Genomic DNA, 44362 nt, shown 5'->3' with positions numbered 1-44362 from the left:
GCCGGCACCCATCGCCGGCGCTCGATAAACACCGCCGGAATACGCGCTCGCTAGGCGTCGTCTCGTTCCGACCCAGTGATCTCCTCGACGGTGATCGTCAGGTCACCGGTTTCGTAGTCGGCGTCGAAATCGACCGCGAACGCCGCCGATTCGTACGCTGCGTGGTAGGCGCGGTGGAGTGCGAGTGTTCCAGTCGCTTTGAAGTGGAAGAACGCGGCTGCCGTGTACGGTTTGCTCGCGGTTTCGATCTGCGATTCGACCGATGCTTGCAGCGCGATCTGCGGCGTATCGGTGTCGATCCCGGCGGCAAAGGCCCGAGCTTCGTCGACGCTCGCTTGCGAATGCTCGGGCGTCTCGCCAGTAAGAACATTCACCGGGGTCTCTGTCTCCTCGGTGAACAGGACGTCTTCGAACGTCTGCGTACCGAGGATTGCCTCGGGGCCTAGCTCACAGTCCTCGAACGAGTCGTCAGTAGATTGCTCGGACATGGTATCACGAAGCCCCACGTGGGGCTCAGTCCGTCAGCCCCCGATAAACGACTCCTCTTCACCTGCCAAGGGATGATCACCAGTTATTCGCCGATCGGGTCGAGTCCGGTCAGATCGGCGTGAAGGACCTCACCATTGCGGATGACGTACCGCTTGGCGAGGACCGGAAATCGACACTTCGTATACCCGGCCGTCTGGATGTCGAGTTCCTGGTCGCCATCGATGTACTCCGCGAGCTGCCGGAGGAACTCGTGGGTCACGATCCCACCGTCATAATCGGGGAGACCGTTCTCACGCGCTTCGTACACCTCGAAGCTATCGTAGCCCCAGATGATGAGTTCGCCCTCCTCGTCTACCTCCCAGTTGAGGGTCCCGAAGCAATAGCTCTCACAGAGCTGACGGACTGCTTGTGCGTCCGATACAATCGTGCCGGTCGACGTCGTCGCTGCTTGGAGTGTTGCCATAGGTTGTACTCGAGGGCGCTTTCCTACCCCCGCACTCCTCAGGGGGTAACAAACGTACTGCGGTTACTGGGTTCTGGAACGGGACGGTGGATGATTCGCTCCTCTCGAATGTGCGGAAAGCGTTTAGAAGACCTCCCAAGCAAGTACACGCACGTATCGAGATCTGTTGTGATACCGGCCTTCGGTCTATTGGCCTACGTTCCGAGGGGCAGATATGGGCCTAGAACACTCGCTGAACGAAGCCATCTACACCCTCTTTTCGTGGGTGCGGGGCAACCGTACTCGGGATAGAGACAAGCTCATGGAACAGATCAATCACTCATTTGTGAATGTGCGACGTTGAGTTGATTGCCCAGTTTCTGAAAGCGTGAGAAGGCCGAACGCAGAGATGCCGAGAGCGAGGGCAGCGAGACCGGCGATGAGGAGCGTATCGGTGTAGCCCACAATTGAGGCAACAGCAACGAACACTGGCGGGCCGAGGGTCGTTCCGAACTGAAGCACGCTCGTTCGGATACTCATGATTCCGCCGCGGAACGCATCGGGCGCGAGTGTATTCAGTGCTGTATCGGTGATCGGTTCCGCGAATCCCTGCCCGATACCGAAAAGGAACAGTGCGCCGGCAAGGACGGTGATCGAGTGGGCGAGTGCAGCGAGCGTCATCCCGATACCGTAGGTCACAAAACCGAGTGTGATGAGCCGCGGGGGTGAGAGATGGCGCATGAGACGGGACGACTGTGAGGACGTCACCCCCATCGTCACCGCTGGGAGTCCGAGCAACAGCCCGATCATCCCAGAAGAAAGGCCGTAGGATTCGTCGAGAATGAACGGGACGACCGTGAGCTGTGCGCCATAGAGAACAAAGAAAATGCCGAAAATAGCGACGTACAACCCGAGAGCCGTCCGTGTTGGGACCGATTGAGCTGCGTTAACGACGTACGACAGTCCGGACGAATCCATGCTACTCTCGGGTTCAGGGAGAATCGCAGAGCCGGCAACGGCGACGACAATACCGAGTGCGAAACAGACGAACGGCGCGGCCCACGAGAGCAGCGCAAGGCCACCGCCCAGTAAGGGGTAGCCAGCCGCGCCGATGGCGAGGATTGCCGCGTTCAGTCCAATGAGACGACTCTGCTGTTCCCCCGAGAACAGGTCACCGAGCAGCGTCACGGTGAGACTCATGATGGCACTGCCAGCGGTTCCCTGCACGACGCGGAGACCGAGAAGCGTTGTGAATTCGTCGACAAACACGACTGCAATGCCACTCACGCCAAACAAGAATAGCGAAGGGACGAGCACACGTTTGCGACCAACGCGGTCGGCGATGAGACCGATGAACGGTGTGAGAACGATACCGGGCAAGGTAAATGCCGAGATGAGGAGACTCGCTTGACTCGCCGAGATGTTCCATGCTGCTTGAATCGTCGGCAGTGCTGGGCTGATGAGGGAGACGCCCATCACACTCACGAGCGTACTCGCAAAGATGATGAGGACTGTCTGTGATTGCTGGATGTCTGTGAGTGGGTTGGATAGAGCTGTTCTCATGGATGTTGTCGTTCGAAATTCGCTTGCCGATACTACATCGAATAGCGCTGTGTACGGTAGTGGGGCGTGAGTGAGATACCGCCGAGGCAACGGTCAGCGTTATCCGGTCCACAATCAGCGTACTGGCGGGCCGACAGAAACCGCGTGCCAACGCAGTTGCATACTCGATACACCGTACTTTCTCCAAAATGGGTCAGACTGAGTTTCAAACTTACGTACTCGCCTTCGTAGTCGCGGAGCTGTCTTCACCTGCGTTCGAGATAAAGTGAGTACAGAGCCTGTCATAGAATCCATCTCATAGCTTGAGCTTCTCGCGGCCAGGGTTATCGCCCCGCTCAAAGCTGGTGATTGCAACGACGAGCCGGAGACACAGCGCAACGAATACTTCTGTTCGTGCGTGGACGCGGCCTCGGGCGCGGACGTGCCCGAGGCCGCAATCCTTGACTGCGTCGTTAGTTCGTTCGACTCCTGTCCGGCTGTTATACGTCTCGTCCAAGATAGATTGTTTCAGCTGAACGTCCTCGCTGTGTTCCTCGATTCGGTCTTCGACCCTGTACTCGATGTCCTTCGGGTCGTCAGTGTTTCGCGGATTGTATGGAGCGATTGGCACGACCCCTGCGGCCAGCAGGTGGTCGTGCCAATCGAGGATGTCGTAGGCGCTGTCTCCGAGCATCCAGACCGGTGTATCGACGGCGAGCGCGTCACGCGTGACGCGCATCGCCGTCTCTTGATCTGCTTGTTTAGCCTGTGTGAATTCCGCCGCAATTGGGATCTTCGCGCCGGTTGAGGCGATTGTACAGCCGAAGCCGTAGTAGTACTCTTCGGCTGTTGGATCGTAGTTCCACGATGCGGCGTCGTTGTGTTGGATCGCTTCGACGTGAGTCGAATCGATGGAGTACGTGGAGTCGAGCAGGCCGCGGGCGGCGGCCTGCTCGACGAGTCTGTTGAAGACATCGTCAACGACGTGTTCGAGATCAGTGAGAAACCGGTCAATGGTGTCTCTGGATGGCGGTTTGTCGAGACCGCAGTAGTACCAGACAAGGCTGTGTTGGAGTTCTCGTGTGACTGGACGAGTGCCGTAGACATCCTCGTAGTAGCAGTGTAGAAAGCCGCGAAAGAGGTCTGGTGGTTTGTGAACTCGTGTTCGCCCCCGCTTCGAGGGGGCGAACACGTCGTAATCCAGCAGAAACTCGAACTCAAGATGCTCGAACAGCGGTACCGTCTCGGTAGCCGCTGCATTCAAGAACTCGTTGACCGAAGCTACGTTTTGCAGGGCTTTGGAGCTGGTGGACACAGTTTCCAAACCCTGCTGCTTCGCACGTGACGCTTTCTATGACAGGCTCCAGTGAATGCAAGATGGAGCGCGCGAATCTTGTAATCCAAATCGTGCTGAAATTGTCGGGAACGAACTCACGCTTTGTTTTCAGTCTCCCTTCAGTTCAGCCATACACTCGTCACAAACTTCTATATCACCCTCACCGGCAAGGTCTTCTTTGCCGTGATCGACTGATTCGATTAGTTCCTCTGTAATAACATCTGGCGAGATGCTTTGAACTTCATCCACGTCACGGCCGCATCGAGCACATTTGACCATGGAAAAAGTAACAAGGCCACGGATTATTGTTATTGGGCACCAATCCTACCGTTAACGCTGTAGCCTATCGTTACTGGTCTGATGAACGCACCCTCTATATCTTGTACGGCGACCAGTGACGATATCGAATATCCAATATATTCCACTGAACTCGGAAGCCCTCGCGAGAATAGTTGAACGACCGGGGAACCCATAGTATTCACCAACTTGGTGAAATCTGGTGTATACTCTTGTCCAACGTATCTTTTTATACGCGACCGATGACAACCGATGTGGTGAATACCGGTGCAACGATTCTCAATCTCTGTTGACGACGAGCTGGCGGCGTGGATCGAGGCGGAGGCCGACGAGCGTGGTGTCTCGAAGGCGAAGGTCATCCGTGACTCCGTCGAGACGGCGCGAATCACCGGACTGGTGCACGCTGATGAACACGACGTGCTGGATGGTGGGGATCTCCTCGATCGCATAGAGCGTCTTGAGGGGCGCGTTGCGGCACTCGAAGAGAACACGGTGGATGGCGGGCACGATGATGACGACTCCGAGACGGATGCGCTGGCGGCGTTTGAGGCTCAACTAGAGGTACAACCGCCGACGACCGAGCATGGAGAACAGGCAGTGCTCCGTGTCTTTTCACTGCTGGTTGAGGACGGCCCGATGAAGACGAGCGAGTTACGTGAGGCGTTGTATCCCAAGTTCGAAGATGAGTTTTCGAGCGCGGAATCGATGTGGCAGTCGATCAACCGCTACTTCAGTGATCTCGACGGCATCGAGAAGGCCGGCCACGGCAAATGGGACGCCGATCTGACTGAGTTGTGAACGAGAGAGTCGTGCAGGACGATGGTTAGCACACTGTCCTAACCCACAGACGCCAACCGAAGCGGTGTTGACCTCCGCTTCACACACCACATTTCGAGTGAAAAACTCGCTCTCTGTCTGGTGGTTTTTTCCGGAAACGGTGGGGTGTGCAGCGGCGGGTGAGCACAGCGGAAATCCGGTGTGTTGAATCGTTCTCTCTCTATCTTGCGGCGCGATTCGGGATGTTTAGTCGTTCACGACAGGAGGTGGTCACCTTGCACCACTGTCAGCCGCCTGTCTGACGGAGCTTGATAGCCGTTGGCGGCGGATTCCGATGTAGATGATGTGCAGTTGCACCGCGCTGGTTCGTTTCTGAATCACACTGAACCACCGTGGTTCAGACCTGAACCAGGGTGATGCAGAGAGCGCACAACCACAGGAGGAACCATGCCACGATTCACCATTTCCGTCGACGACGGCCTGAACGAGTTTGTGGAGAATCTCGCGGATGAGGATGGCCCACACTCGAGTAAATCGAAGGCCGCCGCAGCACTGCTGGCTGAGGCTCGGGAGCTACACGAGAGCGAGTACGACGATCTCGAGGAACTATTCGCGAAGGCCGACCGGGTTGATGAGCTTGAGGCTGATCTGGAGCACACAGAAGCCAGAGTGGAGGACCTTCGGCAACAGTTGCAGGCCGCCAACGCAAAAGACGAACAGGTACAAGAATTAGCGACCTACATTGAGGACGAACGCCGCGTCGAACAGCAATGGCGTGAGGCGGGCCTACTGACGAAGACCAAGTGGAAGGTATTCGGGATGCCCGGCGACGAAGATTCATCGACAGCGTAGTTGCTGACCGACAGAACGTGTGCTGCGACAAGTACTACCCCCACCCCCTTTGCGATGTGTAATTGATACCAGATACACACCGTTTGCGAAATGGAGGGCTCTGCGCTAGTTATGGGATTCTCGACACTCAGTTCGATGTAGAGTGGCTCCCCACCCCCACCCCTCGTTTGGAGTGAGGTTTCCCCGCGTGGGTTCGTTATCGCAGTTGCGGTTCGCAACGCATCTCGATCCTTGGGTTAGTGGGTATGCGAGGAGTTGAACCTCGGGCCGGCCGGCCGATCGGAGCGCTGAGTAGCATCGCGGGACGTGCCGCGCGGACTCACGCCCCCGGCGATCCGATCTCGGTCCGGCTGTTCTGCCAGACTGAACTACATACCCACATATGACGGAGACAGTCTGCCCTTGCTCCTGAACTTACTGGTGTAGCTATTGGCGGCTATCGATACCGCTCAGGCGGGTAAAAGACGACCTGCACCGTCGAGCCGAGACTGTACCAGGACTTCGGAAGGACCGAGACCTCCAGCCCCCACTCGGCGGCGAACTCAAAGACATCGAACCAGAGGTTGTGTGGCGGCTCTTTGGAATCCAGTCGCTCGATATTGCCCGGGTAAACGTGCATCGAGTACAGCGCCGGCTCACCATCGTCGAGCCAGAGTGTTGCGTGGTCGTCGGCTGGCGGGCTGTGAGGTGGCCCAGTCGGGTCGTCATCGGCTTCGAGCGGTGAGTGGGGACACGCGTTGTCGCCCGTGATGAGGCGGCGTATGCAGGCTTGCTCGGCAGGCTCGTCGAGGTCGAACGCCTGGACGAACGCGTCCCTCTGATACTCACCCATGATTGCACCCAGCGCCCGCCAGATGTCGTCCCACGCCGGGTCGTCGGGCTCGTGATCGAGGTAGTCGTGGACGGCCTCTTTTAGCTGGTTGTACTCGTCCCACGACGGGACCGGCTCGTTCGGGCCGGGCGTCGGCCAGTCGTCGCGGTCATCACGAGCGTCCTCAGTCATAGATACCGAAGTGATAGATGGCGTCAAGGTACTTTTGACGCACTTGGTCGCCCCACTCGTGGGTGTAGACTTCCATGATGTCGTCCTCAACGTCGCCCCGGATGTATTTCACCAGCGTCGGGTCGATTGAGTCGTCGTGGTGGCCGCGCCCCGGCTTCATGTTCGTCGTAAAGAAGTGCCGGAACCAGTGGGGCGTGAACGCGCCATTGTCGCCGTCATCGACGAGGCCGGTTTCCTCAGCCCAGTAATTTGTCAACTTCATATTCGGGGTATTTTGCCCGAGTCGAGTTGGCTCACCTGTCGGGCTAACCCATAGCGGATGGGGGTAGCTGGTTTCTGGCCGGACAGCAAACCAATTGAGCAGTGCCTTCTTCATTTCACCATCGATTGGGATTTTCGTCCCTCGCTTTCGCTTGTTTCCGAGTTGCCGTTTCTCTCCCCGGAATACCTCACCCATTGTTGGCTCGCTTGGGATGTAGAGAGTGTCCGGGTGGTCTGCAATCTCGTCTACGAGCGTCACATCGTGTTGGTCAAGCACTTCGTCGTAGATGTCGTGGTCGAGATTGAGGAACGGGAGGTCGATATTCATATTCTCACCTATCCGGATGCCTGTCTTGGCAAAGGTGACTCCCATTGCTCGCTGTTGGTGATTTGGGATGGCCCGAAGGTAGCTCCCAATTTCGGCCACATTGCGGTCGATTTTGTCCGGTTCCCTGTGGTTGAACTCTGCCTCGTCACAGACGTAGGCGACTGGGTTCGACTCAATCACATCTCGTTCCAGCAGCTCTTTCAGAAACGACTGGACTATTCGTAGAGCCATCTCGACACTCCGTGAACCTAAGCCAGCGTCTTCGAGTTGTTGTTTGAACGCTCGTGCATCAGATAGTGTCATTCCGTCACGCCAGTCAACGAACTCATCCCACGGTTCCCACTCTATTGACGGTTTGTCAAATTCTTCTAGACACTCCCAATCGAATCTTTCAGGATTTCCGACGAGGGTACGGGCGATGTCGTAAAATCGGCTGTCTGTCACGTTATCGACGTTCTGTTTGTGTTCGAGGTACTTTCTTAGCGGCTCGTTATACCACTGCTCGTCAAAGTTGAGATTACCGTATTTACTCATCAGTGACTTTAAGATACCCTTCCTCTCTGGGTTCGTATTGTGCCTTTCCCTCGTTCATGAGATCGCTCAAGAGGCCGGTGAAATCGTTTTCGAGCAGGGCGACGAGTTCATCTACATCCTGTGCATCGTCAGTAGAGAGATTCTTGTGAATCCACGCTTTGAGGTGGGTTTCGACTTCGGACCCGGTACTCCCGTCAAGCTTGAGCGTCTGCGGAGTAGCAGGCGTTTCTGACGGCTCGTAGTCGTGTCCAAACTGTCGCCGTCCGGCTCGGACCATCCGCCTCCCATACTCTCCGAGGGATAGGTCTCGTTGGTCAGCCTCTTCCACCCACTCGTCAGGTATATCGTTAATCGTTATGTTCGACATTCGTAACAGTGTATTGTATACAGAAACGGGTAAAAATACCGGTTTCCTACTATTATGAAGACTGTACAGTATCTAAATATAGGAAAATTTATTAAAATGAACAAATACACAGACAGCGACGGTACTAGTAATCAAATTATACAGACTGTTCGTGACAGTCTTTACTATTTGATGAATTTGGTCCATAAACCTGTCCAATAGACTTATAACCGAACCAGATGCATAATATTGAACAAGATGAGTGCCGACGACAACTTAACCATCTCGTTCAGTAAGGCAGTCGATGAGAAGGGCAGACTCGTCATCCCAAAAGAACACCGTCAGGCATTGACCATCGAGGGGCGGAAAGCACTCGTTGAATTCGAGGCTACAAAAGTAACCTACCTCGATGAAGACGACGGAGGTGACGGCGAATAGAGTAGCCACTCAGAATGTACGTGTTAGCCCCAAGAGGGGCTGACACGGGCCACCCGCGATTCAGCGCATATGATTGTGGAAAGGTCCTGTGCGCTAAATCGTTGGAGCGTGTGGGCCGTGTCTGCTCCTTATCGCTCCAGACTATTAGTTCTCTCCCATCGTCAGCTAAGCCTCTAATACGGAGTGCTGGCCGATGAAAGCCGTAAATTCCGGCGAAACTTGGCTATTCGGTGGTGCGCAGTGAAACTCTCACTCAGGGGTCAGGACCGACTTGATGCAACTAGAGTCGATGTTAGCGACGCATCCCCATCTGATGTCTTGCATTCTATCCTGTCGTCTAGACCCTTCCAGACTACTCTCACTGATGCAGTTCGGCAACTACTTGCAGGAACATCGAAGCGTGAGTGGACGTCGACGCTTCGCGACGCCGGGGTGACTGCTCGTGACGGCCGATACGCACAGCTGGTGGGTTGGCTTGACGCCGCCAGGGAACCCGATGCCGCCCCTGACCGAACACCTCCGGAAAGCGTGGCACACGAAAACGCACTCCGATACACTGCTGCTCTTGGACAAGGCCAAGTTGCTCCTGTCTGGGCCGACTACCCAACGCTCGATGAAGCAATAGACTCCGATCTTGCTGACGGACCACTCGCTGTCCTTGCTGCTGCTGACCAGACACCGACTATTGCAGCACATATCGACAAGACTGATTTTGCAGAGCAACCCCGACAGCAGCGCGAGAATACGTTCAGACTGCTCTCTGTCCTCGACACGCAGTGTGATGTATATCTCATCTGTACGGGGCGCACGGCTCGCTGGCTGGCCGACACGCATCGCTCTGACCTGCCGTTGGACTTTGACGACTACCTGAATACTACCCATAACAGCGACCACTCGGCTGAGAAGGTGGTCGACGACGCTCTCAGTACGCTTGACCCTGAGGGTGGACCCGTCCAACTCTTGCGGGCGTTAGCCGATGAACCGACAGAAACGGTCCCACAGGCGTCTATACCCGAGATGCTTCGTCGCGACAGTTCAACGGTAAGCCAGTATCTCAGTACCCTCAAAGAACTTGGACTGGTTGACTGCTACTCAGTTGGTGCCGGCAACCATATTTCGCTCCGTAATAGCGGTTCGGGAGTGTTAGCCCGTCTCGACGCTGAAATCGGCCGCCAGTCTAAATTCGATTCGCTGTTTGGCGGCACCGGAAAGTCTCGCAAGAGGCCGTGTAATCCCGCGCCTGAGAGGGAGGGGGAGGGACCGCCTGGACAGCACCCGCCAGCCGCCGCCGGCACCGCTGCCGCCTCCGCAGACGATTCCGACACCGCTCCGTACCGCACACGTTTCCTTGACCGCACAACCCACGATGCGACGGCATCTCTCGCGACGTCCGGGGCAATCACTGTCTCCCGAGGGAATGTTGCTGATAGCCGCTCAACGTCGACCGAAGACCTCCATGTCCGAGGCGTGAGCTATGACGCCAACCGCGACGAGGCCATTGTCGCTGTTCGAGGCACAACGCCCCTCCAGTACATAACGAGCATTGCATTGAGTTTGGCGTCGCCCCGGTTGTTCGACAACGCGCTTCCACTAGACCGACTGGACGAGATCGACCTTTCGCCGTTCATCCTTCGATCAGCTCGGTGCATCGGCTGTCTCTCCAGTGACGCCGAAAACGACCCACAGGTTCTTCGAGACAACTTCATCCAGTGGGGACAGGAACTGGCCGAAATGACGACGGACCTCCGCAATGACGAGTGCGATGACCGGGGACAACTCCGAAGTGAGATTATGCGGTCGGCACACGGCCTTGCTGGGTCTATTGCACACCTGCTGGACGTCGCCGGTGTCGACCTCATCCGCGAACTCCGCATCCCGAGTCCGGTCAACGACAGCGACATCGATAACATCATGGAAACAGTGAGCGTTGCTGCGACAATTCAATCGACATACGGCCACTACGCGACTTATCGGCAACTGTTCGAGGACCGTCCGGCGAAGCTCGAAACCGCTCTGTCCCCACAGGTTGATGCCGCAGACCCATATGGCACATATATCGGGTCACTGGTGGTCCGGAGTCCCAGCCCTGACCGAGTGCTCGAGCCGCTGGCTGACCATCTTGCGGACCCGCTGCCAGTCCGTGAGGATAGGCCAGAGATCGCCGTGGAAGTCCCGCTGCGAGAAGTCGACCGGTCGGGCTACGTAGGGGTACTGAATCGCGTCGGTGAACGGAAGAATCTGACAGCGACTCCCGAGGCCGTGACGCTCTGTCAGACGCTCGTGAGCAACCCGTGGGCGCTGTCGACAGCACTGAACCGGCTAGGAGAAGAGTCACAGCAGCGGCCGATACGACTTGATGAGGTCCGCGTGGCGCTGGCACATCTTGACGCCGAGGAACTATTACCCGACGCGACGCCAACAGTCTCGAAGGCAGTAGCGGTGTTGCTGCGGTCGGCACACCCACTCTCGAAGACTGAGCTAGCCGAAAGGGCTGGGATAAGTCCACGCTCACTCCGTAGTGACGGGAATCTCGATGCGCTGGTGGCGCTGGATTTGGTTCGAGAAACTGAGGACGGGAACTATCGGTTCACACTCCCGTTCGCGACTGATGACGAGCGCGGAACTCAGGTTTGCCCCGACGTCGTCGACGACGACCATGCAGTGCCCCGGGACGTGCTGTATGAGACTGTCCTCTCGCTCGTCGATGATCCCGGGAGTCGAGTAGCAGACCCGGACGATCCGCTGGGAGTCCTCTTCTTCGGTCCAGGGATCGATATCGAGGGGCTTGTAGCGGAACTTCCGTGGATAGAACCGTGGGTTCGAGTGGCGAGATTGCTGTCTGGAAGCCACCATACTGAGTTGACTCGGCAAACTGTGAGGTTTGGTGCAGAAATTGAACAACAAGCGGTTGGACTCCCGGGTTGAAACCAGCAGCCTGCGGATAGCTACTTGAGCTTTGCTTCACTAGATTGCCACTCGCGTTGAAGCCGCTTTCCCGTATACACACTGTGTCGGGACATGGCATTTTGAGGGCCGGAGTTACGATCGAGTCCTGCTACCCGGTCGTACTCACAGTTAATTGCGGAAACAGCCCCCCCTTCCACCTCTGTCGTGCTCAGAATTAATTGCGGAAACAGCCCCCCCGCTTCTATCGCACAAAAAGCACATGAAATACGGGGTCCCCCTCCTTCGTTAGCAGCTGCCACTTACCGTGTCGAGGTTAACGAAATTGAAAGGCTCCTCGGTAAAATGAATGTAGTTGGATAGCAGTTCCATGCTGAGACGATTTCGTAGCAGTCTCATAGATCGTTCACCAGTACTGAACTACTGTGTCGCTGGGGAGTCGCGGATCAACGGAATCAATAGATTCCGTGATCCGCACCGACGATAGTTCGCTACTCCGCCAGGAGCTCGTAATCGAAAAGCTCGAGAACCGGCTTCTACGACGCCAGATTACTGCACAACAACAAGAGATCGAACAGCTTGAGGCTCGCCTCAAGCAGTACGAAAACCCAAACACACCACCCAGTAAACAGGGCGGTGCGGGTAATTCACCAGGCGATGACGGCCAAACCAAGGACGAAGACGAGGAATCTGATGAAGACGACGCTGGCGGCGATTCTGACGCCGCCAGCGACTCATCGCCTGGACGCAGTGAAGGTCACGAGGGAACTACTCGAACAGCACCTGAACCAGAAGAGACGATCCACGTCGATCAGGGATTCTGTCCAGACTGTGAGCAAACCCTTTCTAGCCCTGATAGCTACATTTCACGGACTATTATCGACGTACCGCTTCCCGTTCCAACTACTGTTACCGAGTACAAACTCGGCAAACACCACTGCTCCTGTGGAAACGAGGTCGTTGCTGAACATCCTGACTGTCCCGAAAAGGGGCGGTTTGGGCCAAATATCATGGCCCAAACCGCCCTCGGTCGGTTCCATCAACGACTGCCGAACCGGAAACAGGCCGAGCTGTTTGACTGGGAGCTCGATCTTCCGATCTCCCACCGGACGATCTACAACATGACCAAGCGGGTCGCAGACCGGCTGCGACCCGCATACGACGACGTTAAAGAGAAGATTCGGGAGAGTGAGGTCGTTTACTGTGACGAAACAGGCTTTCCGGTTGATGGAGAACAACACTGGGCGTGGACGTTCGTCACTGATGACGAAGTGCTGTTCTGGGTTGATGAGAGCCGTGGAAGTCAGGTCTTAGAGGACGTCCTCGGCGAGGAATTCGCCGAGGACTCGACGCTCAGTTGCGACGGCTGGTCAGCATACTCGAGTTACCACACCAAACTTCAGCGGTGCTGGGCTCATCTGTTGCGAGAAGCCGAGTACGTCGCTGAACGGCACGAGGAAGCAGAGCGGCTATCTGGGGAGTTACACACACTCCACGACGATCTAACGACATTCGTCGGCGAAGAGCCGTCCGCTTCCGCCCGCAAGCAGAAGCGGGCGGAAGCGTCGTTGCACTTGGAGGGCCTGATTAGGGAAGATTACGAGGCTCGAGAGGTTCAGAAGCTGATCAAGAAGATCAGCAACGGGTTGGGTCACTGGCTTACGTTCGTGACTGAGCCGGATGTCGATTCGACGAATAATCGCGCAGAGCGGGCTCTGCGCGAGCAAGTAGTCCTTCGGAAGATGTTTCGGACCCTTCGGTCGGCGGAAGGGGTCCAGATTCACGAGACGATAACAACGATGCTGGCGACATGGAAGCGGAGAGGACTTGATCCACCAGAACAGCTCCAGTCAATTCTCGGTGGGAGAGAGCTCAAGTAAGGACGAGAGGCATCACTGAGCGGTAACTCTTGGTCCTGCTATCCAACTACAAATGAATGAGTCCGAAGAGTAATTTATTACACTGCTAAATTAGCCTATAGCGTGAGAGCCACGCAAGTACCCGACGCGGAAATCTGTTTAAGTATCCCCCGTTACAATACAATTAAATGAAGCGGGGGACACCATGGCGGCCCAATTTTCCTCTGACGCGAACTAATTTTGAGCGACAAGTCTGTCGTTTTCAGACAGAGCCGAATATATTGAGCCGCTGGTTTGTCGATCGTTCTGCCCCCGCCTTGCAGACGATATTCTCAACGAGAGGGATCTAATATGAGCAATAATCAACCAACAGAGTGTAGTTTGCAACCAATTCCTGAAGAGATTCAAGACATCTCGTTGGAGGAGATCGTTGAGGCCGACTACGAGGTTAAAACCCCGGCTAACGATGCCTTCAGTGAGCGTGAGGAACGGGATAATCCGCACAGACACCGCTACGGGAGAATGACAGCACCGGGAAGAGTACGGAATCAAGATAGCATCGACGCTTCATCAGAGGACCCGCGTGGGACAGATCAAGGGTATGTTTTCACTGGCTACGATACTGTTGGAGCTACGCGAATTGGCAAAGCAAGCGAAGACGACTCAAGAAAAATCAAGAAGCTACGGAGGTACAATGAGGGTCGGCACCCCTCGGTTGGTTCGCATAGCCTCCGAGAGTCACGGCGGGATAAAAAACGCATATGCCAGGCACTCTGTCAGTCGTTCCCGATGACAGAAGGTGAGCGTGAAAAGATACTGGATATTGTTGAACAGATTGTTTTCGAACGATTCGGGTATCAGAAGGCGATTCAGCGGGTTGTGCTTGGAACCGTAGCTGTTGTGATGGATGAATATATCAGTCCGCCAGATACCTTCGACGAGTCGATAGCTCGTAGTGAAGAGTTCCGTAGTGCAAAGAACTCGTTTGACATCTCCATGAGTGACCTATCGACGATTAAAGACCATATCCGAGAACTGATTGAGGAAGGCGAGGTGTACATTCCCGAGGGAAAATCAATCCCACGGCGCGACCCGACACTACCTGCACCAACTTCCTATGATGAAAAGCCGGCCGAGTATTGGCAGAACATTCCTCCGGAGCAGTGGGACCTCCTCGCCCGTAGTTGGGAATCCACTCCAGAAGAACTCAAAAGTGGTTTGCCTGCAGAGAAGCGGGAGCTGATTGATCGCCTCCGGAGATGGGAACCATGGAAAATAAACAAGCAATCTGCCGGAGATAGTAATTCTACTCCCTCGAACCCAGAACAGCAGACCGAGTTGGAAAAAGACTATGACGACCTTCTGGAAGAGGCAGAGAAATTGATAGACGAGATGGAGACCGGCTCCGCAGAGCAAGACGTTTAATAACAATGATTTTGACAACACCACCGGCTTGGATAGTGGTATCTCTCGCCTTCGTACTCACCATTGTGCTGTTGCTGACAATATTCACGGTGGCTCACGCGAAGCGGGATGTGACAATTGATATAACGCTGATTGAGCAGAAACTGTAGACATATTCACCGAAGAGTAGCTGTGTAATGGAGTCATCCAAGTCGGTACCTCAACAGAGACATCTAAACCCAAAGTGGGGGCTTCAAACCCGATTAATGTGGATGCCGACGTGGTTTCCCTTCATCAAGCGGGATGTCTTGGGTTCGACCACCGCGCTCCTTCCACGGCTGGATTCGTTCCTACGGTCAGTTATCATCATGCCCCTTAGCTTCGACTTCGGCGAAATCAGCTAACATTCCAACTGCAGCTTCTGCCTCACGGAGTCGGTCGGCTACCTCCTGGACATCATCGGCCTTCTCGTAGGCATCACGCGCTTTATTTGCAACGCGTCAGCGTTCCCGCTGAACAGCATCGAGAACGCTATGTCCCGGCTTTCGTCGGGGGTGCGTCGTGTACTGGGTGTAAATCTATACGGACTTCAGCGATTAAAACCGGTTGTTAAGCTTTGTGGGGGTATTCGACACCAACTTCAGTTTGTACAACAATCGTTGTACGCCTATTCCGACGGCCGCAATCGCTAACACGCCCCTGAGTTGGTCCATCATCTCACTCAGTTGCTGATACGGGCCATATTGATGAAAAACTGCCCTCCGGTTGGGTTACGATTTCTCGGTGAGAAAGGTTATGTTCCTTTGTCGCTAATCTTCATTTGCTTACCCGAGGGGGCTCCGATTGTGGGCACCCCGGTTACTCTTCGCCAGATCTTTCTCTATCTTTTATTTTCTTGGCTATTTGCACAGCAATCAATACGACAGTGAGCGCCTTCGAAGCGAATTCTATCCAGACCGTCAGCTGTGTCGGGGTGAGTTTCATTGATTCGGGCTCCAGACCGTTTTCCGGCCAGGAGCGCCCGCGTGCTTACCCGAGAGGGCTCCTGCCACGTCAACGGCCACCCGTCATTTGTCGCTGGACTGGTGTGAATCTGTTGCCCTGTTGGGGGGTGCGGCTTTGCTGGGTCAGTGACGACTTCTCACACAGGCCGTGAACCGGTCAGGACAGTAAGATGGGGTCCAGCAGGTGCATCAGTCGTGTTCTGAACCTTGGTATATGTTGTCGTCTTCATCTCCGTTTTCGGCCAGACACTCAATATGCCCTTCAAGCAGTGGTTCAGTTTCCGCGTCCACATTATCTGGCTCGTCTTCATCCTCAATGTCTTCTCCGTCACTCATTGGTGTCTGATTCTCCGATCTCTATATCATCATCGTCACTATTCGTGATCAGCTGGCCCTCGAGTAACGGTTTGTTCTCGGGGTCATCTCCCGAAGAACCGCCGCTGTCTTCATCGTTGCCCATGCATTAAGATACACGCTGGTAATTAAAAACGTCTTCAAACCGCGGTGAAAGTGTTACTCGTCGGCCTGAGTTTCAGGTTCGTCGGATCCTATGCTGTAAATTAGTTTGCTTAGGAAACGTGGACCGTTGAATACCGATTGGCCTTCAAGCAAATCTTCATCTTCCGTAGCCGATGCGCTCATGAACATAAATCAGGAGGCCAGCCTGATAAGCGTGTCCTGTTTATAAAAACGGGACAGCGCTGCCAATTGAAATTGAAATCACAGCCAAAATCAGCGCCAAGTGGCTCAGGGTTAGCAGCGTGGTATTCGTGCTCTGTTTGCCATCGTTTTCATCCATCCAAGCACCTTCGCTTCTCAACAGGAGGATTAGCCAGTCTCTTTCGGAGTATTTTTTATCCACGAGACGTTGGATATCGTTCTGCGAAACACCGGTTCGGATGTTTGTGACTGTAAAGGTCGCCACTGCCAAAATGAACGATACTATCAATAAGATGACCCCCACCAGAGTATAAATGTTAACGAAATTCACCACGTCAAGGGCTTTACTGCTGGATAAGAACGAGAGGGCAGTCAGAATTAGACCGAGGAGAAGTCCATCAAGTCGGAACGTCCGGGCTGCTTTGTCGTCGATCTTTCTGAATGTCTGAATTTGGTGATCCAGGACAGTTCGTGCCTCTTGATGTGTGGTCCGCAAAGCCTCTATATCATGCTCAGAATTGGACGAAGAGTCCGACGATGAATGGTCATCTGGACCCGACATATACTGTGTCTCACTTGGACCGAATTAAAACGTCTCGGTGGCGCATGGAGATAACGACTTTACAATTCATTGTAGCAGATGGGAGGGACCGGCCTCTCCCGGAACATCAGTATTTGAATAGCAGTGGAATCCGTCTCAGTCGCTCTTGCTGCGAAGCCGTCCGTACAGTATAGGTGTTGTAAATAAACCGAAGGCTGTCGCTACAGCTGGTATCACGCCATCCCATAGATTCTGCGTCAGCACCTCGCCTTGGACGACTGAACTCGTCACTAATAGCTGGACTATCACAGCCACAGTGAACAGTACTAAAGTGACATTGGTATTGACAGACGAGTATGCGGTCGTGCGGTAATCGGCTGGCATCCCTTCTTCATCTTGGACTCCCTCTAATTCAGCAGCCATCATCTCGGGCGAACGTAGGGAGCCGACGAACCCATTAAATGTAGTGATTGCTACGAAAAGAATGCCGATCAGTTGGGGATTCAAGTAATGCAAGACATCGAACGCAGCGATTAGAAGCACAGACCAAGTCAATGTCCTGAATACCCCCGCATCTTCATACGCTTTGAACAGAGCTATCTGCGCCAAAATTTTTGAACGTTCATCAATATCATATTTCTTCTCTGTCTCAACGGTTTTGTCTAATCTTGGAATGATATACCGGATGCCGAGTTCCCCCCTTTTTACCGATGTCAAATTGCTCGTAGAGCTCTTTCCGGAGTTCATCTTCAGATTGTCCCCCTGAATCGGACTCAGGTACCTGTTCGGCTGTCTCCTCCACAGTATATCAACGGCAAGTGAGCCGTATAAATCAAACACTGCGCAAATAGAAGAATAAGCCAGTGAAGTCAAATAACGACTTGTTACATTAGTCGTAACAGATTCGGTGTTTTACAGCGGAAATCCGGTGTGTATACCCCTGTTTCTACCAACCGCTAGATACTTTACTAACGGAAATAAAAGTAATCGTAATGCGTATCGAATCGACTGCTGGAAACGAGCATAAGGTGTGGCTCACCGACGGTGAAATCGAAGAACTGCGCCGAGCTACCAACAGCCAACGCGACGACATAATCATTCAACTCGGGGCATTTGTCGGTCTTCGGGCCTTCGAGATTCCACAGGTGTGTCCTGCCAACGTGAAAGAAGCTGACAGCGGCCAGTACCGACTCAGAGTCACAGCTGGGAAAGACACCAGCGGTAACGGTGGAAAGCCTCGCGATGCCTACCTCCCCGACCGCGTTGAGCGCGATCTCAAACGGTATCAGAACGAACACAACATCGCTCCCAACGACCCGTTCATCGATCTGACTCAACCCGGCGTTCGCGCGGTCGTCCGGCGTACCGCCAACCGTGCAGCCCAAGCGACCGGTGATGACGATCTTGAGAAGGTGAGTACGCATGACCTCCGTCGTCGGTATGCCCAGCGACTCCTCGTCGACGAGCAAATGAATCCTCGCGTGGTGATGGCTGTCGGTGGTTGGGACAGTTTCGCTGCTATTGAACCATATCTGAACACACCGAGTGAGGAGATTATCGACCAAGCCTTTGCAGAGATCAAGCTCTGACTGGGGGCAGTTGCGACTTCAAGCGCGCAATTCTGACTGGCCGATGAAAACCCTGCCGCAAGTGGTACTATGTAGTGGTCAGTATAAATCACACACTTGCTGCAACCAGTAACTACTTGACAGAAGCCTATTGCAAACACCACGCCAAACTACACAGTATATGTAATTTTCTCACACAGAGTCTGTACTTTTTATTGGTCTTGCTATAATGTTACCACCACTAGTATCAGTTACGACGACATTTATGGTATAATTATCAACTTCTCTAACCGCATCATACGGGACAACGATAGTATCACCAGACGGGAAATGAGTTTGTGCCCCATTCACCCCAATACTGTCTAGAACGATGGGGAATCGGTTGCCGACTTGGATTGAATCAAATCCATGAATTTGCCGATGCAAAGCGATATAATCCCGATCTGGCTCGTAGCCGTCTCTTAATAATAGCTGGTCCCCTTGGTTGACATTCAGAAGCGAAGCCACACTATCTGGTATGTCAGAGTAATAATCAACAGTGTACCTGTCGGTAATTGCTATCCAGCCATTTTCAAAAGCCCAATGATCGTTTCGGCACATCGGGAGAATATTCCCCTTTTGATCAGGGCCACCATATTTAACTGGATAAATATGTGATCCTTCAATTCCGGTTTTGTCATTCCGTGACTCAGCTCCGTGCCCACATACTGCACAGCGTTCATTCCATACATTCCGCAGTTTCCTGTTGACACTGTGATTACGCGAATCTGATTGCCGTCCTTGAATAATGAGTTGATCGGCTTCTATAGTGGCTTCAGGTTCGAGTTCTTTTACTGGCGAAACTGAGGAATAATTCGGCTCGATGCCATAGGCTGAACAGTGTGCCGCAAAATTCCCCTGAATACTGCTCCTCCAAGCAACAGGGTATTCTTTTGCCTCAATTACTACCCCAAGATATTCACAACTAAAGACAGGCGCTAATGCCCGGTTATCTGCCACTGCTGTGTATAGTACATCGCGTAACCCTGCTGAGGGATAGTCAGACTGTTTTTCGAACAAATCCCAGGCAATATCAATATTAGCTTTTTTACTGTTTTGATGCTGTTGAAATAGCTTTTCAAGAACGTCCCAATTTTGTGCTGCAATAAGATGGCTTATAAATACGTTTAGATTTTCGATATCCATTTCAGCCGAGACTCTAAGTTCTATTTCTCCTGTCTGGTCGGCCTCATTCAATTTTGACCGCGATAATTGATTAATTTTGACAAGCCGTTTTGCTAGGACAGTGTTATCTTCTTCTCGTATATTCACGACAATAACGTCAATGTCATCTAATTTGTGAGTATAATTGAGAACTTTGAGAGTGGATTTTGGCCCAAGTGAGACGTGGGCGTTCCCTTTAGTCACGTTATTGACAGATACTGTAAGTTCATCACCAATAGCATACTTGCCGATTGGCGACTCAATATCTTTTGGAACCGCGAGAATCTCCTGATTAGCCCTGTCTATATCCAGTATTTCAGCTTGGACGGGTTCCCCTTCAGGCGTGTCGCACTGGATTATCGACATATGTGTATCTACTGTATCAGCAATTGCGCTATCCTCACGCTGCTGGTCAATATCAACAATAACGGCGTCACCGGGAGATAGACGACTCAAATCAAGTTCACGACTCATCAGCTCTCAGATATTTGAACCTCATTGCGCCTCACACTAATTCGTGTACCTTCACTCAGCACATTAATATCGAGAGGAACAGAAGATGTGTCGTTTGCTTTCCTAATTAGCTCACCATCAGATAGATGATTGATCCCACTGGTGAGTCTGTTTAAAAACATATGATCGGGGTTCACTCTTGAGGCTAACTCGACTGCTTGTGAAACCGATGCCCGCTTCCCATTACTTTGAAACTCACTCAGAGTCGCAGCATCATGGATAAGAACATCGCAAAGTTGTCCGGCTGTCTCGACTGCTGAAGAGATATCAGTTCGACCAGAGAATACTATTTGAATAGGATCTTTAGCATCTGTATCAAGGACCTGTTCTGGTAGCACTGTAGACCCATCACTTGCTTCAACAGGTTCTCCATCGCAAAGCTTGCTGAACTTCGGACCGACAGGAACGCCGAGTTCCTTGGCCTTCTCTCGATTGAATTCGCCACGTGGTTCGTCCTCAATCTTTAACCCGTAAGAGCCTGCTATGCTGTTATCAATCGTATCGATGAACCAGTCATCCCTCTCAATAACGCGGCTGCCAGGCAAGACCTCTTGAATATTGATATCGAATTTGATATTTGAATACCAATCTTCTACCTCACGGACCTTAGAGAGTGTTTGTCTGGGAGTATGAATCGTCAGCGGGTCGGTTCGTTCAGCCATATATGATAACGTGTTTAGTAATCCAGGGAGACCAAGGAGACTTCGTTTGGCCGAATTTGTAATATAAATATCGTCAATTGTGAGACCACAACTATGCTTGAATAGTCGGTATTGAACGCCTTCTGGAGCATCAATCAGAAACTCATACCCATCTACATTTACATAAGTTGCCGACAGAGGCCTGTGGTCTGGAATAGTTGATCCAACCCCAAGTGAGACTATCTCAAGTCCGTCTATCATATACAATATTATTGATTTACTCAAATATATGAATCTAGCGTTGAAGCGGTGTCGGCCTACCGGCAGATGAATAGTGCAGAACCTGTACTGGCCGACACAATCTGATTGAATTGCGAAATTATTCTGCGTGAGATCTGAGGGATTACTAAACGACTATTTCACCCCCTAATAGCTAAAATCTACACTTATAATAGCTGAAAACACAGATCCCATCTCTGCTCAAAAACAGCTGAAAGCTGAGAGATTAATATGTGGAATCTGACACTCAACTTCCGAGTCCTCCTCCCTTATTCGGAGTAGAACTGCTCGATCTGCGAGGACTCTCCAACCTTCAGCTGCACTTCACCGTATGGATCGTAGGTCGCGTCAGCGCCGGTTAGTCTATATCCAGCTCCTTCGTCGAGCGCAATATCGTCCGTCCAAACAGTACAGACGACAGGTTCGCTCGTGTCCTGATCGCCAAGACGGAGTCGCTGATACGGCCGGTGGTTCGCGACGTCCTCGACCCAGGTGACAAACCCGCTTGTCTGGACCCAGCCGTTCGTACCATCCAACTCGTCAAGATCTACGTATGGCCCATTCACGCCTTATCACCTCGGACAACCGACGCACGGCCACGGCCATGCGTTTCCGTCTCTGCGCCACACCAGCGACACGTTGCATCTTGTACAGGGTCAATCAGGTTCTCACAGGCGGTGCATACGCCCAGCGCAGTGCAGTCAATCCGGCCATCGTTGTTGAGCACAGTCCGGAGAGCTCCCTGGCGGTAAATCAACAGTGCCTCACACGGTGCGTAGAAGCGTACTTCTGTCGCACTGGCGCTGGGGGCCCGAACTCGGATGGAACGCTCCCACGCGGCTCTCAGCGACTCCTGTGCGGATGTGCGTTCGGTCCAGCGATTCTGAGCGTGCGTGGAAATCCGAACGTATGCGTCAGTCTGTGCCGCCTGTGCCTCGCCGTTCGCGGTGGATATCTTCTTCGTCATGTCGCATTTGTATTGTTCGACTCCAGGGTAGTAAAGGGGCGTAACCCGGAGATAGAGGGCGTCTAACACAAATCGAGCATTTTTATTAGATTTCTTTGGTAAGATATTGAGTAGGTAGATTCCCCACAAATGCGCGAGAGCGCGCGGCAGATGGTGCGCGCGTATTGAGCCGAATATTGCCGACGCAATTGGCGAGCGCGCGCAATCTGGCGCGCGCCTTGGGCAAGAATTCAGAAAACATCTGAAGAAGAGGGTTCGCCATGCATCGCGCGAGCGCCGGACGGCGCGCGTTGGGACCCCGAAATCCCTTGCAATGCGAGCCCGCGCCGTCCCACGCGCGCATTTGGGGCAATTTCTCGCTTCAGAGTGCCTGAAACGACTGATATCCGCATATACGGGCGATGATAGATCGGTCAAATCGGGGTGAAATTGACATATAAACCCCTGTCCGAAGTGCGATGAAAATGGCTACACGATGCCAAGCACCGGCGACAGACAGGAGCCTCCGCTACGTCTCACCAGTCAATCGCCTAAGATCCTGTTGAGCAACTCACGATCAAGGCTAATAGCAAAGATGCAGGCCGTATACGAATACGAATACAAATACGTATACGAATATCAGAACTGCTTGCTGGCGTGACGTGCGTTAGCGTCTCGAGCTGTCTCAACTACCTCCGGTGCTGCCTGTTGAAGCCCAAGCCGTACGGCGAGGCGGAGTAACTCGCTCCGGTCGGTCACGTCTTTGTCGTCATCACGGCCGAGTTCCTCTTTCAGGGGCGTGCCGACGTCCGCGAGACTATCAGTTTCTTCGAGTCCTCGGATGAGTGCAGCAAGTTGTTCATCACGAACTGAGAGCGTTTTCGACACGTCACCACTCTCTACCTCACCAAGCAACGTGACGATAGCATCCTCCAGTTCGCTTGTCTCGTCATTAGTGGTCTCCGCTTCCGCCCGCGTTCCTACGTCAGTCTGTTCTCGCAACTCCTCCAATTCGTCATCAGTTTCGGTCATTCCTCGGCCCCCAGTCGATCTACGAGGACCCCTGCATCGGTTTCGTATGCCTCGATGGCCCGGTCTGCTGTCTTTGAGCGTCGCTCCAGCGCAAAGAGCGTCCCGCCGTTCATTTGTGCGTTCTGCACATCTTGCGACGATGGAATCTGTGTCGGCGCAAGCGAATCTGGATATTCAGTCTGGAACTCTTCGAGATAGGTTTTCCCCGCCTTCGTCCGCTCATCAACCTCGTTTAGCAGCACCATCACGAGCTCAATTGAGACGCCTTGCTCATTACGAATTGTCTCCAGATCTTGGCGCAACTGCTCTGCTTGCCCAGCCTCGAATGGTCCAGGACGGACAGGAGCAACTACATGGCCAGCCGCCCATAAACCGTTATACGCGATATTCGACGTGCTGCCCGGCAAATCCAGTAGAATTACGTCGTAGTCATCAGCCACATCTTCGGTGAGAAATTCATCGAGTCGACTGTATCGCTCCGCTGCATCGTCGATGTTGCCAAGCGTCGCATCAAGACCATCGAGACTCTCGTGAGCAGGAATGAGGTCTGGCCCCTCTCCAGTTGGCATGATAAGATCGTCAACGGGTGTGGGGAGCTTCTCAGCGATTTTCTCCCACTGGTCCTGAAAGACGGTTGTGATATTCGGCCAGCGGTCCTCGCCAGCTTGGACGTCCTCCCAGAGACCGAAGTGTTTGGCAAGGTCGCCCTGCTTCCCGGCGAGGTCGAGCAGGAGAACATCGTATCCGTGACGGTCAAGTGCAACGCCTAGGTGGGCTGTTGCAGTCGTCTTTCCGACGCCCCCCTTATCGAGGAATGTGGCCGCTCTCAGTGCTGAGTCTGGCATATACGCTAACGTATCCGTATACGCATACGTAAAGATACGTCAGACACACGGCGTCCATGTGACAACTTAAATTGGCCGCGAGGGTGTCATATACCGGTTCTCATACTCGGTCTTCGTATCTTCGAGTTGGTCAGTACAGTCGAACGTATTATCAGATCAAAAATCACAATATCACGAATCCGACGGTTGTTTCACTCAGTTTGGCAACAATCCTCTGTATTTGCGACTACTGTTACAGCGATTCCGTCGTCAGTAGGATTTCGCCACTCTCAACCTGTCCGGCGCGGTCTGTCAGCAGCGAGTCGAGTTCAAACTGCCAAGACTCCCCGGCTGCCAGATCCGTCACGTTGGTCCAGTTTGTCGTCAGAATCGAGCCATCGCTGTTATAGAATTTTGCATTAGCTTCGAGATATGAAACAGTGTTACTACGATTGTTAGCCGTTGTCCCACGGATTAGCGCCTGTTCTTCACTTGCCCGTAACGTCGAGTCGATTAATTCGATCCCTTCTGGGTTGAAGCTCGGTGGGTCCTGACCGCCGGAGATTGCCAGCTCGGCGCTGGCGAGGTTCGAGGGGTCATCTACTTGCATACTCGGGTTGAACAGCGGCAGCCACGTTTCGCCTGCCCCGATAGTTTCACAAAACGTAGGCTGCGAGGCGACGTAATTTCCATCGCCATCGAACCAGTCGCACGTCGCCTCGACTGTGCCCGACGGCGCGTTGCCGGCGTTGGTCACCGACCCCTCGGCGACGATACCGCTGTACAACGACCCCTCGGTTTGGCGAGTTGACACACCTTCGACGTTCAAGTCAACCACTGCCGCTGGCGTCGTTGTCTCTGTTGGCGTTGATTCCTCAGCCTGCGTTGACGCCTCGGTGGCCGTGGCCGTATCTGTCGGGGGCTCGGCCGCGCCCTCCGCTGTCATGGTCGTGCCGCTCCCACCACCGTCGCCACCGTCACTAGATTCCGCCACAGCCGGCGAGTAGTCCCGTCCCGATTACCGCGAGGTAATTGCGTCGACGCATGAAACGACATTTCTACTGACACTTTACTAAAATTTCGCCTCAGCGACAAATCGGTTGAATATTCGACTTGATTAGAAACTGGGGAGAATCAGTTTTTTGTGTAGCTGATACGCGCCGTGGGTTTCGCCAGAGCTTCAGAAGATATACCAACCTGCCTAGGAATTCAGGCGGTCGGTACGCAGGCGTATTGAGCAGATAGTTCTAAAAGTTCTGAAACAAACTACGCGATGAACTGTTCCACGATATCTTAGACCGCACCTGCTGCAGTTCAGTCTTGTCTACTGTTAGCGTCGCCGGAACTGTCCTGTTCTTCGGCTTCTGGGCCATCTTTGGGTTCGTTCGCGTCGTCGGAGGTGTTGTTGAGTTGACTCCGGTGCGCCACGGCGAACAACTCGGCGGCTTGGTCGTCGGTCACATCAATGACTTCGACGGGGTGGTGATCGAGACCAGCGACACGAGCGGCTTTGATGCGTTTGTGGCCGTTGATAATCGTCCCATCCTCTCGTACGACGGGGAAGCTCTTGGCGTACTGGTTGCGGTAGCAAGACCGGATTATGCTATCCTTCGGTTCGAAATCGAGATCGTGGTCGGGGAACGGCTGGAGTTCGTTGACATCCCACCATTCGACCCGTTTCTGTGGTTTGATGAGCTCAACGATATCTGGCGTGCGGATGAAGACACTGCCGAGTTCCTCTGTGTCGTCGACGGTCACAGTGTGCATTACGACACTGCCTCGGTTGTGGTGGACACGTTCGACCCATCCTTCGTAGGTTCGCCCCTCTGTGACGACACGGGCGTACTTGCCCTGTAAGGCCCTGTCCATCGATTCATGAAACGGGTTGTTGGTCATTCTTGGAGTGGCTATGTGCTCTTCCCGGAGTAGCTCAGAAATCGGTTCACATCACCGCACAGCCCACTTAGAAGCATACTTTTTGTGGCGGCGACTAAACACATAAACCACCTGCCTTCTCGCTGGACCGTAGAAAGCACTTCCTTTCTGCTCTTCTGATTTTTACCGAGGAATTTGTATAAGAGACAGAGAAGGCAACCACGGCTACAATCTTGCCCAACACAAAATCCGGCTGTCCATTATCGACATCAGCCTTGCCTACACCCTCCAATCGTGTGTAGTTTTATGAGGCCATGGTAGAAGGTAATCCCATGGATACACTCCAGCAGATTACAGCGAAGGACATCGCTGGCTGGGATTCACTCTCTGATGTCGCATCTACTTTCGAAAAGCGTGGTCTGAAAGTCCGTGATAACCTTGGAGACGACAACGAGCTCGTCCTCCAGCTCACCGACCGCGAGTTCATCGTCCTCGTCGAAGCTGGGCCAGGAGAATCGGCCTCCGATTTCAAACCTGACGACCGACGACGTCGAACTAACCTCGTCGCCACCAACGACTACGAGGAGTTTACCTTCCTCACCCGAACTCGGGCGCTCAATGGACAACAACACGGGCGTATCAAGCACCAGAAACTCTCGTTCACGAAGGAGCAGATGACCAGCGAGACGGGTGAGAAGAATACCATCCTCCAGAAACTCAACAGTCTTGAATTCGGCTCAGCGGCAGCGATTTACGACGATCTCTACGACACAAAACAAGTCGTCAAAGAGTTCTACCAGCAGTTCGAGACTCTTCGAACCGAACTCGTGCAGGAAGTCGCAGGTATTCCCGACGACCGCGGGGACGCCAAGCAGCGCTACGTGCAGGTCACACTTGACCGGATGATCTTCCTCTACTTCATCCAAGAGAAACGCCTGCTCGACCGCGACCCGAACTACCTCCATGACCACCACAAACAACGCGTAGACGAAGGCGAAAACGTCTACGAAGAATTCTATGAGCCGCTGTTCTTCGATTTCCTCGCCGAAAAGGGCAAAAAGAGTACAGAGTTCGGCGCACTTCCGTACCTCAACGGTGGGTTGTTCTCGAAGAACCCCATTGAGGAAGAATTTGAGGACGCTCGCCTCGGCGATACGACCGAGCACACCAACGAACTGTTCGGTGACATCCTCGACTTCCTCTCAGACTGGAACTGGAACGTGGACGAGCGGCTCGACATCGTCGATCCCAAGAACCTCTCGCCAGCCATCCTCGGCCACATCTTCGAGCAGACGGTCAACCAGAAAGAGATGGGGGCGTACTACACGCCTGAGGAGATTACCGGGTTCATGTCTCGGCGGACGATTCACCCGTACCTTCTCGACCAGCTCAACGAGGAAATTGGCGCCAACTACGAAGAAATGGACGATGTGTTTGGGTTCCCTGCTCCGGACGCTGAGAGCGGCGTGGAAGCACTAGCCGATGGCGGTGTAGTCACTACGCAGGTACCTACGGAAAACGTCGAGACACGGCACGTGGAGACGCTGTATCACGACTTCCTGAAGGGCGCTCGTGTCCTCGATCCAGCAGTTGGTAGCGGCGCATTCCTGCTCGCCGCCCAAGAAGTACTGTTGGACATTTACATGCAGTGTATCGAGTTCTTCCAGCAGATGGACGACAAGGGGAAAACATGGGAACTGGAGGAGCGAACCGTCGAGGAATTGGAGACGATCAAAGAGGGACGTGGGAGTGCTTCGCTGTACGCGAAGCGGTCGATTATTCTCAATAACCTCTACGGGGTGGACATCGATGATGGAGCTGTCGAAATTTGCAAGCTTCGATTATGGCTCTCGATGGTTGCTGACATCGAGGATGAGCCCAGTGAGGTTGAACCACTCCCAAACATCGATTTCAACATTCGGCAGGGCAATTCCCTCATCGGATATCTGGAGACGATCGAACCGAAAGGGTACTCTGACCCTGATGAGACCGAAAACAGCAAGATTGGCGATTGGAACATTCGGAACCGATACCGTGAGATATCGGAAGCGATTAAGAAACACCGTGAAGCCGATACGAGCGATGAAGCAACTAAGTGGAGAAACAAGGCTGAAGGACTGATTGAGGAATATAGGGAGGACTTCGATAGTGAACTAAAGTCGGAGTTCCACTCAGCTGGACTTGACGAGGTCGGTGACGATGAATTAGGTGACTACTCCCCATTCCACTGGCCACTTGAATTCCCCTATGTGTGGGACGACGGGGGGTTCGATATTATCATCGGGAATCCTCCGTGGGAGGTGCTTACCTCCGACCGAGAAGAATACTTCACTAAACATGACCCAGAGTTTCGGCAGAGGCCGAAATCAGAGAAAGACAAAAAAGAAAAAGAATTACTTGAAGATGAGACAGTTAAAGAGGGATGGGAACAGCACAAAGACAGAACACAGTCCCTCTCGACATTCATAACGAAGAGTTCCCTATATCAGCTCCAATCCCCAGATGTTGGTGGCCAAGGGAAACACGATCTCTCTGCACTCTTTTTTGAGCGTGTTTTCAAAATAGCCCGCGAGGACTCCTATGTCTCATTAATTCTACCAAACAAGATATTTGTAGGAACAAATGCCAGTGATCTTCGAGACCACCTACTCTCTAAGGCAGCACTACAAGACGTGATAACCTTCGAGAATAATGGAATCTTTGACATCCACGGTCAACACAAGTTTGGAATAACCACTTTCAAGAACTCGGGTTCTACTGACGTTCTTCACGGGAAATTCTTACAAGACAACACTGGGATTCTTTCGGACATTGATGAAACCGCATTTGATATCCCCTTGGAAGTTTTGAAGAAGTATTCCCCGAGAGTTCGTATCTTCCCACAAGTCCAGACTCAAGAAGAACTCGAACTAGTCAAGAGCATCATCAAGCATCCGAGTATGAGCGATGACTCGGAGGACGGGTGGTATATCGACATCTACAAAGAAGAGTTGAATCGAACACGTGACTCTGACCGGTTCGTCGAGTCTGAAGAAGAGGGGGACTACCCAGTCTATGGAGGCGGGAACTTTTGGCAGTACGAGTACGATAACAGCCTCCGTGACGACCTCAGCGACCCTTCATTCTGGAGCGTCAATGAGGATGTTGACCCCGATTTGAGTGCGAAACAGCGTATTCGAGGCAAGGATAAAAAACGGCTCAAGACTGCCATATATAATCAGTTCGATGGTACTGGGTCGCAGGTGAGTTTCGTCGATAGTTTACTCGAGGAACATGGGCGAGGGCCGCTATCGGTCGATGATGTGCTACTCGACTGTGCCAAGCCAAGGCTGATATTCCGTGAGATATCGAACACCACCAACGAGCGGAGCTTCATTTCTACCGTAATCCCCGAAGGGATCGTGTGCCATCACAAGGCACCGGTAATTCGCCCCCACGAAATGAACCCACAAGAAGAGGATCTCAATGAAGAACCGCTTCACAGTGTATATGAACCCATCTTCGAGGGCAAAGAACTGTTCGTCGCGCTCGGATTACTAAATAGCATTCCGTTCGACTACCTGGTGAGGACGAAATTAGACACGAGTATGTCGATGAACGTGATTGAAGAGGCACAACTCCCTCGCCTCACTGACGGGGACGACTGGTTCCACTACATCGCCGATCGAGCAGTTCAGCTCAATTGCTATGGGGATGAGTTCGGGGAGATTCGGGAGCAGTTAGGCGATATTGAACCGGTAACCGAGTCTCAAACACGGCGTGAGCTTCAGGCTGAAATCGACGCTGGTGCGTTCAAGGCTTATGGGTTAACTGAGAGAGAAGTCCGATTTGTTCTCGATGATTTCCACCGCGTCAAAGATCCCCGGATCATGACTGAAGACTATATTGAGATGGTATTCGAGAAATTCGAACAGTTGGAAGAGGAAGACCCCAAACCATAACAGAGCTGACTGAAACAGATGGTCTATCACATTGATGAGAACGGTGTCACAGCTCTCGAGCCCACCAGCTTCGATTCTCTCAAGTTAACCGAGGCGGAGATTGAGGAATGGATTGTCGAAACGCCATCGATACTTGGGGAAGATCTTCTGGTCGTCGCGTCCCAGTACGCTAAGTTTGACCGCACAGCCGAACGCCCCGACGTGTTGGCGCTTGACCCCGATGGGAAGCTCGTCATAATCGAGCTGAAGCGGGATAGCGCAGACAAGACGACCGATCTCCAGGCTATCAAGTACGCAAGCTACTGTTCAACGATTAGTGCAGAGGAACTCCAACAGGATTACCGAGCGTTCTGGAACAATCGCCGCGACGAAGACGACCAACTCACGCCTGAAGCCGTCGGCGAGCAATTCAGTGAATTCCTTGGTGAGGACGTCGTCACCACAGAAGATGGCTACGCGGACTTCGTCCTGGATGACCGGCCACGGATTTTACTCGCCGCGGGCAGCTTCGGCCCGGAGATTACAACCCCAGTCGTATGGCTCGAGCGTGAGTATGGGATGGATATCACCTGCATCGAACTGGACGTCCACCAACGTGACGAGGAGGTGTTCGTCAGTGCCCGCCAAGTTCTCCCTATCCCAGAGGCCGAGGAGTACATGGCCAAGCGCCGGCAGAAGGAACGTCAGCAGAGTCGGTCGTCGAGTCGCGCTGAAAGGGCGATTACGGTTCTGCTTGAGGCAGGGCTCGTCAAAGAGGGAGACGTCGTCCTGTTCGACGAGGAAAGCCTACCAGACGATGCTGAGCGCGAGTACGACCCAGAAGACAACTTCTGGCGAGGCCGGATTACGGGGAAGACGGGACGGAGTGACAACGTAGAGTGGCTGGAAAGCGGTGCAGAGTACTCTTTCACTGCTCTGGCTCAGGAGGTACTCGAACAAGCAACCGGTCGTGAATTCAACGTTAATGGATACCCGTACTGGCTACATCCAGAACATGAGATGAGCCTTTCCGAGCTCCGGCGATCGAAAGTCGGCGACATTGATTGGTGAATGTGGGTTTCCAGTGTGCTGAGAGAGGAGACAAAGTTCGTATCGACCTCCGACCACCGATAGAATAGACTGGGGACTCGATTATTGCCCGATGACGCCCCAGCAGATGAGTCGAGCCTGGACGGCGCTCTCACCAACAAGGGTAGTCTGATACTCCGCAGATGCCTCGATATTGTCCTCGATGAATGCCTCTAGTTCGACAAGGAACTCCTCGACCGGCCAGTCGCCCAGCGAGGTATAGTCCGGGTGTTCCCGGAAGGTCTCTCGCAACACTCGGTCTTCATCTGTGTGTTCGAGTTTTACTCGATCCAGTCGATCGAACAAAGCATTCGTCCACTCCCCGACCGTGTCATGCCCGTCTACAGGAGCTGGCTGGTCACCATACTGTGGAAGGATTCGCATCTGCATCATGTCGAGTAGCATCTCCTGGGTAGCTGACTGGCCACCGCCGCTGAACACTTGCTTGACCTGGCCTTCACGTATCTCCTCTAACCGCTCGGAGAGATGCTCCTCAATCGACTCCTTGTTCGCGATTACCCTGTCGGTGTTCCCGGAAAGTTGTTCACCCTGCGTTTCCGGTTCAATGGCGAGTGAACCGACGGGCCGCTCTTTCAGCTCACCACTGAATGGTTTGTAGTACAACGCTCGACGTACACGCCCAAGCGGTGCATCTTCGGGTTCTCCAGTCTCATCGTTCTCGAACCAGAGATGGACAAGACCAAACACACCCGGACGCGGGCCGGTATCGTGGCCAATAGCGTTCGTGTAGAGGAATTCTCGTTCATCGGTGGGTTCATCGAAATAGTCCTCTGCAAACTCGAAGTCCTCCGAAGAGAGTCCATAGTCTTCATTCAGCTCCTCCTTGAGGAGCACACGCTCGAATGCCGCATTCTCGTCACTTCCAGCGTTCCGTAGCAGTGGATTCTTGGAGGTATCGTCCAACTCGTTATAGTCGGTCACGTCACGGGACTCTCGAATCGACGACTCAATCTCCTCAATCTCCAGTTCTCCGATAGTTTTCTCTGTCTCGACTCCGGCTTTCTCCAGGACCGCATCTTCGTTCGGATCAAGAATGTTATTCTCTTTTCCGACGATGAGTGCAATATCGTTGATTTTCGCCTGCAAGCGTTCTAGAAGTTTGATTGCAGCCTCTATATCTCCGTCAGGGTAGAAATTGTGTACGTACTTGTCCGCCGTTGAACCGATTCGGTCAATACGCCCAACCCGCTGGACGATGCGCATTGGATTCCAAGGTAGATCATAGTTTACGACCACTGAGATGTCCTGAAGGTTAACTCCTTCACTAAGAGTGTCTGTTGCAACCACGTACTGCAACTCAGTCTCGTCACTTTCGGCCAGTGTCTGCTGATATCCCGACGCCTCTGGGGCGAACCGTTTGATGATGTCTTGCTTGTTCTCGTCTCCACCCTTTACGACCGCACTGTTTTCCATCGTCATGGGTGAGGACTCGTTGTCGACGAGTGTCCGGTGGACGTAGTCTGCGGTAGCGCGGTACTGAGTGAATATGAGAACTTTCTGGTCGTATCCGTTCAGAACTTCGGCCAGCCGCTCAATCTTGGGGTCACGGAACTCCCGGAGCGCGAATACGGCTTCATAGAAGTCCAGTGTGGCAGTGTCGGCTTCGCTTAAGTCGTGCTGGGGGTAGAGGATAGGATTCGGGTCATCTTCCGATACGTCGGGAAGAACTGCTGCACCGTGGTCAGCGAGCCACTGTTCCAGCTCTGACTTCCATGTCCGCGATAGAACCTGAGTCTCGGGCTACACGACCGATGAACCGGGAGAGGAAGTACGCAAGGAGGGTCAAGTCTTCGTGAATGTACGTTTTCACCTCTCCCACCGTGGCATCGGCTAATTCGTCATCTGCATCGCCCCCATCTGCTTGAAGCGCACCACTATCGAATCCAAACTCTTCGAGCGTTTGCTCTACATCTTCAGCTGCTTCCTCCCCTTCAACGAAATCCTCTAGTGTCGTTTCTGCTGCATCGTCTCCCATTGTACGCAGTACATCGATATCTTCGTCGTCAGGAAGTCCATCAAGGAATCCAAGGAGCGAACGCTCACTCTCGTGTAGCGTCTGCACTGACTGGACGAAGGCATAGGTGGAGGACTCGAGGCGTTTCAACAGATTTAGCTTGTAGAGTGCTTTCAGTGTTCCCCCTGCCTGTGGATTCTTGATGGTGATGTGTGGGAGGTGGAGCGCATCCATCACGTCCGGGAGCATCCGATAAATGGGCTGATAGGCGGGAGGGAGGGAATACTGCTCCTTGTTGAGTTCGGGAGGTTTGAAGCTCATATCGAAGTCATCTTGATCGGTAAGCGTCTCTTTGACGTGCTTTCGAGTTCGAAGTACCATCACTTCGTTTAGTATCTCGGAAATCTCGTCCGAGTGGCGCTTGAGCTTCTCTGTCATCTGTCGCTGCTCCTGCTCAGTGGCTTCTTCTTTACCGGCAGCAATTCGCTTCCGCTCGGCAGCAAGGTCAATGTAGTCGTCGAAGGCGCTAAATTTAAGCGACGCTTTGTTCATCAGCTCGTTTTCGTCTGTGAACAATCCGATGAGATTCTTGAGATCGGTCGCTGAGTTATTTATTGGCGTCGCAGTCAGCATGATCATCGTGTTCTTCCGGAGGAGGCGAGCGTTCGCATGTCGCCGAGTTCCCGTGTAATCGTCGTCGTCGACCGGATTTGGATTCCACTTCCCATGATTTCGGAACCGATGTGCCTCGTCGATGAGCACTACGTTAAAGCGGTCGTCTAGAGCGTTCACCTCATCGTATGTGAGGTTCTGGAATTTGCTGATGCTCATGACCTGCAAGTGTTTTCCATCAACCTCAAGGCCGAAGAACGGGTCTCCGTCCTCGTCTGTGGCGTCTTGGAGGAGATCGCGCCACTGATCGGTTAGGTTGGCTGGGACGATGAGGAGACAACGGTCACCTTGTTCTCGGTAGTCGTAGAGGAGTTCGCTTCCGATGAACGACTTCCCTAAACCGACTGAATCAGAGATTATACAGCCATCATATTGAGACAGTTTCGTCTTTGCACTCTCGTAGCCGAGTGTCTGGAAATAGTACAGTGGGCTGTCACGAATGCTGACGTTGCCGTTCAGCTCATCATACGCCAGCAGTTTATACATCTCGAACGGTTCGAGATACGTTCCAATATCTACCTCATCTTCGACTTCATCATCGTCCTCATCCTGCTGTTCCTTCCACTGCTGGTACCGATCGGTCTCTTCGATGATGTTAATGATTTCCTCAGAGAACTCCTCGCCGTTAGCCCATTGGTTGTCATACCATTCTTCGAACGCTTCGGCGTCGCTGCCGTTCTGACTGGTCAGGTTGAGTTCGACGTTGTGACGATGGCCTGACTGTGAGAAATTCGATGATCCGACGATAGTGACCGCACCTCGCTGGTCGCGATCACCGTTCCGTAGACTCGGGTCGTCAGTTGCACCGCGGAAGCTGGCGCCTTTCGCATGAAAATATCCTGAGTCGGGGTTTCGAACCCTAACATCAACGAGTCCCTCTGCAATGAAATCCCGTAGCCGGTCAAGTCGTTCAATCTGTGCGTTGTTCAGTTCCTCAACATCTTCCTTAACCTCCTGCTCAAACTGCTCACGTAACGTTTGTCCTTCACTGACTTCGTCTACGGTACGTTGGTCGGTCTTTCGACCCATCAGGATGCGAAATGGGGCGTGTTCGAGTTCCTCCGGGTTGCGAAGATTCTCAAGATCTTCTTTGAAGAGATTAAAGCCAGATAAATAGAAGTAGCCGGTTGCAATGCGAATTTCCTCGCATTCAGGGACGACGGTCTTGTAAACATCTTCGAGGGTGTTGTTCGAGTTATCTACAAGCGCGTCAAGGGAGGGTAACATTAGATATGAAACTACACTGATTATGGCATATTCATACTTTCCCCCTCTCACCACTCAATTATTGAGCGATGATGACTTCCGGCTTGTTTAGATTGGCTGATAGCCGGGGAACGTGAATGTTTGTAGTCACGGTTCAGCAGATTCAGCGAGTATCACTCGATTGTGGCGGCGCCAACCACTTATTTCAAGGCCACACATCATCGCCGTGTTTCTCAAACGCGTCATCTGGATCTAGCCCAGCTTCAATAGCTTCCACGACTCTGTCGACAGTATCTCGACTGAACCCTTCGCGTGTATCTCCCTCACCGAGTGAAATCTCTTCCCGGTGGTAGTCGCGGTTATCCAAAACGCCAATCTCTCTCATTACCGCTTTACACCGAGCCCACGTGATTTCATCATCAAGTTGCTCATTAATATCGTCTCGAAGTTGGAACGGATTAAGTGGATACCGATCATGGAGATTCTTTTCCGTGAATAGATGCACATCTGTGTCCTCGTCGATTTCGTCTTCAGGAACGTACGTCGCCGGGAGTCCCTCCTCGGATCCAAACTGAATCCTCCGGCCTTGTCCAATATCTTCCTCGCCAGAAAGAGCCGCGAAAACATGCGGGAATACACCTTCCAAGTTTTCTCCACTTACAATTTCGGCGAGTCGATCGTTAATTTCGGCCTGTGTTGGAGTCTGGCCGTCATCATTAAGTCCTCGTTCAAGCGATTCTAACGATTTGATTCTCTTCCGTGCTTCTTCAACCCGGTCCTCTTCCATTAGTTGTTCGATTCTAGTTACTTCTTCTTGGACGAGGTTGACAATATCTACCGGCATCAGCGTCGCCAAAGGGAGAACCCGCTCTGGTAGGTAGTTCGAAAGTTGTTCACCAAACACATCTTCCAGTACCTTCTGGAATATCTCGATGCACTGGCGTGACTGGAGGTATAGTTGTCCCTCGCTGATTTGGACTTGCTCGTGCTCAGCAAAGTCTCGCTGATGATTCAACACTTGGAGAACTGCCCCTTCGGACTCGTTAATACATCTTAGAGAGCCGTCGCTATCCTGTCCATAACGACAGATGTTGACGCAGGTTTCGAATCCGTAAGTATTCCCGTCCCCGTTATCATCTCGAATATGACCACCTTGTTCGAGAATTACCCCTTTGAGGAGCATCTCAAAAGCATGGTTCAATTGTATCAGGACTGCTTCTACTCGACCATCATCGTACGGTCGATTGAACAACTCAACAGCGAGTCTGAACGAGTTTATTCCGGACTGCTTGTAGTCCTCCGAACCAGCCATTTGTATGATTCTCATCTGGGACAAATGTAAAATATACTCAAAAACACACCCTTCCTGAGGTGAGATGACTGCTCAACCAGCCTTGGCTAACGAACCTGAGAGTGAGAATTGCGACGAAAGAAGGGGAAGCTTCCACTCCGTTGTACTCGGGTTCACAAATTGGAACAACTATTGGTCGTGATTATCGCGCTAATCACAACTTCGCAGAGGGAATCGTCCAGATCGGCGGATTGCTCTCTAGTTTGCAGAATTGACGAGCGAAGTCTGGGTCGTCGTTGGATCGGGATCAAGCCCCAGCACGACCGATTTGGGGGGTTGGTAACGCACTGATTCGGTCCCAGTAGTCAGTTTGTCCAGCGTCGTCCCCTGCAGGTGAGCGACCAGCGACAAGACCGGTCGACAACTGGAGTGCTGGTCCAGCCACTCGTCGAACCGATCACCACGTCCTGTCACAGCCAGCGTCAGTTCACCGCCGTAGTCGATCTCCTGGTGCCCCAATTCGTAGAGAACTTCCGCGATAACAGCCATTTCGTCGGAGAACGCCGGCCCGTAGGCCGTTGTGTCCACCTCAGGGGAAGGGGTTGCAGTCCGTAAATCGCCTTCCTCACCGTCGAATGGCAAGCAAATCCGCCATTCCGTCGCTCGACCCGGTCCAAGATCCTCGCGTTGGATGACGCCAGCGGCCTCAAGGTCGGCAAAGTACGTCTCGTTGTTCCGAAGCGTCTGTGTCGAGACGTCCAGAAGGTCGGCAAGGTCACCCGTCGCCAGGGGTTCATCGACATCCAGCAGTATCGCGACAGCCTCGGAGACTGACCGGGGGCCGAAATCGGGCAGGAGTTCGTCGACATCCAGCTCCGACAGCGCATACCGGAGATCGTCGGTCGTGAGGGTCCGTGGCTGGTCCGCCTCCCCGCCGAGGTGGAAGACAGCCCGCGCCGCAGCGAACGTTCCGCTCGTCAGGGCGTGCAAGATTGAGACCGTCTCTCGGGTCGGTTTCAACGATTTGAGGCTCAGTTGCCGGGACAGCGCAGTGGCGACGGCATCACGACGATCACCATCGACGATATCGAGATTCAGCATGAACGCTGAGAACCCATCGGCGCCGTCCTGCAGATCCAGATGATCGTCAAGATCCTCGAGGTGGGGTCGCATCGAGTCGACCGTTGGGCCAGCAAGCACCCAGCTGCCGGTCGTGTCACCGGTTGGGTCCGCTGCATCGACGTCGGGTGTCGCGAGCAGTTGTGACCGTTTCTCTTCGCGGTCCTCGTAGAGCACTCGGTACGCGGAATAGAGCCCGTAGCGGCTGGACACCGCAGTCTGAATTGCGATCATCTTCGCGAGATTGTCTCGGCGAGTTCCATCTTCAACCGCCCAGTCAGGGACCTTGAGGACGCGAGTGATATCGATGTCAAGCATATCATAGATCCGGGAGACAGTTCCCAGCAGGCCGTGGGCGTTGCGCATCACCGTCGAGAGGCTCTCGTTCTCGTCGCCGTTGCCCTGGACGTCGGTCGTCATCTGGAGTAGCTCATCGCGAGCGTCTCGAAGCCGGGACCGGAGGCCTTCGGCGGTAGCGTCTTGATTCCGGAGATAGCCCAGACACCCCCCATCGCGGAGGAGATACGGGTCGGACACCGGGAGTCCGTCCAGTCCAGACCGATCTGGCCCGCCAGCAAGCCGATTCTGCGTTAAGACCTGCTGAAACGCCGGTTCCGAGAGTAACGCCGCACAAAGACGGACCACTGTGTAGACCTGGTAGCCGGCTGCTTCGACTTCGACAACGATCTCATCGCGTTCCTTCAAGAATGAGTAGCTGACCCCACGGGAGTCGCCAGTCGAGTCGACTGTGCGGGAGCAAAGCGCGATTTCACCGGGAGCAGCCGCCGAGACGGCCCCATCGTGGATGTGCCCGTCAAGGAATGAGACGGTCGGCGCGGTGTTGGAGCCGCCGCGGGTGGCGGTCGCGGCCTCGCCGTCGGGCCGGTCCCCCTCCTCTCTCTCGGCGGTTGGGGTGTACACGGTACTGTGCTGAGATTTTGGGGGGTCAGTAACGCCGGGTGAATCGGCCCGCTGGCCGGAACCCGCTCCCTGCTGGCTCTCGTCAGTACGGCCCGAACCGCCAGCAGACGGGACGTACGGCGAGTCAATCGAGAAGTCTGGGTGTTCGTCCAGCAGCGCATAACCCGCCGGCAGCAACCGCACAGTCCGATCTCCGGAGCCATGAGATTTCACCAAGTCGAGGTCGGCCATACGCTTCACCCACGCGCGCAGCGCCTCACGAGAGGCCCACTCCAAGAGCGTGTGATTCTGCAGCGCGTCGTAGGTCAGTTGCTCTCTGTCAGCGTCTGCAACGGCGTAGAGACGCTTCCAGTCCTCGTGGCGTGCGCCACGGTCGGCAAGCAACTCCCGGACGTGCTGGCGGCGCTGGGCAGTTCTGGTCGACACGGAGTCGGAGCCATATAGGCGCGACTCCAGGGAGTGAGTCACGCTGGCCGGCAGGACCTCATCAAACCCGGTCAGCAGATGACGCTGGACGCGCGGCGTTGCGTTAGTCAGGATCACGTCGAGGCCAGCACTCAATTCGACAAGGAACTCGATCAGCGACGAGCGCTGGGTCCGAGAGAGGTCCCACAGCTCACGCACGTCAACGGCAAGCGTTGGCTGGACGTCGGCGGCTTCAAGCACCGCGATCGGCCCCTCCAGTACATCAGCAAGCGATGAATGGGTCCCGATAGATGTTGTGCCACCGAGCTGGCGAGACACTTCCAACAGCCGGAACCACTGCAACTGTGAGTCGGCTGCTTGGGCAGCGAGTGCTGCGTAGTGGTGTTCAGCACCAACGCCGGGAATCTCATCAGCGAGCGCCGTGACACCGCACTCTTCGATCAGTTTCGCCCGCCACTCGTCGCGAGGCACACCCACGAGGAGTTGGCGTAGCGCTGTCAAGAGTGCATCCGAGAGTTGCGTATCGGGCTCCCAGAGAGCACGATTGAGAGCCCGCGGGCTGGACACGGCATCTGGACCCAGCCTCAGACCTACTGTGGAGTCTATCGACCCCTCGGGGCGAACGGTGATACTCGTCATTTGCGTCGAGTACGACCCTCTAACGGCTCTCTGGCGACACGAATAGGCCCAAACTGCGCAGAGATGGCTCTCGCTGTTCGGGCACAACGCTTATTCTATCCCGGTCAGAAACAGTAGGTGAGAACGACAGATCGTTGGCGTTCATCACCTTCTCAGCCGAGGTCGGTGGGACGACCCCGGCATCCTGCCTCTCACCGATTAGCGGTGAGTATATTCTCTGTGCTTGATGTTGAATCGGTTTGGTCGGCTGTGTGTTAAATACGTCGGCTATTGCAACAGGTTGCGTCAGACGTGCGTCTGACGATTTGCAGGCCCTCATCGAGCCACCTCCACGCTGACCTGCATCCGCAGACGTTCAGTCGCACTCTCGCTGCGGGCGTGTTCGTCGAGAACGATCACGTCGATCACGTCGCCGGACCGGAGCCATGCTTCCACGACAGCGACGAGATCGCCGTCGGCGACGGTCGCCCTATCGATGGCTGGTGTGCTGCTGTCTCAGGGCTCGTATCGGCGGAGCTGGTGGGTCGTCGGTTCGTACCCGGCTTCTCCCAGAGCCTCTACCCACGACCCGAACAGCTGTTGATACGGGGAAGTCGAGTACTTGCCCAGTTCGTTCATTTGTTCTGTTGTCGGCGGCCGATCGACCTGTTGAGCCACTCGTTGAATCTCAGCGAGCAATTCATCCCGTGTGAACAGATCCTCGGTGGTTCCAGTGAACGGACTGAAGCCCGCCTGTTCGAGTGCGTTGTTCCACGAGCCAAATCGCCTCACGTATGGCGTTATCGAATACGTACCATACTCAAGCATATCCTCGGTCGTCGGTCGCCCACCAACCTCATCTGCGACTGTCTCGATTTCATCGAGTAACTCCGAAGGCGGAATGCGTTGCTCGCCGCCTTCGGGGCGCTCTTTGTGAGGAATAAATCCGGCTTCACTTACCGCGTCGTTCCAAGAGTCGAACCGCCGAAAGTAGACAGAGGCAGTGTATTCTCCGTGCTCGATCATCTCTCTCGTTGTCGGTGGCCGCCCGAACTCCTCGGCAAGACGCGCTATCTCGGTGAGAAGTTCTTCATCGGAATACTCGGTTGATGTTCCAAGCGGTTCGTACCCTGCAGCGCGGACAGCATCGTTCCACGTTCCAAAGCGATCCCCGCAGGTCCGTGCAGAGTAAGCACCCTCCGCATCCATTCGATTAGCCGTTGGGGGTGTTCCATCAGTGGCCAGCCGCGAGATTTCGGCAGTTATCTCTTCTTTACTGATGAGAGACTGTTCTTCTTTGTCTATATTGGCCGCATCGAGAGCGGAGTCGATATCACCGAACTTCGAATAAATTTGGGAGAGAGGATGGTTGCCGCGTTCTCTGATTGCGTCGGCCCATGAGGATGGGTTTCCAATGGTTTCCTGTATCCGCTGGAGATCTTTGATCAGATCACTACGAGTTGTTTTGGTCGACTCAAACCCCGCGGCTTCGAGTGTCTCTTCCCACGTGTCGAAGTAGTAGTAATACGCCTGAGCAGAGTACTGCCCATGTTCGTGCATGTCTTCTGTGGTGGGTGTTTTGCCGAGTTCCTTGGCTAAGTCTTGCAGATGCTCGATGAGGTCATCCCGACCCATGCTGGACGGTTAGTCTCAAAGATCAAAAATTTGTTTCTATACCTTATCGACCTCGCCTATCAGATCATTCAGTTTGTGTTTTGAAGGTCATATTCCACACCCTCAAGTGAGCACTTGGAGAATTTGAGTGAGTCAAACTAGATTCTGGTCGTTTGGAGGATAGTCGGCAGCAACGCAGTATTAGGGTATTCTGATCGTGATTATCGCACTAATCGCAATCTACCGACGCGGGGGTTCGAGATTCTTCATCGAGAAGTCTGACTTCGGGACGAACCGGGCAGCGAGGTCGGCCAGTTTTCGAGTGCGCTGAATATCAGCCAAATTGTGTTCCAGCAGCGGGAGCCAGTCACCGTTCTCAAAGGCGTCGACAGCCGTTGCGCTGTCCTCGAAGGGGTCACAGGTCTGTTCACCGATCAGGGCGTCGTAGACGCCGACGAGATCGCTCTGATCGTTGGTGTCGAAGCGGTCGACGATCTGCATCATGTCGGCGTAGGCAACGTCACCGAACGGCCAGTCCATTCCGTGTCGAAGGAACCGAGTGCGGCAGAACGGCAGGTCGAAGCCGCCGCCCCAGGTTTCGCCGTTGAACGCGGTGAGGTAGTGGCGGTCGCCATCGAGTTGGTGGGTTGCGAACGTCGCGACGGCCTCAAGGAGTGCCCGTTCATCGTCAACGAGCTCAAGTTGAACCGTCCGATCGGAGTGTTCGTCGAGCGTCGTGACGAGTGCCTTCCGGTCGGCGGTACGTCCGTCAAGGTTGCAGATGAGTGATTCACCGAGGTCATGTGCGAAGCCAGCAACCGTAACCACAGCATCATCGTGAAAACCCGACGTCTCGATATCGAACGCGATTGGGTCGAGATTCGACATACAAAGCAGTACGGAAGAGTCTGCCATAAGAGCGAGCCAACCGGAGTGAAAGTGACGCTAAAGCTTTCTGTTGACGAGTTCCGAGGTCCCATATCCTTAGAAATTCGGTGTCTCATCGTATATTTACATCAGTCCGGTGAATTCCGGTTCACTTTTCATAGACATCAGCCTGATGAAATCTGGTGTATAATCTTGTTCGACGTGGCTCTTGCTGAGATGGTGAAACAGCTTTGTCTGGTGTCTGCTAGGACAGTGAAGAGCGTGTCATCGAATCGGTCACGCGCCTTTGACTCTAGACTCAACTTCGCATGTTTTTATGTTCTGCTCAGAATGTTGGGTAGAAGTCCTAAGAATAGCCTTCTCACAGTGGACCACCGCTGATATGCCGCTCAGTTGGCCAGCGATCCCCCAATCTGACCAGTTTGTGACCCCAAGGAAGTCGGTCGAACGTCGGATACCGATAGATATCCCATGATTCATGGTCTCTACATCCGGAATTTTGGGTGGTATATAAACGTGCGAGGTTGAGTCTAGAGTGAACGGTCAATACAGGGTGTACACTGACCGAGGAACCTGTAAGTGACAAAGACTAATTCATAGTTGGCAAGGTCGTCCGATTTCGCTTTCGTATTCCGATTTGATTTGCTTAAACAGGTCCTGGCCGAATTCTGTCTGGAAGCGTGGCGCGGCGGTAGCAAAGAACTCGTCTAGATTCTCGAACTCGGTGAAGTGGTCAGTTGTTTCGGCTTCATCGTACCTATTTTGGCGCTCATACTTGAGCGCCTGGAGACAATTATCAACAAGATCCATGTCTTTGACGAACTGTGCCGTCGGGGTGTCACGGGCTTCGTACTCTTCCCAGAGCGACAGCAGTTCGGAATCGTTGAAGGGCCCGACGAGATCGGTTACCGCGCTCCGTTCAGCCGTCTCTTTCTCGGACGTGGGAATGGTCTGGCGTCCGTCCTCCGCACGGGTTGCAATATCGCCCGTGCGAGCTTCGCCGAGGTCGTGAATGAGGGCCATCGTCACTGCTTTCTGGCGGTCAACATCTTCTTGGTCGGCATAGAGCAGACAAAGCGCCGCTGTCCCCCACGTGTGGGCTGCGACCGATTCAGGCGAGTCGACATTCCGGAGTTCCCATCCCGTCCGAAGTTCGTCCTTCAGGTCGAACCATTCGAGCAAGGATCCGAGTTCGTCTGTCATCATATCGGGGAAACAGCAAGCGGCCAATTCAAAATATCGAGATGATTCCGCCGAGCACCCACACTCAGTCAATAAGTTCGCACACACATTGAACAGATAGTTCAGTCAAAACGAGTCGAAATTTGTGGCCTGCCAAATCGTTTTGTGAGACCCGCTAGACTGCTTACTCGTCTTCTTCCTCGGGTTGGATTTGGCGGGCGTCCTCGGCGAGTTTGTAAACGTACGCTCGAAGGATCTCCATGTCCTCTCGGGCGTCTTCGAGCGTTTTCGCTTTCACCTTGGCTTTGATCTGGTCTTCATCTCGTGTCCCGGTTCCGCGCTTGAGCTTCACGGTCAGCGAGACACCGACGTCGCTGCGTTCGACGTATTCCGTTGGTGACGGCCGCTCACTGTTCTCTATCGATTCGACATCCGCACGAGACGGCTGGTTGTGTTCCGACATATGTTACTCTCAGTGATTGGTGCTCAGATAGACGGTGCGGCCGCTTCGTCGGATGTCTCGCGAAGGACTGCGTCGATGTCACTGCCGGTGAGTCGCCAGCGCCCGCCGGGACCAGTGCAATCCAACTGGCTTACGACCTGGTTTTTGAACTCCGTGTATTGCGCTAGCGCAACCTCCTCGTCGTCGGAGTAATCGAGCAGGAGCGCGAGCGCGAGTTGTGCCGGGCCACTGCCCCCGTATCCCCATTCGAAGCCAGAGGGACTGTGACTCGCCAACTCGAGACTCCGATTTGGAGTGAGCCGTTCCTGACCGGGCTGTTTCTCCACGATGGCGCGGCCTCGCTGTCGATAGCCGACGTAGACGACGTCACGGTCACTTCTCGGGCGTGTCTGTTCGACTGATTGTGAGTCGATAGTTCCACTCATCGTTCTATTCGAGGTGTGCTCGTTCGAGCACCCCCGCACCCCTCAGGGGGCGAAAAAAATGCTCTGCGGTCACTGCACCACGGAGCAGCTGGCCGGTTTGTTCCCTCAGAAGTGGATGTCCGCCGGCACAATCCAGAGATCGTCACTCTCGTCGAGAATTCGCTCCAACTGGCCTCGATGCCGGATGCCGCTGCCATGTTCGTCATACAGGCAGACCGAAGGCCCGTCGTACGCACCGACCTGGTGGAATGCGTGCCGGGCGAGGTCCGCATCGCGCATGATCTCCTCGTCGCTGTGTTCGTCGAGTGCCTCCTTCACCCGGTCGAGATTCCGCTGAAACTCCTCTTTCGTGGCTTCCCAGCCGCGTTCGAGCAGCTCCTCGCCCTCATCGGATTCCACAGAAGCTGCAACCGGGAGATCACCCCAACGGGCCGTTCCAGCGACCGTCGTGTCCTCCTCGTCAAAGCACACGTAGTAATCGAAGACAGCACCTGCGTGTGGCACGGCGCCGACGAGTCGATCGAACACCGTCTTTCCGGTGGCGAGCGCATCATCTCGTGTCGATGCCTCAACTAGCGTGTAAATGACCATGTGCATCGGTTGTCACCTCGGTCTGCCGACGCACGCGACTCCGCTCCGCATCACTGCTTGGTGC

The 44362-nt window shown here is 53.9% G+C and carries 38 protein-coding genes and 1 tRNA gene; 9 read left to right on the top strand and 30 right to left on the bottom strand.

From position 1 onward, the window contains the following. Window positions 1-50: 50 nt before the first annotated feature. From ACODNH_RS23675 to ACODNH_RS23655, 5 genes are all read right to left on the bottom strand, one after another. Window positions 51-488, bottom strand: coding sequence for a hypothetical protein (locus tag ACODNH_RS23675; protein WP_006186968.1), 438 nt, complete (start codon window positions 486-488; stop codon window positions 51-53). A gap of 83 nt (window positions 489-571) precedes the next feature. Further along, the gene (locus ACODNH_RS23670; RefSeq protein WP_050033547.1) at window positions 572-952 is read right to left on the bottom strand and encodes a hypothetical protein; all 381 of its coding nucleotides are present in this window, start codon (window positions 950-952) and stop codon (window positions 572-574) included. A gap of 315 nt (window positions 953-1267) precedes the next feature. Continuing rightward, window positions 1268-2494 (bottom strand): MFS transporter, encoded by a 1227-nt coding sequence (locus tag ACODNH_RS23665; protein WP_012289573.1) that lies wholly within the window; start codon window positions 2492-2494, stop codon window positions 1268-1270. A 295-nt stretch (window positions 2495-2789) separates the two neighbouring features. Continuing rightward, entirely contained in the window at window positions 2790-3788 is a 999-nt protein-coding gene (locus tag ACODNH_RS23660) for a transposase (RefSeq protein ID WP_434530815.1), read from the bottom strand. 129 nt (window positions 3789-3917) lie between these two features. Then, window positions 3918-4058 carry a hypothetical protein gene (locus ACODNH_RS23655; protein WP_434531926.1) on the bottom strand — a complete coding sequence of 47 codons (141 nt, stop codon included), beginning with the start codon at window positions 4056-4058 and terminating at the stop codon, window positions 3918-3920. 315 nt (window positions 4059-4373) lie between these two features. Here ACODNH_RS23655 and ACODNH_RS23650 point away from each other — a divergent pair, with 315 nt between their 5' ends. Together ACODNH_RS23650 and ACODNH_RS23645 are read left to right on the top strand one after the other, a co-directional pair. Beyond that, complete coding sequence (locus tag ACODNH_RS23650) at window positions 4374-4904, top strand: CopG family transcriptional regulator (protein ID WP_434531925.1); 531 nt, start codon at window positions 4374-4376, stop codon at window positions 4902-4904. 426 nt (window positions 4905-5330) lie between these two features. Then, a complete protein-coding gene (locus tag ACODNH_RS23645; RefSeq protein WP_434531924.1) occupies window positions 5331-5735 on the top strand; it encodes a hypothetical protein in 405 nt (134 codons plus the stop codon). A gap of 240 nt (window positions 5736-5975) precedes the next feature. On the opposite strand, the gene ACODNH_RS23640 is transcribed toward ACODNH_RS23645, so the two are convergent. The 4 genes from ACODNH_RS23640 to ACODNH_RS23625 all read right to left on the bottom strand — a co-directional run bounded on the left by ACODNH_RS23640 (window position 5976) and on the right by ACODNH_RS23625 (window position 8138). After that, window positions 5976-6113, bottom strand: a tRNA-Leu gene (locus tag ACODNH_RS23640). 58 nt (window positions 6114-6171) lie between these two features. After that, window positions 6172-6738, bottom strand: coding sequence for a hypothetical protein (locus ACODNH_RS23635; RefSeq protein WP_434531923.1), 567 nt, complete (start codon window positions 6736-6738; stop codon window positions 6172-6174). Next, window positions 6731-7861: a site-specific integrase gene (locus tag ACODNH_RS23630; protein ID WP_434531922.1), complete on the bottom strand. Its 1131-nt coding sequence runs from the start codon at window positions 7859-7861 to the stop codon at window positions 6731-6733. Before ACODNH_RS23630 ends, ACODNH_RS23635 begins: the two co-directional genes overlap by 8 nt. After that, the gene (locus ACODNH_RS23625; RefSeq protein ID WP_434531921.1) at window positions 7854-8138 is read right to left on the bottom strand and encodes a DUF5805 domain-containing protein; all 285 of its coding nucleotides are present in this window, start codon (window positions 8136-8138) and stop codon (window positions 7854-7856) included. Before ACODNH_RS23625 ends, ACODNH_RS23630 begins: the two co-directional genes overlap by 8 nt. A 327-nt stretch (window positions 8139-8465) precedes the next feature. Between ACODNH_RS23625 and ACODNH_RS23620 the strand changes: the two genes are divergently transcribed. The 4 genes from ACODNH_RS23620 (at window position 8466) to ACODNH_RS23605 (ending at window position 14833) form a co-directional block, all read left to right on the top strand. Then, on the top strand, window positions 8466-8645 hold the full coding sequence (locus ACODNH_RS23620; RefSeq protein ID WP_121304842.1) for a hypothetical protein: 180 nt from the start codon (window positions 8466-8468) through the stop codon (window positions 8643-8645). 240 nt (window positions 8646-8885) lie between these two features. Further along, window positions 8886-11570 carry a hypothetical protein gene (locus tag ACODNH_RS23615; protein ID WP_434531920.1) on the top strand — a complete coding sequence of 895 codons (2685 nt, stop codon included), beginning with the start codon at window positions 8886-8888 and terminating at the stop codon, window positions 11568-11570. A gap of 404 nt (window positions 11571-11974) precedes the next feature. Then, on the top strand, window positions 11975-13429 hold the full coding sequence (gene tnpC, locus ACODNH_RS23610) for an IS66 family transposase (protein ID WP_434531308.1): 1455 nt from the start codon (window positions 11975-11977) through the stop codon (window positions 13427-13429). Window positions 13430-13759: 330 nt separating this feature from the next. Further along, window positions 13760-14833, top strand: coding sequence for a hypothetical protein (locus ACODNH_RS23605; protein WP_434531919.1), 1074 nt, complete (start codon window positions 13760-13762; stop codon window positions 14831-14833). Between the two features lie 1172 nt (window positions 14834-16005). Here ACODNH_RS23605 and ACODNH_RS23600 read toward each other — a convergent pair. From ACODNH_RS23600 to ACODNH_RS23585, 4 genes are all read right to left on the bottom strand, one after another. Next, window positions 16006-16152, bottom strand: a complete 147-nt coding sequence (locus ACODNH_RS23600) for a hypothetical protein (protein WP_434531918.1) — start codon at window positions 16150-16152, stop codon at window positions 16006-16008. After that, the gene (locus ACODNH_RS23595; protein ID WP_434531917.1) at window positions 16145-16276 is read right to left on the bottom strand and encodes a hypothetical protein; all 132 of its coding nucleotides are present in this window, start codon (window positions 16274-16276) and stop codon (window positions 16145-16147) included. The genes ACODNH_RS23600 and ACODNH_RS23595 overlap by 8 nt, the downstream gene beginning before the upstream one ends. A gap of 222 nt (window positions 16277-16498) precedes the next feature. After that, complete coding sequence (locus ACODNH_RS23590; protein ID WP_434531916.1) at window positions 16499-17038, bottom strand: hypothetical protein; 540 nt, start codon at window positions 17036-17038, stop codon at window positions 16499-16501. A 135-nt stretch (window positions 17039-17173) separates the two neighbouring features. Beyond that, window positions 17174-17764 (bottom strand): hypothetical protein, encoded by a 591-nt coding sequence (locus tag ACODNH_RS23585; RefSeq protein ID WP_434531915.1) that lies wholly within the window; start codon window positions 17762-17764, stop codon window positions 17174-17176. Between the two features lie 245 nt (window positions 17765-18009). Here ACODNH_RS23585 and ACODNH_RS23580 point away from each other — a divergent pair, with 245 nt between their 5' ends. Beyond that, on the top strand, window positions 18010-18606 hold the full coding sequence (locus tag ACODNH_RS23580) for a site-specific integrase (protein ID WP_434531914.1): 597 nt from the start codon (window positions 18010-18012) through the stop codon (window positions 18604-18606). A 171-nt stretch (window positions 18607-18777) separates the two neighbouring features. Here ACODNH_RS23580 and ACODNH_RS23575 read toward each other — a convergent pair whose 3' ends face one another. The 7 genes from ACODNH_RS23575 to ACODNH_RS23545 all read right to left on the bottom strand — a co-directional run bounded on the left by ACODNH_RS23575 (window position 18778) and on the right by ACODNH_RS23545 (window position 25919). After that, window positions 18778-20262 carry an HNH endonuclease gene (locus ACODNH_RS23575; protein WP_434531913.1) on the bottom strand — a complete coding sequence of 495 codons (1485 nt, stop codon included), beginning with the start codon at window positions 20260-20262 and terminating at the stop codon, window positions 18778-18780. Next, a complete protein-coding gene (locus tag ACODNH_RS23570; protein ID WP_434531912.1) occupies window positions 20262-21203 on the bottom strand; it encodes a hypothetical protein in 942 nt (313 codons plus the stop codon). The genes ACODNH_RS23575 and ACODNH_RS23570 overlap by 1 nt, the downstream gene beginning before the upstream one ends. Before the next feature lie 287 nt (window positions 21204-21490). Then, window positions 21491-21787 (bottom strand): hypothetical protein, encoded by a 297-nt coding sequence (locus ACODNH_RS23565; protein WP_434531911.1) that lies wholly within the window; start codon window positions 21785-21787, stop codon window positions 21491-21493. A 1019-nt stretch (window positions 21788-22806) separates the two neighbouring features. Then, window positions 22807-23199, bottom strand: coding sequence for a hypothetical protein (locus ACODNH_RS23560; protein WP_434531937.1), 393 nt, complete (start codon window positions 23197-23199; stop codon window positions 22807-22809). Then, entirely contained in the window at window positions 23196-24044 is an 849-nt protein-coding gene (locus tag ACODNH_RS23555) for a ParA family protein (protein ID WP_434531936.1), read from the bottom strand. The genes ACODNH_RS23560 and ACODNH_RS23555 overlap by 4 nt, the downstream gene beginning before the upstream one ends. A 232-nt stretch (window positions 24045-24276) precedes the next feature. After that, window positions 24277-25017, bottom strand: coding sequence for an FxLYD domain-containing protein (locus ACODNH_RS23550; RefSeq protein WP_434531935.1), 741 nt, complete (start codon window positions 25015-25017; stop codon window positions 24277-24279). A gap of 320 nt (window positions 25018-25337) precedes the next feature. After that, entirely contained in the window at window positions 25338-25919 is a 582-nt protein-coding gene (locus ACODNH_RS23545; protein ID WP_434531934.1) for a ParB N-terminal domain-containing protein, read from the bottom strand. Window positions 25920-26230: 311 nt separating this feature from the next. Between ACODNH_RS23545 and ACODNH_RS23540 the strand changes: the two genes are divergently transcribed. Together ACODNH_RS23540 and ACODNH_RS23535 are read left to right on the top strand one after the other, a co-directional pair. Further along, window positions 26231-29839 carry an Eco57I restriction-modification methylase domain-containing protein gene (locus ACODNH_RS23540; RefSeq protein ID WP_434531933.1) on the top strand — a complete coding sequence of 1203 codons (3609 nt, stop codon included), beginning with the start codon at window positions 26231-26233 and terminating at the stop codon, window positions 29837-29839. Between the two features lie 18 nt (window positions 29840-29857). After that, entirely contained in the window at window positions 29858-30889 is a 1032-nt protein-coding gene (locus ACODNH_RS23535; RefSeq protein ID WP_434531932.1) for an endonuclease NucS domain-containing protein, read from the top strand. Window positions 30890-30970: 81 nt separating this feature from the next. Here ACODNH_RS23535 and ACODNH_RS23530 read toward each other — a convergent pair whose 3' ends face one another. The 10 genes from ACODNH_RS23530 to ACODNH_RS23485 all read right to left on the bottom strand — a co-directional run bounded on the left by ACODNH_RS23530 (window position 30971) and on the right by ACODNH_RS23485 (window position 44304). Then, window positions 30971-32416, bottom strand: coding sequence for a helicase-related protein (locus tag ACODNH_RS23530; RefSeq protein ID WP_434531938.1), 1446 nt, complete (start codon window positions 32414-32416; stop codon window positions 30971-30973). A gap of 193 nt (window positions 32417-32609) precedes the next feature. Next, a complete protein-coding gene (locus ACODNH_RS23525; protein WP_434531931.1) occupies window positions 32610-34781 on the bottom strand; it encodes a DEAD/DEAH box helicase family protein in 2172 nt (723 codons plus the stop codon). A 184-nt stretch (window positions 34782-34965) separates the two neighbouring features. Continuing rightward, the gene (locus ACODNH_RS23520) at window positions 34966-36072 is read right to left on the bottom strand and encodes a DUF3644 domain-containing protein (RefSeq protein WP_434531930.1); all 1107 of its coding nucleotides are present in this window, start codon (window positions 36070-36072) and stop codon (window positions 34966-34968) included. A gap of 237 nt (window positions 36073-36309) precedes the next feature. After that, window positions 36310-38988, bottom strand: a complete 2679-nt coding sequence (locus ACODNH_RS23515; protein WP_434531929.1) for a replication protein H — start codon at window positions 38986-38988, stop codon at window positions 36310-36312. 663 nt (window positions 38989-39651) lie between these two features. After that, complete coding sequence (locus ACODNH_RS23510; RefSeq protein ID WP_434531928.1) at window positions 39652-40770, bottom strand: homing endonuclease associated repeat-containing protein; 1119 nt, start codon at window positions 40768-40770, stop codon at window positions 39652-39654. 219 nt (window positions 40771-40989) lie between these two features. After that, window positions 40990-41637 carry a hypothetical protein gene (locus ACODNH_RS23505; RefSeq protein WP_434531927.1) on the bottom strand — a complete coding sequence of 216 codons (648 nt, stop codon included), beginning with the start codon at window positions 41635-41637 and terminating at the stop codon, window positions 40990-40992. A 594-nt stretch (window positions 41638-42231) separates the two neighbouring features. Continuing rightward, window positions 42232-42843: an HD domain-containing protein gene (locus ACODNH_RS23500; RefSeq protein WP_010890466.1), complete on the bottom strand. Its 612-nt coding sequence runs from the start codon at window positions 42841-42843 to the stop codon at window positions 42232-42234. A gap of 160 nt (window positions 42844-43003) precedes the next feature. Beyond that, window positions 43004-43282: a DUF7389 domain-containing protein gene (locus ACODNH_RS23495; protein WP_012289570.1), complete on the bottom strand. Its 279-nt coding sequence runs from the start codon at window positions 43280-43282 to the stop codon at window positions 43004-43006. A 23-nt stretch (window positions 43283-43305) separates the two neighbouring features. Then, window positions 43306-43707 carry a DUF6166 domain-containing protein gene (locus ACODNH_RS23490; protein WP_006186966.1) on the bottom strand — a complete coding sequence of 134 codons (402 nt, stop codon included), beginning with the start codon at window positions 43705-43707 and terminating at the stop codon, window positions 43306-43308. 105 nt (window positions 43708-43812) lie between these two features. Then, a complete protein-coding gene (locus ACODNH_RS23485) occupies window positions 43813-44304 on the bottom strand; it encodes a hypothetical protein (RefSeq protein WP_006186967.1) in 492 nt (163 codons plus the stop codon). Window positions 44305-44362 lie beyond the last annotated feature (58 nt).

The sequence above is a fragment of the Haloarcula sp. NS06 genome (assembly GCF_051122755.1).
GTDB lineage: Archaea > Halobacteriota > Halobacteria > Halobacteriales > Haloarculaceae > Haloarcula.
This window is presented reverse-complemented; position numbering and strand designations above follow the sequence as displayed.

Coding starts and splice junctions, on each gene's coding strand:
- ACODNH_RS23675 (WP_006186968.1), bottom strand. CDS start 488: ATGTCCGAGCAATCTACTGACGACTCGTTCGAGGACTGTGAGCTAGGC.
- ACODNH_RS23670 (WP_050033547.1), bottom strand. CDS start 952: ATGGCAACACTCCAAGCAGCGACGACGTCGACCGGCACGATTGTATCG.
- ACODNH_RS23665 (WP_012289573.1), bottom strand. CDS start 2,494: ATGAGAACAGCTCTATCCAACCCACTCACAGACATCCAGCAATCACAG.
- ACODNH_RS23645 (WP_434531924.1), top strand. CDS start 5,331: ATGCCACGATTCACCATTTCCGTCGACGACGGCCTGAACGAGTTTGTG.
- ACODNH_RS23635 (WP_434531923.1), bottom strand. CDS start 6,738: ATGACTGAGGACGCTCGTGATGACCGCGACGACTGGCCGACGCCCGGC.
- ACODNH_RS23630 (WP_434531922.1), bottom strand. CDS start 7,861: ATGAGTAAATACGGTAATCTCAACTTTGACGAGCAGTGGTATAACGAG.
- ACODNH_RS23625 (WP_434531921.1), bottom strand. CDS start 8,138: ATGGTCCGAGCCGGACGGCGACAGTTTGGACACGACTACGAGCCGTCA.
- ACODNH_RS23620 (WP_121304842.1), top strand. CDS start 8,466: ATGAGTGCCGACGACAACTTAACCATCTCGTTCAGTAAGGCAGTCGAT.
- ACODNH_RS23605 (WP_434531919.1), top strand. CDS start 13,760: ATGAGCAATAATCAACCAACAGAGTGTAGTTTGCAACCAATTCCTGAA.
- ACODNH_RS23600 (WP_434531918.1), bottom strand. CDS start 16,152: ATGAGTGACGGAGAAGACATTGAGGATGAAGACGAGCCAGATAATGTG.
- ACODNH_RS23595 (WP_434531917.1), bottom strand. CDS start 16,276: ATGGGCAACGATGAAGACAGCGGCGGTTCTTCGGGAGATGACCCCGAG.
- ACODNH_RS23590 (WP_434531916.1), bottom strand. CDS start 17,038: ATGTCGGGTCCAGATGACCATTCATCGTCGGACTCTTCGTCCAATTCT.
- ACODNH_RS23585 (WP_434531915.1), bottom strand. CDS start 17,764: ATGAACTCCGGAAAGAGCTCTACGAGCAATTTGACATCGGTAAAAAGG.
- ACODNH_RS23580 (WP_434531914.1), top strand. CDS start 18,010: ATGCGTATCGAATCGACTGCTGGAAACGAGCATAAGGTGTGGCTCACC.
- ACODNH_RS23575 (WP_434531913.1), bottom strand. CDS start 20,262: ATGAGTCGTGAACTTGATTTGAGTCGTCTATCTCCCGGTGACGCCGTT.
- ACODNH_RS23570 (WP_434531912.1), bottom strand. CDS start 21,203: ATGATAGACGGACTTGAGATAGTCTCACTTGGGGTTGGATCAACTATT.
- ACODNH_RS23560 (WP_434531937.1), bottom strand. CDS start 23,199: ATGACCGAAACTGATGACGAATTGGAGGAGTTGCGAGAACAGACTGAC.
- ACODNH_RS23555 (WP_434531936.1), bottom strand. CDS start 24,044: ATGCCAGACTCAGCACTGAGAGCGGCCACATTCCTCGATAAGGGGGGC.
- ACODNH_RS23545 (WP_434531934.1), bottom strand. CDS start 25,919: ATGACCAACAACCCGTTTCATGAATCGATGGACAGGGCCTTACAGGGC.
- ACODNH_RS23540 (WP_434531933.1), top strand. CDS start 26,231: ATGGATACACTCCAGCAGATTACAGCGAAGGACATCGCTGGCTGGGAT.
- ACODNH_RS23535 (WP_434531932.1), top strand. CDS start 29,858: ATGGTCTATCACATTGATGAGAACGGTGTCACAGCTCTCGAGCCCACC.
- ACODNH_RS23525 (WP_434531931.1), bottom strand. CDS start 34,781: ATGTTACCCTCCCTTGACGCGCTTGTAGATAACTCGAACAACACCCTC.
- ACODNH_RS23520 (WP_434531930.1), bottom strand. CDS start 36,072: ATGGCTGGTTCGGAGGACTACAAGCAGTCCGGAATAAACTCGTTCAGA.
- ACODNH_RS23510 (WP_434531928.1), bottom strand. CDS start 40,770: ATGGGTCGGGATGACCTCATCGAGCATCTGCAAGACTTAGCCAAGGAA.
- ACODNH_RS23505 (WP_434531927.1), bottom strand. CDS start 41,637: ATGTCGAATCTCGACCCAATCGCGTTCGATATCGAGACGTCGGGTTTT.
- ACODNH_RS23500 (WP_010890466.1), bottom strand. CDS start 42,843: ATGATGACAGACGAACTCGGATCCTTGCTCGAATGGTTCGACCTGAAG.
- ACODNH_RS23495 (WP_012289570.1), bottom strand. CDS start 43,282: ATGTCGGAACACAACCAGCCGTCTCGTGCGGATGTCGAATCGATAGAG.
- ACODNH_RS23490 (WP_006186966.1), bottom strand. CDS start 43,707: ATGAGTGGAACTATCGACTCACAATCAGTCGAACAGACACGCCCGAGA.
- ACODNH_RS23485 (WP_006186967.1), bottom strand. CDS start 44,304: ATGCACATGGTCATTTACACGCTAGTTGAGGCATCGACACGAGATGAT.